This window comes from Lederbergia sp. NSJ-179, assembly GCF_022867885.1.
Taxonomy (GTDB): Bacteria; Bacillota; Bacilli; order Bacillales; family Bacillaceae_C; genus Lederbergia.
This window is the reverse complement of sequence record NZ_JALIFP010000011.1, coordinates 57,672-115,342: the sequence shown is the minus strand read 5'-3', so window position 1 is coordinate 115,342 and position 57,671 is coordinate 57,672. Positions and strand designations below refer to the sequence as shown.

Genomic DNA, 57,671 nt, shown 5'->3' with positions numbered 1-57,671 from the left:
CTACGTGCTATTTCTAAACAAATTGAAGATAAAGAATCGATTGCACAAGTTGCGTCTGTTTCTTCTGGTGATGAAGAAGTGGGGCAACTCATTGCAGAATCAATGGAACGCGTTGGAAATGATGGTGTCATTACTATTGAAGAATCCAAAGGCTTTGCAACAGAGCTTGATGTTGTAGAAGGAATGGAATTCGATCGTGGCTATGCTTCACCATACATGGTAACAGATTCCGATAAAATGGAAGCCGTTTTGGATGATCCATATATTCTCATTACAGATAAAAAGATCTCAAACATCCAAGAAATCCTTCCAGTCCTTGAACAAGTCGTACAACAAGGTAAACCATTATTGATGATTGCGGAAGATGTAGAAGGAGAAGCCCTAGCTACTCTTGTCTTAAACAAACTTCGTGGAACTTTCAATGTTGTGGCTGTAAAAGCTCCTGGCTTTGGTGACCGTCGTAAAGCTATGCTGGAGGATATTTCCATCCTAACAGGTGGTCAAGTGATTACAGAAGACCTTGGTCTTGATCTAAAATCGGCTTCCATTGAATCACTTGGACGTGCTTCTAAAGTAGTCGTCACAAAAGAAAACACAACCATTGTGGAAGGAAATGGAGATTCCGCTGAAATTGCTGCACGTGTGAACCAAATCCGTGCCCAAATCGAAGAAACAACTTCTGACTTTGATAAAGAAAAACTACAAGAACGCTTAGCGAAATTAGCTGGCGGTGTAGCCGTGATCAAAGTCGGTGCTGCAACTGAAACAGAATTGAAAGAGCGTAAACTACGTATCGAAGACGCCTTGAATGCGACTCGTGCTGCCGTTGAAGAAGGCATCGTATCCGGTGGTGGTACAGCTTTCATCAATGTCTATAAGAAAGTCGCAGAGCTTAAAGAGGAAGGCGATGTAGCAACAGGTATCCGAATTGTTCTCCGCTCCCTAGAAGAACCTGTTCGTCAAATTGCCCAAAACGCTGGCCTTGAAGGCTCCGTTGTCGTAGAACGTCTAAAAAGAGAAGAAACAGGTATCGGCTTCAACGCCGCTACAAACACATGGGAAAACATGATCGATGCAGGAATCGTTGACCCAACAAAAGTAACTCGTTCTGCCCTTCAAAACGCAGCATCCGTTGCTGCCATGTTGCTAACAACAGAAGCCGTTGTTGCTGATAAGCCTGAAGAAAATGCCGGTGGAGCAGCAATGCCTGACATGGGCGGCGGCATGGGTGGAATGGGCGGCATGATGTAATTTAGCCTTGAAAACTCTTATATATCAGGGTTTTAAAGGTGAAAACATCATTTTAGGTGCCGAAAAGGTAGCTGAACCTTTCCAAAACAAAAAAAGATGTAGCTTTGGAATAAAGCTTGATTAAAAATTTTATTCAAATCTGCATCCTATAGTAAATAAAAAGAATCCATTTTGAAAAAAGATAATTCAAAATGGATTCTTTCTTTGTGATTAGGTGTTTTTATTTATATTAGCTATTTATCATCTAAATGAATTAGCAATCTCAACTAAAACTTTTGGAGATACTTGTTTTGACACTTTCTGGTGTATGAAATAATAGGTTTACATTAAAAAACAACAAATCCCCAGCGACTTCAACTAAGATTAAAGTACCTGACAGAAAATCTCCTAGAAATACATAATCATTTTTCAAAAGCAAACCCTATAATAACTAATAATTATACATAACTTTGAAGTCGTGTTTATGGGACATTTAATTGAATAAGACATCTGAACAAAAGAGATAATAAAGGATAAATTTGATTATGTGGGCGTGCTATGGATAGAAAAAAGAAAGTTTTATCAATTTAGTACGTTAGCTATTCCATGTTTGACAATCATTTATGGAGAAAAATACTTTTGCACGTTTTCTTCCGGTCATATAATTTAACGAGGAGGAATGAAATTGAAGAAAATATTGAAACTTCTATTGTTTGTGGTAACAGGTTTATTTGTTATCCTAAATGGTTTGTTACCTTCTATAGGTTTTGCAGCAGAAAACAAAAATCAATCGACATTGGTAAATGTAAAGGCGATGACCTTTAATCTAAGATACAAAAATAATAAGGATTCCTCCCCCCACACTTGGAATGAAAGGGTACCTGCCATTAGAAAACTAATTAGCATGGAGAAGCCTGATATCATTGGGACACAAGAATTATTAAATAAGCAACTGCAAGATTTAAGAAATACTTTACCCGAATATAATTTGATTGGCGGAACTCATGGAAAACACTCCGCTATTTTTTATAAGAAAAATAATTACAACATACTGGAGTATGACTATTTTTGGTTGTCAGACACACCAGAAGTGGTTGGTTCAAAAACATGGGGAAATAATAATCCGAGAATGGTTACTTGGGCAAAGTTCCTTGATAAAAAAAGCAACAAACCGTTCTATTTCGTTAATACACACTTTGATCATCGATCGGCCAATGCAAGAGAAAAAAGTGCAGAATTAATTCTTAAAGTAACAAAACAATTTGATCCAAAGCTACCGGTAATTTTAACAGGCGACTTTAATGCTGCGCCAAATAGTCTTCCACATCAAACTTTAACAACTGATGGAGAATTTGTTGATTTATGGGAAGCCGCTAAGACAAGAACTAATGAAGACTTTGGAACATTTAATAATTTTAAGGATCCTACTGGTAACGGACCTAACAAGCGTATTGACTGGATTCTCGGGAAAGGAAACCTAACGACTAATGAAATTAAAATCGTTAACTACCAGAAGAATGGACAATTTCCAAGTGATCATTTCCCTGTGCTTGCTGACATCTCCTTAACTTACAAAAAATAAACATTTTCACCACTACGTCTTTAAATGATCTGCGGTCACTATTTAAGCCACGTCGAAATTTTATCGAAAAACTATAAAGAGTAGGCAACTAACACAGCAGGAGTTGCCTATTTATTTTTTTGATAAACGATTTACGATAAAGTAGTATTAGATTAATCAATTGGTCAATATCTTTGTAGGGGCAGAGAATTGACACAAATTCTTTAACCCTTTCGGGAATCTGCTACTGATAGTCTTCTCTCTTCACAATCATTCTACAACCCCATTTACAACTCTTAAAGTATTAACGGCATCTGTTACGTTATTAAAATTGGTTGCTTTATTTTCGATCATATCAAAAAAGTGGTCCATTTCTTTATGATATATATCATTGGTCTGTTGTTTGAATTTGTGAACTGTATCTTTCTTTAAAAATCGCAATTCATTTTTTATGAAGTCTCCTATAATCACTTCATCTTCCATGAATATCTGTATTTCTCTCAGTGGATGTCGACCAAAATAGTCTAAATGGACTTCTGTAGTCATTTTTGAATACTCTGCGATATAAAGGGAAATATCCTCGCTATTAATTTCTAAATTTGAAAATTTACCTTTAATATTTAATACTTTTTTAGGGTAACCAAAGAGATAACATAAATAATCCCATTCGTGTATCATATCTAATGCTACACCGCCACCTTGGTCTTTGTGAGCACTGTAAATTTTTCTATAATCAACATCTGGTCTCCAATCAGGCAGATAGCTAGAGCAAATCACTCTGGCGCTATAAACATGTTCGATGTCAAGGTTTTCCTTGAGATATTGAATAATTTCAGAATATCTAAGTGGACAAGCTACATAGTAAATATGATCACGCTTTAATCCAAGGGAATCTACGTTCATATGAGGCTGGTCGAAAACAGGCTTCTCAATAAACATATGTTTAGTTTTATCTGCATAAATCTGTATCGTTTGATAGTGCTGATGAGTTGGATTTGTTATAAATATCACGTCATAGTTACTGGGAACTAATTTATGTGAATAATAGATTTGGTTAATCATCGGGGATATATCAGATTCCAACTCTTTTCCCTTGTTACTTCTTATTATGTCAATGGAAAATGTGGCCCCTCGTTCGGTTAAAACATTCACCATATTTTTTAAATGCCGTCGACCGATGGAACCTAAACCAATGATTGCTATTCTGTAGTGCTTTCCCATAAGCGATGCCTCATTTCTAAAATTACACGAGGTTACTATATTCCCGGTGTATGTTTTATTTTGCATCTATATATTGTCTAATTATAATGTGGAGCATTTCATGACACTTTTATAGTGAATTATACGAATATTAAGATCCAGGAAAATCACATTGATAACCAATCTATATTTTGAATTTAGTTGATTTGCGCGAAAAGCGTCTGCCTGGAGCGTTAATCAACATTGTTCGGGTTTTAACACTGAAATCCTTATTATGAAATTGATTCTTGTTATTTCATATATTCATCTCATCTAACATAATCCTTCGTCCACCTTCATCTCGGCTTTGTATACCCCCAATGACCAACTTCATTAATTCTATCGTTTCATTAAAAGGAATAGGCTCTACACCAGTACGAAGATAATGTACAAATAACTGAAGCTGTTTTTTAAAAGCATAAAAATGATCCTTCATATGAATCGTAACAGCAGATGAAGTTCCCATGAGAACTATATTGCCAAACGCACTATACATATCATTGGACACGACAATATTTACATCACATCCAGATTGATGGATCAGATGAATAAAATTACGTTCCTTTGTTCCAGTATTTTGAATGGATAGAAAACCTGGACCCAAAATGGGGTATATGGCCTCTAAGCAATGGATACCATATGTTTCCCATTTTTGGGGGCTATAAGCACCGATATATCGCAGGTTTCCTAATTCATATGCAGATTGATAATAAGGCTCGATTTCTTTTGAATAACGCATACTGCTTGAGGAAATAAATCGACCTTCGGCTTTCTTCCACTTATAAAATGTATTTAAATCATTCATATGATCGACGAGGGGTTTATCAATAAATAAAGGTACGCCTGCTTCAATAAACGGTTTACAGCGATCTACATGTTCTGAACCGATATCTGTTGCTATAATGACTGCATCGACGCTTCCAATCATATCTTCAGGTTGACGAACGACATGGTCGACCAGACTGCAACGCTGGATATTTTCTGCGTCATTTTTTTTATCGCAAAATACATGGGTCACTTTTGCTCCAGGAATACCAAAAGTGCTTTCAGGTTGCTGTTCTAAATAGAAATAAATGGAAGGAAAGGGGTTGTACTTCATTTCTTCAGGGTTGTATCCATTAAAGATTGCACTCCATGAGTAAGGGTGACCATTGCCTTCAGTCATACCGACCATACCGATTTTCAGGCTTTTATTGTGGTATGGAAAATCCCTATATTTTGAATGATAGTCAGGAACACTCATACAAATTGAACCTTTCTTTTAAGATGCATTCTGCCATAAAGAACTCAAAGGGGGTATCAATGTCAATCGATTCTTCAGGTTTCATTTCATATCCTATCGTATTTTCAAAATAATAATTACCTGTTGTTTCTAATAGTTTGCTGCGTAAAATGTAAATGGCCCCATTAGGGATAAAATAATCGCGTTCATCTTGTCTATTTTTTAGTTTTTCAGAGTCATTGATTATCACTTTTTGTAAAATGTTTTCATTATCTTTAACCATATACCAATCTAATGGTATCGGTGCTTTCGTAACGGAAACGAGTGAAGATGGCTCATGTTCATGGAACAGTAAGATAGCTTCTTGAATATTTTTCACCGTTCGTAACGGAGTTGTTGGGAGTAATACGGTAAAAATATCGGTATCTTTGGATCCTTCTTTCCGTAAACGATTCATTGTATATAAATAAGTATCTATCGCCAAAGCTGAATCAGTAGCTAAATCGTGAGGGCGTAAAAAGGGAATTTCAGCACCGAATTGTTTAGCCACATCAGCTATTTCTTGACTATCAGTCGATACAATTACTCGGGAAAAACAACCTGCTTCCAAAGCTGCCTTTATCGTATAACTTATAAGGGGAGAGCCGTTTAGATTTTTTATATTTTTTCTTGGGATACCTTTTGATCCTCCCCTAGCTGGTATTAGAGCGATCATCTATTCATCTCCCTATTTATTTATTCCATCGTGTCGGATTTATCACTTTTTCGTCCACATGATTAAAGTGATTGGCCAATTGATCAATCAGACGATCATTTCTTTTTTTCTTGAAAATGTTTAAAATTTGATTGAGTTGCTGTAAAGTATTGACCCCAATGATTCCAAAATCAATACCCTCATGTGCATGTACGAAGCTGATAGCTGCCTCTAATCGTGTAGCATTTGCTTTTTTACAGAGATTTTCAAAATCATTTAAAAGCGGTTTGGCTGCCTGTAATTGTGGGGGAAGTTCGTTCACATTCATTGTTAACAATCCTTGTAATAGGACACTACGCGCAAAGACAGTGACGCCTTCTTTTTTTGTTCTTTGAAAAAATCCACACTGATCAAGCCGTCTATCCAAAATATTATACGGTACTTGAATGATATCAATCTCTTTATATTCCAATGCTTTTAATGCTTGTGTCGGTGTATATACGGATACACCCACTTTTTTAGTTAGTTGTTTTTTTTTAACTCAGCGAGGGAATTGATTGCATGAAGGTTAAATACCTGGTCTGCATCATGGAGCAGATAACCATCTAACGAACGAATCCCAAGTCTAGATAAACTCGAATATATTGCTTGTTCTATATTTTCAACATTGCCATTAAATTTTGTTATGACATGAACTCGATCTTTATTGATATGTGGTTGATGAAGAAATTGATTCAATACATCTTCCGCTGTACCATATACAGATGATGTATCCAATGTTCGAATACCAGAAGCATATGCTTCATTCAAAATATTCAATGCATGCTCTACATCAGGCTGTTCATTTCCTTGGATACCATATTTCATTCCTAATTGGACTGTACCTAAAGCAAGTTCCACTATATCAACCCCATATTTTTTTAGCTTAATAGGATGGGCTTTTCTGCTCAAATTCCAATTGTTTTGTCCTTACACCAGATAATTGAAAAATCAAATTGGAAAGTTCTTTACCAGATGTTTTACTTGCATATGAATCAAGTAAAAATTGATTCTTTATATTCTCATATTCTGTTTTTATTTGGGAATTAAAATATAAAGAAATAACCTTAGTTAATTCTAAAGGATCATGATTCATGAATTTGCTTAATCGATCATAATAGTCGTAATATCGATTATGTTCTATGAAATAATAAATAAAAACGGGTTTATTAAATAAAAGACTTTCTAATCCAACGGTTGAAAGCGTAGTTAATACCCCATCTGAATGGAAAATCAAATCATGTGTATTCACTTTTCTATCAGTAATGATATGGACTGATTTAGATTTGCTTCCTATTTCCCTATATAGATCAATTTTATTCTTACCTATTTCCCACGGATGTGGCTTAATTAATATTTGGTAATTCTTATTTTTAACCAACTCGGAGATCATCGTTGTGAACTTAAGTCGATCTAAATAAGGGCCAGTTGCAATTAATAATGTTATTTTATTAGGGTCTAGTTGATATTTCTTTAAAAACACATTTTTAGGTAATCGGGAAGAATGAAAGATTTCGTCAAACTTGGGATGACCTATTGCTTTGACTCTCTCTGCTTCTAAACCTCTTGCCAAATACCATCTTTTTTCATATTCACCGTATACTGCTGCATAGCTTGCAAACATTGGAATAAAAGCTTCTTCACCGATCAGAAGACCATGTTGTAAACAGATACAAGGAATTCCTCTCATAGATGCAATAACTGCCAGCGCTCGACTACCGATATCCTCTGTTGTACCTATCAATACTGTTGCGATATGTCTTTGATCAAATAAATTGAAAACTAATTCCAATGTCTCTACAATCATAGAAATTCTTTGTAAGAATGTGTTGACGAAAAAGGAATGACTAAGAGCGGGATGGTCCTCTTGTTTTTCAAATATAAAACGCACCTCACTAATTAATTGTTCAGAGATTTTATTTGTTTCCTTCTTAAACTGACCATTGAATTCATTCGGGATTCCATGAATATCGGTATTTTTAGAACGTGATAATATGATGGTATGTTTCGGACTAAAATGTTCTTGCAGTACATTTACTGGAATTCTTGTGTAGTCTTGGTTAATGAGGATTTTGCCATTTGGTTGGCGCTTTAATGGTTTCTTTAAAGGAGATAATATCTGTTCGAAAAAAGGTTGAATCTGGCTTAACTCATTGATACTTGCATCGTTTAACCTTGTGGCAAAGTCAGGATGTTCCATTTCTTTCTTAAGATCATCGTTGATTTGTTGATAAAAATTAGTCATGAGTGCAATAGGAATTTCCCGATATTTTACATCTTTTAAAAGATTAATAAAGTCACTGTAAAGAGACCAATAATTAGATAAATAGATACTCAACTTCATTCCACCTTCAGAAATATCCTTAAATTTGTTCGCACATCATTTTTCTAGTGATTAACAACTAAATAGAAAAGCAACCACATAATAACTTGGCTTATTCTAATGTATTCTAAAGTACTTTGAGTGTGTTAGGTTCAACGTGGATTTGAAAACGAACATTAGTCGAATGATTAACTTTTTCAATAGTTCTTCAAATGTATGGAACCAGTGTAAATGGATTGTGTTGTAAAACATTTATACAGATCATTTCAGATATTTTAGAGAGTACGATATTTACTGAACATACTGCAAATACATATAAAGTTATAGTACTTTTAACACTTGTTACACAATTACAAATTATCTACCATTATATTGTCTGAATAATAAGTCAAGAGAATAGAAGGAGATGAACTAGAATATGAGGATAGTAGAGATGCCACTAATTAAGCGCTGTCAGGGGCAAAAATAACAAAAGGGGGAAGGATATGTTTAAACGTATTGGAATTTTTCTATTAATCTTTCTAATGGCATTTAGTAATGTCACGTTCGCCAAAATGGGTGATATCACACCGCAAAAAGTCACCAAGGAACTACATAAAAGAACCGAACTTGTCCCAGATAAGTTGACGGAAACGGTCGATCCAAATAAGAAAGTTCGTGTTATTATCGAAATGAAGGAAGAGGCACCGATTGAGATTGCTACGAAAAAAGGTGTCATGTTCAAAAGCTTTTCTAAAGCAGAAAAAAAGAAACTTCATAATAAAGCAAGATCGAAACAAAAGGCAGTAAAAAGTGAAATAGAAAATAAAAAAATTAAACCGAAGTATTTGCAGGAATTTGATACCGTTGTCAACGGCTTTAGTGCAGAGATCAAACAAAAAGACATCAATGGAATTAAGGAAATTCCTGATGTTAAAGCAGTATATGTCGTAAATGAATACGAGCGGCCAATTGCTGAACCAGATATGAAATACAGTAAGGAATTAGTTGAAGCACAGCAAGCATGGCGCGATTATGGGGTGAAAGGGGAAGGCATGGTTGTCGGTATTATTGATAGCGGTATTGATCCAAGCCACCGTGATATGGTGCTGACGGACAATTCTACAGCCAAACTTACCGAACAATCTGTAGCGGAAAAAGTTTCGAATGAAGCATTACCCGGGAAGTTTTACACAGAAAAAGTCCCTTATGGCTACAACTATATGGATGAAAATAACGAAATCCGTGAGATCTACCGGGAGGCAGGCATGCATGGAATGCACGTTGCTGGAACGGTTGGAGCAAATGGGGATGAAGATAACGGTGGTATTAAAGGGGTGGCTCCAGAGGCACAGCTTCTAGCATTGAAGGTTTTCGGTAACGATCCGGAAATGCAATCCACTTATGGTGACATTTATATTAAAGCAATTGATGATGCAATCAAGCTAGAAGCGGACGTATTGAATATGAGCCTTGGCTCACCAGCTGGTTCTGTGGATCCAGAATCACCGGAACAGCAAGCGGTAAAACGTGCGGTTGACAATGGTATTTTCATGGCCATTTCGGCTGGAAACGCCAATATGTTTGCGGATGGATATTACTACCCAATGGCGTCCAATCCGGACTATGGTATTAGTGGTTCACCAGGATTGGCTTATGACGCCACTCAAGTTGCCTCCTATGAAAATTCGTTTATCGAAGTAGACGAAGTAGAGTACTCCATCGATGGAGAAACTGCGGAAGCACCGTTCCTATCGGCTGGAAAAACAAGCCCAGCAAAAGGGAAGACCTATGAATTAGTGGAAGCGGGTCTCGGAGCGCCGGAGGATTTTGAAGGGAAAGATATCGAAGGAAAGTATGCATTAGTTCAACGCGGTGAGCTAGATTTTACAGCTAAAGCGTTAAATGCACAGGGAGCTGGTGCAGCAGGTATTTTTATCTATAACAATACAGATGGAATCGTCAATATGGCGTCCGATGATGCGATTAAAATCCCACATTTATTTATGCTGAAAAGTGATGGAGACAAGCTTGCGGAAGCGTTGGAGAATGGAAAGGATGTTTCTATTACCTTTAATGGAGAAAAAATAGGGACACCAAATCCAGATGCAGAAAAAATGAGTGAATTCTCGTCTTGGGGATTAACACCGAACCTGGATTTCAAACCTGAAATTACTGCTCCTGGTGGACAAATTTTATCTACATTAAACGATGACCAATACGGTATCAAGAGTGGGACATCCATGGCTGCACCACATATTGCTGGAGGAGCAGCACTTGTATTTGAGCGTATTGAGGATGAATTTGGGCTGGAAAATGCGGATCGTGTAAACCGTGCAAAAAACATTATGATGAACACGGCAAAAGTAGTGGATCTAAATGGAGCCTTCGTATCACCACGTCGTCAGGGTGCCGGCTTGATGCAGCTTCATGCAGCCCTTTCTACCCCAGTAATGGTAACAGAATCCAAAACAAATGAAGCTAAGGTGGCCCTGAAGGAAATTAAGGATGACCAAGTTACCTTTGAATTGACTGCAACAAACTTCACTGATGAGGCGGTTTCCTATGATGTGCAAGCCAATGCCCAGACAGATGCACCGGTTCAAAACGGCAGTGATCTCATAGTTGTACCAAACCAGTTCGGCGCACTTGATTTAACAGATGCTGGCTATGCCACTGCAGCCGTTAATGGCAAGGCAGTAAGTACAGTCGAGGTTCCTGCCAATGGCTCTGTCACACTGTCTATAACTGTGGACCTGGGAGAATATGATGAAACATTAAAAGAGGCATTTTTTGAAAATGGTTATTGGTTAGAAGGCTTCGTCACGTTAACAGATCCGACTGATTCCAATCCAGAGCTTTCTGTCCCATATGTTGGCTTTATGGGGGATTGGGACCAAGCACCAATTTTCGATCGTCCAATGTGGGATTCTGACACGTACTATGGAATGACTGGTGTTGTAACGCCAATTGGGGAAGAGGATTATGGATTCCTCGGGGAAGACTTGAATACAGGTGCAATCGATCCTGCTAAAATTGCCTTTTCACCAAATGGTGACAGCATACAGGACAAAGCAATCATTATTTTGTCCTTCTTACGGAACGCAAAAGATGTCAAATTTAATGTGTTGGATGAAAATAAAAAGATCGTCCGTAAAATAACAACAGAAGACTATATACGCAAAAACTATTATGATGGTGGGCGTGCACCCATGTACTCCTTGTCATCATCAAGAGCCTGGGATGGAAAAGTAAATGGGAAGCTAGCAAAGGATGGCCAGTATTATTTGCAGGTAGAAGCAGCGGTTGATTTTGATGGCGCAAAGAGACAGTCCACAGAAATACCAGTATTACTAGACACAACGGCTCCAGAGCTAGAAGCTTCATTTGATGCGAAAAAGAATAAGGTACTCGTGTCTGCAGCAGATGCTGGTAGCGGTGTAGCATACTGGGACGTGTTAGTGGATGGAAAATCTGTTCTTGATAAACCGTACACGAATGGTGAAACGGAGCATAAGCTTGCGGATGCACCTAGTGCTGATCAGAAGCTAACGGTTGTTGCAGTCGACTATGCAGGCAATCAGGTTGAGAAAGAAGCAGTAGAAGTAGATACAACAGTTCCTGATTTGCATTTACTAACTCCTGAGAATCTTGGAGTGGAAACAGATCGCGCAGTAGTATTTTCTGGCTATGTTTCCGATGAATCCGGTGTGAAAGAAGTAACCATTGATGGCCAAAAAGCCGAGCTTGTCTATGATGAGGAAAAAGATCGTTATGATTTCTCCTTAACGATCAAGCATAAACAAGATGATTTCTATTTCTATCACATCAAAGCAGTCGATAATGCAGGAAATGAAACAGAAATTGGTCGACGCTTCTTCCTAGATTCAGAAAAAGCCAAGATAAAGGTAAAGGCGAAGAAGAAAGTAAAAACGGATACAGTAAAAGTTTCCGTAGACATTAAGGATAATTTCGATGATATCCGGTTGTATGTTAATGGCAATGAAGAGTTCAAACAGGATCTTTCCAGTCCATATGGCATGAAAGGTTTTAATAAAACAATTGATTTGGAGCTTGCATTAGAAGACGGCAAAAACGAGTTCGAATTCGAAGTTGTCGACCTAGGCAGCCATTCAACAACAGAAAGAGTTACGATTGAAAAGCAAGTCAAAAATAAAGGCCATGACCATGGTTCAGTTGGCAGCATCATCAGCATTATCCATGGAATCATTGGAATTATTTGGGGCTGGTTTAACTAAAAAGTAGGGACACCTCCTCAAAGAGTCAGCATTCAATTGGATGCTGACTTTTGTGTTCCAGGATAGGAAAGTATAAATTTTGGCTAATGTTGGATCTAGCTCCAGCGCCCAGCGACTAGCAAACTTTCGGTGCCTGCTTGCGTAAGTCAACATCGATTCACCCTTCGGGTTCATCGTGTTTCCTTTATCTCGTCAGGCCCCTAAAAAGTTTGTACGTCGCTAAACGAGCGCTTGCGCTTTTCTTATTTTTCCTACGTATCTTTTTGCTTAAAGCAAAAAAAAGATTATAATTAGTCTAAAGGAAAGAAATGGAGTGCATCAAATGGTCCAATCAATCAATACAAAAGTCGATTTAGTTATTGATGCCACCTCACATATGGGAATTTCAGAATATGGTAAGATCATGATCGGAGATAAGGGGTTTGAATTCTTCAATGATCGTGATGCGCGTAAGTTTATTCAAATCCCTTGGGAAGAAGTTGATCACGTGATCGCTTCCGTTATGTTCAAAGGAAAATGGATCCCACGTTATGCCATACAAACGAAGCGAAACGGGATGTTTTCGTTTTCTTCTAAAGATCCGAAAAAAGTTTTACGAACCATTCGTGAATATGTTGATCCGAATCATATGGTCCAATCATTAAGTTTCTTTGATGTGATCAAACGCGGATTAAAGAAAAAAGGAAAGAATAATAGTTTTACATCCAAGACGGGCAAAGAATAAAAGCGGTTTATTCAACACCCTATTTTTGCTGTTAAATAAGCTGAAATAGTACAACTAAAAGACAGTTGTATACTTTTACAAATGTTCATTTAGTTGTATAAATATAATAGGAGGTAAAAAAATGGTAGGAATTGTCATTGCTAGTCACGGCGAATTCGCCAAGGGAATCATGCAATCTGGAGCAATGATCTTTGGTGAGCAAGAAAATGTAAAGGCTGTTACATTAATGCCGAGCGAAGGACCTGAAGATATAAAGGCAAAAATGCAGGAAGCCATTGCCTCTTTCGACAACCAAGACGAAGTATTATTCCTAGTCGATCTTTGGGGGGGGACTCCTTTCAATCAAGCCAACAGCTTGTCTGAAGAACAAAAAGACAAATGGGCAATCGTTGCGGGGATGAACTTACCGATGTTGATTGAAGCCTATGCATCACGCTTCTCAATGAACACAGCGCATGAAATTGCCGCGCATATTTTGGGCACGGCTAAAGAGGGGGTTAAAGTAAAACCTGAAGAATTAGCACCTGCAGAGACTACTGCTACAGATGCTGCCGGACCATCAAATGTAGGAACACCTGGTACATTTGAATACGTATTAGCACGTATTGACTCTCGTTTACTTCATGGACAAGTAGCAACTGCTTGGACAAAAACGACACGGCCTACACGTATTATCGTGGTATCTGATGCAGTAGCTAAAGATGAACTTCGTAAGAAATTGATCCAACAGGCTGCTCCCTCAGGTGTAAAGGCACATGTTGTTCCTGTCAAAAAAATGATCGAACTTGCAAAAGATGATCAACATTTCGGCGGTCAGCGTGCGTTACTTCTTTTCGAAAATCCACAAGATGTGGTTAGAGCGGTTGAAGGCGGCGTACCATTGGAGACGATCAACGTTGGTTCGATGGCCCATTCACCCGGTAAAGTTCAACCGAATAAGGTTTTGGCCTTTAGTCAGGAAGATATTGATGCGTTCGCCAAATTGAAGGAAGCTGGTTTGAAATTTGATGTGCGGAAAGTTCCAAGCGACTCGAAAGGGAATATGGATGAAATTCTTAGGAGGGCTCAAGCAGAGTTAAATAAACAAAAATAACCCTAATATCAGAGAAAACGGAGGGATTAATAATGGATTTAAATGTGATTCAAATCATATTAGTCGTTATCGTCGCATTTTTAGCTGGTATGGAAGGAATTTTGGATGAATTCCACTTCCACCAACCGATCATTGCTTGTACGTTAATCGGCTTAGTTACAGGAAACTTAGTGCCATGTCTTATCTTAGGCGGTACTCTTCAATTGATTGCTTTAGGTTGGGCCAATATTGGAGCTGCCGTCGCACCGGATGCTGCGTTAGCATCCGTTGCATCTGCCATTATTTTAATTTTAGGTGGACAAGGGGAAGCTGGTGTGCCATCGGCAATCGCGATTGCCGTTCCGCTTGCAGTGGCTGGTTTATTATTAACGATCATCGTCCGTACCATTGCTACAGGATTGGTTCATTTAATGGATGCTGCAGCGAATGAAGGAGACATTAGAAAAGTTGAATTATGGCACATCGTCGGGATCATCTTGCAAGGGTTACGGATTGCAATCCCAGCTGCATTAATCTTAGCAATTGGTGCAGCTCCTGTTAGGGAATTGCTTGAAGCGATGCCGGATTGGTTGACAAGCGGTTTAGCAATTGGTGGGGGAATGGTTGTAGCCGTTGGTTATGCGATGGTGATTAACATGATGGCTACAAAAGAAGTATGGCCGTTCTTCGCGATTGGCTTCGTATTAGCGACTGTTTCAGAAATTACACTTATCGGTTTAGGTGCGATCGGGGTGGCTCTTGCACTTATCTATTTAGCGCTTTCCAGACAAGGCGGCTCAGGTAATGGCGGAAATAATACCGGCGATCCACTAGGCGATATTATTGATAATTACTAAGAAGGAGGGACAATAAAAATGGCAAAAGAAATGAAATTATCAAGAAGAGATCGGATTGCTATTTGGTGGCGTTCTACTTTCATTCAAGGTTCTTGGAACTATGAACGTATGCAAAACGGTGGTTGGGCATTTTCAATGATCCCCGCAATCAAAAGATTATATAAAACTAAAGAAGACCGTGCTGCTGCATTAAAACGTCACTTAGAGTTCTTTAATACTCACCCTTATGTAGCTTCACCTATTATTGGAGTCACTTTAGCGCTTGAAGAAGAACGGGCAAATGGTGCGCCAGTTGATAACGCAGCCATTCAAGGGGTTAAAGTTGGGATGATGGGGCCTTTAGCAGGTATCGGGGATCCTGTATTCTGGTTCACGGTTAAACCAATCCTTGGTGCGTTAGCGGCTTCTCTTGCTATGGACGGTAATATACTTGGTCCAATTATTTACTTCGTTGCATGGAATATCATTCGTATGGCATTCATGTGGTATACACAAGAATTTGGTTACAAAGCTGGTTCAAGAGTTACGGAAGACTTATCTGGTGGCTTACTTCAAAATATAACCAAAGGCGCCTCGATACTGGGTATGTTCATCCTTGGTGCATTAGTGAATCGATGGGTTACTGTCCAATTCACACCAGTTGTATCTGAAGTAAAGCTTGATGAGGGGGCCTATATAGACTGGGATAAATTGCCTGCAGGAGCAGAAGGGATTAAAACGGCTTTGCTCCAACAAGAAGAAGGTCTCTCATTGACCCCTGACAAAGTAACGACTTTACAAGAGAACCTGGATAGCTTAATTCCTGGTTTAGCTGGGTTGGCGTTAACACTTCTAAGCATGTGGTTACTTAGAAAGAAAGTCTCTCCCATCATTATGATTCTTGGATTGTTCGCGGTAGGTATCGTTTTCCATTTAATACACTTAATGTAATAAGTAAGACTCTTGTCTAGTGAAAGTTGCCATGCCTAGTCAAAATTCTGAATTTTGTCTGGCATGGCATCAAGCATTCATTTTATCAATTTTAGGGGGTTACTATGCTTACGATTGGTTATATCGGAAATGGGAAAAGCACGAACAGATATCATCTGCCGTTCGTCCTGCAAAGAGAGAATATAAAGGTAAAAACAATTTATCAAAGAAATCCTGATCATGAAAGTTGGGAGCGGATTGCAGGAGTACATTATACTTCTGATTTAGATGAGCTATTACATGACAAGGACATTCAACTGATTGTGGTTTGTACAAGAGTGGACAGTCATTATGAATACACAAAATTAGTATTAGAACATAATAAAAACTGTTTGGTTGAAAAGCCTTTTATGGAAACCTCTGAACAGGCAAAAGAAATATTTGCATTGGCAAGAGAGAAAGGGTTAATTGTCCAGGCTTATCAAAACAGACGCTTTGATAGTGATTTTTTAACCGTGCAAAAGGTGATCGAAGAAGGAAAATTAGGGGATTTGCTAGAAATAGAAATGCATTTTGATTATTATCGTCCCGAAGTACCAAAGGCTGTGCATTCTTTTAATCCTCTTGAGTCATTTTTATATGCGCATGGCTGTCATACACTCGATCAGGTTATCAGCTATTTCGGAAAGCCGGATCATATCCATTATGATGTAAGGCAATTATTAGGACAAGGAAGAATGAATGATTATTTTGATTTAGATTTATATTATGGAGTGTTAAAAGTATCGGTAAAATCTAGTTATTTTAGACTAAAAGAAAGGCCTAGCTTCGTCGTTTATGGCAAAAAAGGCTGCTTTGTGAAAGAAACCAAAGATCGTCAGGAAGAACATTTGAAGTTATTTTACATGCCAGATCACAAAGATTTTGGAGTAGATACAATCCATCATTATGGTGTACTGACCTATATGGATGAAGAAGGTACGATTCATGAAGAAAAAGTAAAATCTGTAAATGGTGATTATGGAAGAGTCTATGATGATTTATATCATGCCATCATCAATGGTAAAGATAAAACTATTACAGATGAACAGACACTGTTACAAATGGAAATATTAGAAACTGGGGTTGGAAACTTGCAATAAGGGTTCCTGCTGACAAAACGCAAATATAGCGTTTTGCAGCAGTTTTTTTCGAATATTATTTTTGTCGGAATCAACAACAGCCGTAAAACCAAATGAAGCTTCTAGTTCTTTTTGGAGCTGTTCCTTTGACTCTTGACCAAGCAATTCTTCAACGTTCACTACCACGCCAATAGCAAATATATCATGATGGTAAAGCCCCTTGTTCATGTGACAGTTTAATCATTTCTTTCGTCAAGTCATTAACAAAAGAGCGTTTAGAAATGGCAACCTTTCTACTCGCTTTTGCATCACCATTGGAAGCTAGGATAGATATCGTTGTCAATGGAGCATATTCTGAAAAAAGCAACGCATGTAAATTCTCTCCCTTTGATTAGCGGGTTGTATACCCTCCATTGGCAAATATTGTTTGACCGTTAATCCACCATCCGTCAGTAGTCAAGAAGTGAATAACCGGTGCAATATCTTCAATCTTCGTTAATTGATTATGCATTGCCTGTGACTTATGGAATTCGACTCTTTCATCTGTCTCTTGAGGATAAAAGAAAGGTGTATCCATTGGTCCTGGAGCAATCGCATTTACAGAAATACCACGCTCCATCAGTTCTTTTGAAGCTGCTCGAGTATAATGCTCAACCGGAGCCTTTCCACCTGCATAAGTGGAGTATCCATCTGTATAAGCTGCCAAAAGTGATGTAGCTAACGTAATAATTTTTCCGTCATTGTTCATATGCCTGGCTGCTTCTTTGATGAAAAAGTACGCAGCCTTTGCATTAATATCCTGCATACTTTCAAACTCTTCTTCAGTTGTTTCTTCTATAGGCTTTCGGAGTACTTTACCTACAGTGTTGATCGCAATATCAACCATACCATACGTGTCAACGGCATAATCAAACAGTTCTTTCATCCTCCTTGCCTCAGTTAAATCTCCTCTAAATAAAGCAGCCTCTCCGTTATTAGATTTAATCGAATTAACCGTCTGCTCTGCCTCGACTTTGGAAGATTCACTGTGGTAATGTACAATTACTTTTGCGCCATCTTCAGCATACTTTTTACTTACTAAGGAACCAAGATTCTTGCCGCCGCCTGCAACAACCACTACTTTATCTTTCAATGTATCAAACTTCGCCATGATAATTCCCTCCTTGATAATCATTCAACCATAGTATAATCCTTAAAGTGCGCTTGAAGGCAATAATAAAAGATGAAATGTCATACTAATAATCGCGGAGGAGAGTTTGCGTGTTTGTACTCCGGCGTCGTAAGCAAGTTTAGCAACTATAATTTAAAATAGACTTCTTCCTTTCAATGCGTAGTAGTCATTGCCAATAGTAAAGAGGTTGGGTTGTCGCTGAAAGAGATTAAAGAGTGGATTGAGATTTTGTATGAAGAGTTGGCCTTGCGCGATATGAAGAAGCTAATTGCTCCTTGCTATCGACACTGGGATGATCTTTTATTCAACCAATATTGTGATAGGTTTGAACTTCCCCTTCGACAAAATATGAAGACTTTCTCAGATGGAATGAAAATAAAAGCCTCTCTCGCACTTGCGTTATCGCACCATGCTGATCTCCTCATAATGGATGAGCCAACAACTGATCTTGATCAGATTTTTCGCAGAGAATGGATGGAGCTATTGCACGAAGTCATGTTGGATGAGGACAAGACCATTTTTTGTCGACTCATATTATGGGTGATTTATCATCCCTTGCCGACTATATCACCTTTATCCAAAAGGGACAGATTGTCTTTTCAAAGGGATTGCACGAAATAGAAGAGGAATATGCAATCGTTCGCGGCGGGATGGAATTGCTTGATCATGATACCCGAAAATCTAATAGAGCTATATGATCGTAAAAAAGAGACGTACTATTTAGACGTCTCTCAGGTTATGATACATTCAAAAATAGGATGGAACGGATTTTCCTACTGACCGCTCCTTTCGCTGAGCATAAATTTTCAAAGGTCACTCCTACATCCCTTTTTTACCTGTAGTTAAAGTAACTGATTTAGTTGATCAACATGTTTTTCATCATGGCTTAAAATTTCTTTCACAAGGTTTAAGCTTTCAGGGTCTAGGTCGTTTTTTAGTAATTGTTTGGAAACGTCGATTCCTCGTTTTTCTCCGACTAAGGCATCTTTCAAAATCTCTGTTTTGCCATGAGCTGTGCCTTTCATATTTTTCATAAATTCTACCATTTTCCCTTTTAGACCAACATCATCCACGGGAACACCATCAAGATGTTGGATTCGCTCAGCAATCTTCGCAGCATGTTGTTTATGTCCTTGTTGAATGTCTTGCAGAACCTGTTTGGCCTCCGAATCCTCCAAATGTTCAATAAAATCTTCATAAGCATGAATCGCCATATAATTTCCTTCAAGGAATTCGTTTAATTCTTGCACGATCCTATTTTTCATAAGCTTCACTCCTATCTTTAATATAGATTTTGCTTTTTGAGAAATATTATTCCTAAAAGAGGATGTTAACATTCATTTGAACTATGTTAATCATACTCATTTATTAGGATTTAAATTTGCCCCAAGGATAAGAGATCTATCGGATTCAAAATTATTTACAATAGATAAAGCAAGTGAGTATCCAAAACTAGAAACTATTTTACGTGGACAAATAAATACAAAAGGTTATTAAAGAAAATTATGAGGACGTTTTGCGATTAGCTCATTCTATAAGAGAAGGGACAGTTTCGGCATCCTTGATTATGGGAAAGTTAGGATCTTATTCAAGACAAAACAGCTTAGCTACAGCCTTACGTGAGATGGGAAGAATCGAAAAAACAATTTTTATTCTGAATTACATTTCGGATGAATCTTTAAGGAGAAAATACGAAGAGGTTTAAATAAAGGAGAAGCAATGAATGGACTGGCAAGAGCTATTTTTTTCGGGAAACAAGGAGAGCTTAGGAACGGACCATACAGCATCAATTGCAAAGAGCCAGTGCTTTAAACATAATTATTAATGCCATTAGTGTCTGGTGTGTAATGACAATAAAGTTGTGTATTTTTGAAGCTGAAAAAACGCATTACACCGTCCGAAAATGTGGACGGTGTAAAAATAAAGTTGTTTAAAAACTTTAATCGCTTATCCCATTAACGCGCCCTTAGTTGAAGAAGGATTTACTGAAATGATCAAACTTTTTTATAAAAACCAAACTTAAATCTGGTAAAGAAGCATTCATTTTGATCAATCTTTATTCAAAAGGGATTTTTCTTATTTATCATAAAATAAGAGTTTGCTAGGTGTTTTTGCTCAAACTTTATTTCAAAGTTACACTTGGACCATCTTGGCTTAGCAAACTGTCTTCACTTTCAAAACAATACGGTGATCGAGTTTTTTATTTACTGCACGGATTACTTATCATCGCCAATCAACCCGAATAACAACAGACGGTTCATTTCAGTCATCTTTTCTTTATAATTACCTGATTTCGCCCAAGCTAGTTGAAGCTCTCCAATCGCGTTTAACAGTTCTAATACTGTCTCCAGAGAAGCGGAAGCGTGAATCGTTCCTTTCTGTTTTGCAAGTTCCATAAGCTCTTGAATCATTTGAATTCGAATTTGATTCGTATTCTCACTATAGAGACTCGATAGCACATGGTCCTCTACGGCACCAGGCGAACCAAGTAATTGATAGTCCTGATCGGCACAATAATCCATAATTTGAATGATTTTATCCTTGAATTCGATGTCCTGGTTCATAATCTCCTTGGCCAAACGAAGGGTATCCTGCATCAAGACGTTCGCGCATTCCTTGACAATCCCTTCTTTGCTGCCGAAGTAGTTGTACAGCGATACGGATGATACGCCGGATTCAGCGGCAATGTCCATTATGGTAACATGAACGAAGCCTTTCTCTTTAAAGAGCTTTAGCGCTGCATTCACAACTGCCATCTTCTCAATTTACTAGGAGAGTACCGTTTTAATTCTGAAAAAATGATTGCTTTAGATTCTCTAAGACCACTAAAACTGTCTTAACGTTGTTGAAAATAGGGGGATCGTCTTGGAAATGTGCTTAGCGTTGTAAATCCGCATTTTCCTGACGCTACCCCATCGAGTATTGGCAAATGGTTCGATGATTGATACAAAGAATAATTTAGGCTGGCTAGCTTTTGACAAAAATGGGTTTAGACATCGCTTTCTAAGAAAATAATCAATTTATTTTATAAAAGAGCACTTCTTTTTTTGCTTCCTTTTGCACATCGCTATTGTAAAAGAGGGAAAGAGAAGTAGCTCTTTTTCTGTGAAAATAAAATTTTCATCCTGGGGTGTGAGTGTAAAATCATGTGGGTTTCTTATAAAACTGCTAGTCACCAACCGCTCCTGGAATTTTAAAATTACTATAGATTAGAAGATTCAGAAAAGTACGCTTGATAATTCCGAGTAATTGTATTAGAATAATAGAAAATTAAACTCTTTACAAGATAAAGAGAAGGTTCAGGAGGTTAATCATTGATCGATTTAGTGCATCGTTTTGGCCCTCAAAATTATTATCATTATCTAGGAGTAATTAATACACTACCGAAGTTTTTGGAAGACAACCACATACATTTTCCATTAATCATTCATGGGGAAAAGTCGTGGCAGGCTGTTCAACCTTATTGGCCCGAAACTGAATTTCAGAATCCCTATAAAGAAATTATGTTTGCTGGTGAATGCAGCTATGAAGAAATAGACCGAATATGGAGCGAAGCCGTACACCACCAGCATGATGCCATAATAGGAGTTGGTGGAGGAAAGGTTTTAGATACGGTAAAAGCGGTGGCAAGTAAAGCAAAAATATCTTGTATCTTAATTCCTACATTGCCTTCAAATTGTGCTAGCTTCACTCCAATCAGTATTGTTTATTCTGCTGAAGGAGACCATCTTGGTACGATACGACATAGTCAATCAAATTATATGGTAATGGTTGAACCAGAATTATTAGTTAATGCACCAATCGAGCATTTGACTTCTGGTATTGGCGATACCTTGGCTAAATGGTATGAAAGTAAAATTCGTTTTAATAAATTAACAAGTGAAGAAATATCCATTCCATTGGAACTGTCTCATACTGCTGCTAAGCAATGTAGAGATAATATTTTAAAATGGGGTGAAGCTGCTATTCTAGCTGCTGAAGCTAAAAAGAGCAATGCAGACTTCTCTCGCATGATTGATACGATTTATGCATTAGCTGGTCTTGTTGGAGGTTTAGGAGGAAAATTCGGGCAAAGCGTTGGCGCACATGCCTTTAATTACGGATATGTCAGTTTGGGGAAAAAGGGACATTTACATGGCAGCCTTGTTGCGTTCGGAATATTATTTCAGTTGAGTTTGGAAGAAAATTATGAAGAAATAAAACAATTAGTTCCTTTATACAAAAAATTGAAGTTACCAATATGCTGGAGAGATTTGCATTTATCTCCTGAGAAAGGTGACCTTGAAAAAATGGCTGATAAAATTTTAAGACCATCCTCTAGAATTTATGCATTGCCAATGGAGCTAACCAAGCAAAAAGTAATAGATGGCTTGCAAAAATTAGAAATATTTATTACGGAAAATGAGGTGGGGTTAAATGCATTTTGATTGCTCTGAACGTCTGGGTAAATTAAAGCCGAAATATTTAGTCGTTCAAAACAAACGGATAAAAGAACTTCAGCAATCAGATAAGCAGGTAATTAATCTGGGAAGAGGAAATCCGGATCAGCAAACATTCCCGCGTATTGTGGAGTGCCTGCAAGAAGCCATACATGATAAGAAAAACCATGGTTATCCACCTTATGGAGGAAAACAAGAGTTTAAAGAAGCCATTGTGGATTTTTATCGAAAGGAGTATGGAGCAAATATTTCGTCTAATCAGGTTGCGATCATGAATGGCTCTACAATAGCCTTATCCGGATTAGCACAAGCCCTTTTAAATCCTGGGGATATTGCATTGGTTCCTGATCCTGGTTTCTTTGGGTATCAAGCGGCTGTTGAGTTGGCAGGTGGTGAACCGTTTTTTGTTCCGATTAGCGAGAAAAATAATTTTTTAGTTGATTATTCAAGCATCCCAGAGGAAGTCAGTCAAAGAACGAAGATTTTATTTTTAAATTACCCAAATAATCCCACAGGTGCAAATGCCACAAGGGAATTTTTCGAAGAAACGATTACTTATGCCAATAAATATGGAATTGCAGTCATTCATGATTTTGCTTATGCCGATATCTACTATACGGATGAAAAGCCAATCAGTTTTTTATCTATTCCTGGAGCAGCCGAAGTAGGAGTGGAAATTTACACCTTCTCCAAAACGTTTAATATGGCTGGTTGGCGGAGTGGATTTACGGTAGGGAATGAATCGCTTATCAAACATTTAAGTGCCTATTTACAAAATGCTGTTGGCGGTGTTTTTGGAGGAATTCAGGATGCATCTGTGTTTGCTCTATTACATCAACAGGCCGAACGGAATGCCTTAAGAGAGCTATATCATGAGCGGCAATTGTTAGTTGAAGCATTTTTAAAAACACTAGATTGGGTGTATGTTGCTCCACAAGGTACATTCTTCCTTTGGGCTAAAGTCCCGTTACCAATGAATTCGGTTGAATTTGCCGAACAAATACTAGAAGAAACGCTGGTAGCCGTGGTTCCAGGCAGCATATATGGTGAAAACGGAGAGGGATGGATTCGCATTAGTTTGGTGACCTCTTTGGAACAATTGAAAGAATCATTTGAGCGAATAAAGAGATTTTTAATAAGGAAGCGGGGGAATAAAAATGAAAAACTTTCTAAAGCTTAATGCACTTCTTATTTTTGTTATTTCAATAAATCTATTAGCAGCTTGTAGTAATTCTATTAATTCTCAAGAAGAATCAACGAAAACTGCTAGTAAAAGCGAAACTTCAGATGAAAAAGTTATTCGCGTTGGCGCAACTGGTCAAAGTTTCCCAAACTCTTATCAAGAGGATGGAAAATTAATCGGTTTTGATGTGGAAGTACTTGAAACGATTGCAAATAATTTAGGGTATGAAGTGCAATGGACATTGGCAGGTTTTGAAGGGTTAGTAGGGCAGCTAGCGGTCGGAAAACTGGATACGATTGCTAATGCCTTTGAATATACTGAAGAAAGGGCAGAGCAATATAATTACTCCACAACTTATTCTTATACAAGTACAGGGATTGCTGTTCTTAAAGATAGTCCTTATGATTCTGTAAAGGATTTAAATGGACAAACAGTTGCTGGTGTATTGGGGTCAAATAAAATTAATGTATTGGAAGATTATGTGAAGAAAAATGGATTAGATATTGAAGTCAGACAATATGAAACAAGAGATGGTCCACAATTGGATACAATTAAGGGTGCTGTAGCAGGTTATGTCCAAGGAAAACCAATTTTGCAAGCAACAATAAATAAATCTAAATTACCTCTGAAAATATTAGAAGATGACTTAAAGAAGTCAGAAATTGGTTTCCCGTTTGCAAAAACAGAACAGGGGATGCGTTAAGAGAAGCGTTTAATGCAGAAATAGAAAAGCTGAGAGCCGATGGAACACTAGCTGAAATCTCGAAAAAATATTATGGAGATGATACTACCTCTGAGGAATAACGAGAAATTTATCGCATTTTTAATTGATTTCAGTAGAAGGAAAGATTTTCTATTATTATTAAAATAGTGGATTGGCTTCTTCGTGTAGAAGGAGCCTAATTACATTTTGCCGTTTTAAATTTTAATCCACCACAAAGGCTCATTTAATGTAAGTTTAGAATGTAGCACTAACATCACTAATTCTTTTTTTTGCGTAATTAGGGGTAGCGTCAGGAAAATGCGTTTTGTTGGTAGTACCCCTAAAAAAGATTTTATAAAAACAGGTTCAAATATACCTATGATAACATTATAATGTTATCATAGGTATTCTTTTAGAATGGCCTAAAAGGAGTGAATAGATTGACAGAACGAATGGTTTTGCAGAATGTAAAGCTTGTGAATAAAGAAAAGATCGATATTGTCATCAATGACGGTCGATTAATAGAAATAACGGCGCCTGGTCATGGAATTGGGGAACAGGTGATCAATTTATCTGGGCATTATGTGTCGAGTGGCTGGATTGATTTACATGTACATGCTTTCCCAGAATTTGATCCATATGGAGATGAGATAGATGAAATAGGGATCAAACAAGGGGTGACAACGATTGTGGACGCTGGAAGTTGTGGAGCGGATCGAATCGCGGATTTGGTGGGGAATGGAAAGGAAAGCAAAACCAATCTACTTGCCTTTTTGAATATTTCCAAGATAGGGTTGCAAAGAGTGGATGAGTTATCGAATCTTGATTGGATTGATCGGGAGAAAGTGATTCAAGCTGTACAACAGTATCCAGATGAGATTGTGGGGTTAAAAGCAAGAGTCAGCCGAAGTGTTGTCGGTGGAAATGGTATTGAGCCTTTACATATTGCCGAGCAACTTTCAAAGGACACTTCATTACCTTTAATGGTCCATATTGGCTCTGCTCCTCCAAAAATTGAAGAAGTGCTTGCCCTTTTGAAAGAGGGGGATGTGATGACCCATTATTTAAATGGGAAGACAAATAATCTTTTTGATGAAAAAGGGGCCCCGCTTCCGGAATTTCTTGAAGCCATTCAGCGTGGAATCCATTTAGATGTTGGACATGGGACAGCTAGTTTTTCCTTTCAAATCGCGGAGGCGGCAAAACGATACGATATTGGCCTTGATACGATCAGCACAGATATTTATCGCGGCAATCGAGTGAATGGTCCTGTTTTTAGTATGGCAAATGTATTATCTAAATTTCTTTATTTGGGCTATTCCCTTGAGGAAGTGATTGCCGCTGTGACAAATCATGCGGCCCGGTGGTTGAAAAAACCAGAATTAGGTCGAATTCAAGTAGGAGATAGTGCAAATTTAACGATTTTTACTGTCCAGAACAAGCCGATCGAATTAGTCGATTCTGAAGGTGAAAAAAGAACGAGTGATAAAAGGATAGAGACAAAAGGAGTGGTTGTAAATGGGGAATTCATTGAATGTTAAATATGGCCTGAAACGTGTGATTAATGCAAGTGGACGAATGAGCATTCTTGGGGTTTCCGCTCCATCTGATACGGTGATGGAGGCGATGAAACAAGGGGGACAAAATTATGTGGATATCGAGGATTTGGTGAATAAAGCAGGCGATTATATAGCCAATATCCTTGGATCTGAGGCAGCCGTGATTGTGAACTCTGCTTCCAGTGGGATTGCCCTATCCGTCGCTGCGCTTGTAACAAAAGGGGATCGGCGGAAAAGTGAACGTCTGCATCAAGAAGCCATTGTACAAAACGAGATCATCATGTTAAAAGGTCATAATGTCCAATATGGGGCGCCTGTGGAAACGATGGTATATTTAGGTGGCGGAAAGCTGGTTGAAGTCGGTTATGCCAATGAAGGGAAAGCCGAACAGATCGAAGCAGCAATAGGAGAAAATACTGCAGCCATCCTTTACATAAAATCGCATCATGCGGTGCAAAAAAATATGATCTCTGTCGAAGAAGCATGGGAAGTAGCGAAACGAAAACAGGTTCCGCTTATTGTCGATGCTGCTGCAGAAGAAGATCTGCAGAAATATGTACAATACTCGGATCTCGCCATATACAGTGGGTCTAAGGCGATTGAAGGACCAACTTCCGGAATTGTTGGTGGAAAGAGAAAATATATCGAATGGTTAAAGGTTCAATTGCATTGCATTGGTCGCAGTATGAAGGTTGGAAAAGAAGCCAGTTTCGGCTTATTACAAGCATTGGATGAATATGGCGAGAAGCAAGATAGAAGTGGACAAGAAAGAGAAAGTTTACAAGTATTGATGCCTTTGGCGGAAATCCCTGGTGTTCATGTCACGATTGTTCAAGATGAAGCCGGGAGAGCGATCTTTCGTGCGCGAATCCATATCGATGAACAACAGACCAAGCAAAGTGCAGAAGAAGTAGCCACTGCATTACGTGAAGGGGAAATTGCGATCTATACACGAGATTATGGAGTCAGACAAGGATTTTTCGATATTGACCCACGTCCATTACAGGGGGATGATATTCATGTAATTGAGAAGCGACTACGGACCATTCTAGGGGGAAAATAAAATGACCAATCGCATAAAACGACTATATAGAGGGTGCGTTGGACTAGAAGTAAAGGATCTATGCGAATTACTCCATGTAGTCAAGAGGCAGGTTGATGATTATGAGTAAGAAAATTGCCGCCTTTGGAGAAGTTATGCTGCGCTTGCAAGTACCTGGTTATGAGCTTTTGACACAGGCCCATACGCTACATTACTCCTTTTCGGGGACGGGGGTAAATGTAACAGGGGCTTTGGCTAAACTTGGACATAAAGGATATCTCGTCTCTACATTACCGGATAATCCGATTGGGGATGCCGCCTATTCCTACTTGCAAAGGTTGGGGATCACTACAACGTTTATTAAACGAAATGGAAATGAGATAGGAATGTATTTTTTGGAAAATGGATTTGGGGCGAGATCAAGTCGGGTGACTTATTCTAATCGGCAAGAAAGTAGCTTTAATACAGCACCTAAGGACATCTATCCGTTTCAGAAAATGGCCGAGGAGATCGATGTTGTTCATTTTTGTGGAATCACGCTAGCGATGAATAGATCTGTTCGTCAGCAAATGAAAGCTTTTGCTAAGGCTGTAAAAGCGAATGGTGGTACGGTTGTGTTTGACTGCAACTATCGGCCTTCCCTTTGGGGGGAAAACGGATATGAAAAGGCAAAACCACATTATGAAGAGATTTTACAGCTTGCTGATTTCGTGATGATGAATGAAAAAGACGCTATGTTTATTCTTGAAATGAAGGCGGAGAAAAATGAGCGAACGGAGCAAGTAAAAGAGCTGATTCCGATTATAGCGGAAAAATATAAGATCCCGCTGATTGCTGGTACGCACAGAACCGTGAATCAGGATCAGACCCATTCTCTGCGTGGTTTTATGTATAAAAACAAGACATTTACATTCTCTAAAAAGCGATCGTTTTCTGTACTTGACAGAATTGGTTCTGGAGATGCCTTCTCGAGTGGGATCATACATGGAGAAATGGAAGGTTTTTCACCAGAAGAGACAGTTGCGTTTGCTACTGCAGCAGGAATGCTAGCCCATACTGTTGTCGGTGATACGCCTGTATCAACGGAAAAAGAGATATTCCGTGCAATGACAGAGACGCTAAGCGATGTAGAAAGGTAGTGTTTGAATCTGTGCATATTTCCCGAAAAAAAGGGCCTTTATATTTACAAATTAGGGATCACTTGAGGGATCGAATTTTACATGGGGTCTATCCCATCCATGTAAATATCCCTTCAGAGGCTCAATTAGAAAATGAGTTTGGTGTAAGCAAAATTACAGTGCGCAAGGCGATTGAGGAGCTCGTGCAAGAAGGATATCTTGAAAAGAAAAGTGGTAAGGGAACGAAAGTGATTCGAAATACCTTAGCCTCCACACTTTCCAAAGGCAAGCTTTTTACAGAGTTTTTAGTGGAAGAAGGGCATAGAATTCAAAAGCAATTACTAAAAGTGCAACAGCTATCGAATAAAGTGGACTCAAAAATCTTTGGATTATTTGGTGAGCAATGTCTTTATATCGAACGGCTTTACTATCTAGATCAGATTCCTTATATCCACTTTACTCACTATTTAACTGGAGAGATAGTTGGGGATGAACGAACCGATCTAAACGATTGGTCCTTATATCAGCTTATTCGTGAGCAGGGCATATCTTTAAATAAGTTTCAAGATCAATTTGTTGTTTCGAGTGCCTCTCCTCATATAGAAGATTATCTACATGTGAATAAAGGAACCCCTTTATTAAAACGAATCCGTTACTCTTATGATGATAATGGACATCTAATTGAATATAGTGAAGGATTTTATAAAACAGACGAACATCCCTATATTGTCCATTATGATGTCTAATCTGTGTGAACTATCCGCCACTATGGAGAAGAGATTATAAATACTACAACCATGACAAAAAAGAAGCAACGGCCCTCTTGAACCATTTTGGGGCGCTTGCTTTTTTAAAAAGGTAAGAAAGCATAAAAATTGGCTAATGTTTGGATCTAGCTCCAGCGCCCAGCGACTAGCAAACTTTCGGTGCCTGCTTGCGTAAGTCAACATCGATTCACCCTTCGGGTTCATCGTGTTTCCTTTATCTCAGGCCAACAGGATGTTGGTCAGAACAGCGTTGCGCCAGGACGGCGCGCTTTTAGCTGTTCATCCTTCAACTGAAGTTTGTACGTCGCTAAACGGGCGCTTGCGCTTTTCTTAAAAGGTAAGAAAGTATAAAAATTGGCTAATGTTTGGATCTAGCTCCAGCGCCTAGCCCCTCGAGGTCAAATAACCCTGAACCTATGAAGGGAAAGATCGCCCTTCCTAGGTTCAGGAACATTTGCTTGTCGGGGCTGAACAAGGCGCTTGCGCTTTTCTTATAGGGTCACGATCATTCCATCATAGGCAACTTGGATTCCGTACGGTTGGAAGGCTTTTACGAAATCCTCGTGTAATAGGCCTGAATTATGAGAGAAGTGGGTGACGATGATTTGTCCATTATCTTCCAATATATCTTCTTGTTGGAAGGCTTGTTGTACTTCTAAAATCGTTTCAATACACATATGATTGCGGCTGCGTTTGTTTGCGTGGAAACCACCTGTACAGTCCAAAATAGCAAGATCGATTTTTCTCCCTTTTAGCCAGTTCCAAGTATCTTCAGGAAACCAGCCCGTGTCATTCCCATACAGAATTCTTTTTCCGTTTCTTTCTATATAATAAAGAAGGCATGTTTCCATTGGATCATGATCAGCTAAGAGCGGTGTGATCTTGACCGTTTGCGTTTCGACTTCTTTAAAGGGCAGGACACGGTGATAGGCAAAACGCCGATTCTCTTGGGATGCTGGTAAGGTTTTATGCAGTCCTTGCATCACTAAGTCATTCCCATATATGTGCAACGGATGCTCAATCCCATGGGCAAAACCTTCTATACGATTGAACAAATCACCTGGATTAAAATGATCATAATGCGTATGAGTGAACAATAAATCCTTAACTAATGTCAAGTCTATGTTATGATAAATCGCATGATAATAAAAATCTGGGGGAAAATCTACCTTCAATACGTCATCAAACAGGACGGATGTACGGGAACGAATATTACGTCCACCTAAATATCTTGCTTTTTGGCAAGCTTCACATAAACAAAAAGGATTCGGAAAACCTTCTGCTGCTGCCGTACCTAGGAAATGAACTTTCATAACCAACTACTCCTTTTTATGAACTAAAAGATACAAAGGCAAAATAGTATTCTCTTAGAACTTATTTAGTTTCCTAGTATTTTACTCAATAATGAAAGGCTTTGCAAAGGTTTTTTCCTATGGTGGTGGTTGGTCGATCCCATTGCCTAAATCCGGGATCCAGTTTTGTTTTGCTTTATTAATACCACTGCTATTTTTTACTACCAAAATCGGGATAACGCTTTCATAATATGGCACTGTAATGCTATACTCTATATATGCTCTTTTTATTTATTTCTTTGCTTTTTTTGTCTTTAATACTTTTGGAGGGTTTGTTCTCTTACTCACTTTTAATGTTAATCTTTCATCCAATCAAAATGATGTTTTTCGATAATCCCATTTGGAGGCTGATAAAAGGTATGGATACAAAAGCGATGATTTTAAATAAGAAATTGATTGCCATCATTCGAAATATAGATCCAGAGTATGTTTTAGAGGTTTGTAGGGCTTTACATAAAGGTGGGATTCAAGTGATGGAAATAACAATGAATTCACCGAAGGCCTTGCCCTCAATTGAAAAAGTAACAAATGAATTAGGCGATGAGGTTATCGTTGGAGCGGGTACTGTTTTAGATCCTGAAACAGCGAGAGCAGCTATTTTGGCCGGTGCTCAATTTATTATTTCGCCAACCGTTCATCTTGAAACAATCAAGATGACAAAAAGATATGGGATCGTCAGTATACCGGGAGCCTTTACACCTACTGAGATCCTTACAGCTTATGAGCATGGCGCAGATATGGTCAAAGTGTTTCCCGCTTCTTTAGGTCCAGGATATATAAAGGATATTTTAGGTCCACTCTCCCAGATCCCATTACTAGCAACTGGCGGGGTGAGTTTGGAGAATATAAAGGCGTATTTGGCTGCGGGTGCTATTGGATGTGGAATAGGTAGTTCCTTGGTGAATTCGAAGGAGTCGATAACATCAAGCTATTTCGCTCAACTAACAGAAAAGGCTAAACAATTCTCTTTAGCCGTGCAAGAGTTTAGAAATAATGCTTGATATATGAGGAGATGGCTTGGATGAAAATAGTGAGTATGGAATGTTTTCTTGTACCTCCCCGCTGGTTGTTTTTAAAAATGGAAACAGATGAAGGGATTACCGGCTGGGGAGAACCGGTTGTGGAAGGGCGAGCACAGACCGTTCAAGCGGCGGTGGAAGAAATGAGTGAATACCTCATTGGAAAAGATCCAATGAGAATAGAAGATCACTGGCAAACCCTTTACCGATCCGGTTTTTACCGCGGTGGTCCTATTTTGATGAGTGCTATAGCAGGCATTGATCAAGCATTATGGGATATAAAAGGGAAATATTACAATGCCCCTATTTATGACTTATTAGGGGGAGCCTGTCGAGATTCTGTTCGTGTGTATTCATGGATTGGTGGTGATCGACCGAAAGAAGTGGCGAAGGAAGCGAGGGAAAAAGCCGCTGCAGGATTCAAAGCAATTAAAATGAATGCAACGGAAGAGGTGCAGTATATCGACTCTTATAAAAAAATTGATGAAGTAATTGAACGGGTATCGGCTGTACGTGAAGCGATGGGGGATGATTTTGGAATCGGCATCGATTTTCACGGACGGGTTCATAAACCAATGGCGAAAATTTTAGCAAAAGAGTTAGAGCCATACCGTCCAATGTTCTTGGAGGAACCAGTATTACCTGAAAATAATGAAGCCCTTCGTGAGCTGGCCCATGCCACGACGATTCCAATTGCAACAGGGGAGAGAATGTATTCTCGTTGGGATTATAAAAAATTATTGACTGAAGGCTATGTCGATATCATTCAACCCGATCTCTCGCATGCGGGTGGAATCACAGAATGCAAAAAAATATTTGCGATGGCAGAAGCGTATGATGTAGCGGTGGCTCCTCACTGTCCCCTAGGACCGATCGCCCTTGCAGCTTGCCTTCAGGTAGATACAACCGCTCATAATGTGTTTATCCAGGAGCAAAGTTTAGGTATTCATTATAATGAGGGCAGTGATCTATTGGATTACCTGGAAGATCCATCTATATTTGACTATAAGGACGGATTTGTACGAAATTTAGAGGCACCTGGATTAGGCATCCGTGTCGATGAAGACTTTGTCAAAAAACAAGCCGAAATTGGCCACAACTGGAAAAACCCCGTCTGGAGACATAAGGATGGAACGATTGCGGAATGGTAGGGGATCTGTGAGCTGGCTGCTTATTATGCCACTCGCTAATCAGTATTCTTTAAGGTAACGAAGGGTGTCAATGGGGTGTATATAAAAAGATCAGCCGCCAACATGCTTAGAAACATGTGGATGGCTGATCCAATAAAATGTAAAAAAGGTCTGAAGATTATATTTTTGAAGGATTTCGAAGCAAAAGGGTTGTGGTGTCTTTTCGAAGAAGGTATGCATGCTTTTTACATGCCCATTTGCTTTTTGAGAACGCCTAATTCTCGTTCTGTTTTAACTGCTTTTTCCCAAACAAAATCTTGATCAAGCTTAATTTCTTTTAACTCAGATAGAATTTGCTTGTGCCGCTCGTCCCCTTTCTTTTCGATCCGTTTGATATCCTCGCTCATGTATTTCATATTCTGCTTCATGATATCCATATCAGACTTCATAGTATCCATATCAGACTTCATAGTATCCATGTCAGACTTCATGATATCCATATCAGACTTCATAGTATCCATGTCAGACTTCATGGTATCCATGTCAGACTTCATGGTATCTATGTCAGACTTCATGGTATCTATGTCTGATTTCATCGTAACCATGTCTTGTCTCATGTTAGCTTGTTCGTGATTCGTATTTCCGACCATTGTTAATAATTGTGCTAGCATTTCCTCAATTCGATCAAATCTTTCCTCACTCAATTATTTTTCACCTCCTTTATACCTGCTTTCAGTTTAGCATGTAAAAATAGAAAAACCAATACTTTTTTACTATTTATCCCCAAAATTTCGTTGATCTTGTCGAATAAAAAAATCTAAAACTAAAGTTTTGCTATTCTACATCTTTCTCGGGCTGAAACAAGACAATTTTTGCTTTTTGATTGGTTGATGGTCGTGAAGTTACCCAAATATCGATCCCTAGTTCTGCCATTTCATTTAGCAAGCTTTTTATTGATCCCTTTAATGCCATCCGGAAATTAGGATGTTTACAAAAGCCATCAACACTTTCTTCCCCCCAAAGATAGTAACTAGCGGAAACAGAAATATATGAATCATAAATGCCATAAAGAATTTGGATTCTCAAGTCCTTATATTGGGTCCAAAATGTGCCCCCATCCTTTGGTACTGGTAGCATTTCTAACCTCCTAAGTTGTTGTTTCAACATGCTTTTGTTTATAAAAATTCTTGGTCATTTCATTTTAACTGTTCATTGGAGGAATGTCGATTTTCTTTCTTAAATTTTAAAAACCCAAATTTTTACTTTTGCAAAATATGCTTTGTTTATTGTCTTCTGTTCATACGTATTATTTGGGTCTTATGAAATTGAACAGCAGAGACTTTTTTAAAAGGTAAGAAAGCATAAAAATTGGCTAATGTTTGGATCTAGCTCCAGCGCCCAGCGACTAGCAAACTTTCGGTGCCTGCTTGCGTAAGTCAACATCGATTCACCCTTCGGGTTCATCGTGTTTCCTTTATCTCAGGCCAACAGGATGTTGGTCAGAACAGCGTTGCGCCAGGACGGCGCGCTTTTAGCTGTTCATCTTTCAACTGAAGTTTGTACGTCGCTAAACGGGCGCTTGCGCTTTTCTTGTGAAATGTCGATCTTTTGGGCAAAGGCTCCCGAAGATGAAGGTAGAAATGAAAAGGAGAAAGAGAAAATTATAATGGGAGCACAACATCGTAGAAGGTTGTGCTCCCTGTTTCCAATTAAACTTGAAATTTATTCAAGATGCTCTGTAAATCTTCTGACAATCTCTTTAGTTCATCTGACGTGGTTACTAATGAGTCGCTTACCTTTAATTGTTCTTCTGTAGAGGCAGAAACCTCTTCACTAATGGCCGATGATTCTTCGGCTGTAGCACTAACTTGCTGAACCGTGGCCGATAAAACATCCTGTGATTCTTGTAATTGAAGGATTGAGTTTGACACAAGTTCAATTTTGTCCATAAATTCACTCATTTGGGTGCCAACTTTATTTAAAATAACATCCGTTTCTTGTGCTTTTTCCACTTGTTCTTTAAAAACGGGATTTGCTTGCTCTAAAACTTGTAAAGTTTCATCCACTTCATTAATAATGGCATCCGTAATATTGCCAACCGTATCAATGGATTCCTTCGATTGGGCCGATAATTTTCTTATCTCATCCGCAACAACGGCAAAACCTTTACCCGCTTCTCCTGCCCGAGCCGCCTCGATTGCCGCATTTAAAGAGAGCAAGTTTGTTTGTTGCGCTATATTGGTTAAAATAGCCATTACTTTACTAATTTGATTAGTGCTCATCTTTAATGTATCTGTTTTACTAATCAGAGCTGTAGTCATTTGTTCACCATGTTTTGTTTGATCAACAAGCTCCGTCATTTTACTAATCCCTTCATTGCTTCTTGCTAATACTTCTTGCGCATAGCTTTCCATCTCTGAGTTGCTGTTAAACACATTCTCTACTTCCGTATTAATTTTAATGGCTAAGTGGCTACCATTTTCTGCCTCGTGGGTCAAGTTAGCGGCTCCACTAGCGATCTCTTCTGATGCTACTGCTACTTCTCTTGCTGATTCTGATTGGATCTTCGATATCGCCGTCAATTCAATGGCAGCTTGTAAAACTTTAGTCGATGATTCTCTCGTTTTTCTCATCATTTCGGAAATGTTTTCTAGCATTTTATTAAAGCTATTAGCTACTAGACCTATTTCATCCTGGCGATCTACCAATTCAGAACGTACCGTTAAATCTCCTTCCTTCGCAATCGCCATTAATTCTGTAATTTTCCCTAATGGAACTCCTATCATATTCACAATAAGTTTACCAATAACTAATGACACGATGATCGATAAAATAATAATCAATACCGTTACATAAAAGATCACATTCGTGTCTTTTGTCAATTCACCGGAAGACAAAGCACCCACCAAATACCATCCTGTTAACTCGGATTTATGTTGGAAGATTAACTTGTCCCCAGATTCCGCCACATTCTTATTTGCATCAGTTGAAAGCGAAAATTCATTTTCTGTGTTAATTTCGTCATCATTGAATGAGAATACGACATTGTTCTGCTGATCTAGTATTTTGACTGATCCATTTTCACCAAAATGAACATCTTTTAATGCATCTTTAATCAATTGATTATTTAACTCTACGATCATAATGAAGGGGCTGCCCCCCACATTTATTTTTTGTCCAAAACTAATCGTCGGTTCAGAACCCTCTCCCGTAATCCCTGATTGATTTCCACCAATCCAAATGGCGGATTCCTCTGTTTCAAGCGCTTTTTTAAACCATTTCGCCTCAAAAATTTCATCCTTTTTTGACGATCCCGCTGATGCCATCACTTCCAATTTTTCTGTATTCAAAAGATATAAATTTAAATTATCATCCACTATCGCGGCTTCCGTTAAAGAGTCTTCCACTTGCTTTCTTAGTTGAAAATATTGAAAGTCTCCTGCATCTCCATCAAAATTATTTAATTGTGCCAGTGTATTGGTAAAATCCTTCTTTACTAACATTTCAGTAACTCGGTTTTTATAATTATTAAAGATAAAATCTAATTTATCCCCAGCTTGAATGATCGTTTGTTCTGAGGCATCCTTTACTTTTGCTTTAATCACGTTATTGGATGTTATGTAAGAAAAAATACCTACTGCTGAGACACATAATAAAACACTCACAATAAAACTGTATAGGATTTTTGTACTAATTGACTTTTTTGTTTTTATGGATTGTTTAAACTTTCCCTCTTTTACTGAAGTATTTTGATTTGTTCTATAAAGCTTTACATGTCTTAGGTTTTGAATAAGCTTCTTAAATCCCACTTTTACCTTATCCAACCATTTATTTGAATGAGTCAATTTCTTTCCCCCTCTGTATAAATATCTGTTTCATTCGCAATGATAAGATTGAAATAAGTAAATCCCTTCCTTTGTAAAATAGTTATATTTTACTAATAATGCATTTTTGTATGGTCTAATTATACCATTTAATATGCAATAAATGACAATAAAATCCATAAAAACTTTAAAAAATTGATTTCATTCCCCTATTTATATGCCAAAAAGACTATGTTTATAAGTCAATATATGAGTAAAAAAGTAGATTCCCTATTTTAAAATGGAAATTGCCATACTAGTATACAATCGGTAAAAAAAATGGTACAATTACGTACAAAGCACGTGGTAGGAAGGTTGAGGTGAGTGATATGACGAAATTACGCACAAGAGTGAATGGTTCCACTAGAGATTATGTTTATGAAACAATAAAAAAACAAATTATAAATGGTGAGTTAGAACCCGAAACAAAAATTTCTGAAAACGAAATAGCGACGAAACTAAATGTAAGTCGAACGCCTGTGAGAGAAGCCTTTTTGAAATTAGCGGAAGAAGGATTATTAGGGATCTATCCACAGAGTGGCACTTTTGTAGCTAAAATTGATTTGGAATTGGTTGAGGAAGGACGATTTATTAGAGAAAACATAGAAAAAGCGATTGTAAGAGAGGCTTGCGGCACATTTGATCAGGATCAGTTAATCGAGTTAGAAAAGAACCTAGTCATGCAGGAGCTATGTCTAGAAAAGGGCTCAACATCTTCTTTATTTGAGTTAGATGAAGCCTTTCATCAGTTATTGTTTGAAGGATGTAATAAAATCTACTCATTGAAAATAATTAGAGAGATGAATAGTCATTTTGACAGAGTGAGAATGCTAAGTCTTGCTTCCAATCATAATTGGGATGTGATTCTGTCGCAACATAAAGCCATTTTTCAATATATTTCTGAGAATGAACCTGACCTCGCGGAAGAGGTGATGGCACAACATTTGAAATTAGTAAACTTTGAAAAGGAAGAATTAAAATCCCGTTATCCGGGTTATTTCAAGTGAATTTCTAATAAGCTTCTATTTATAAGCTGATGAAACCGAAGTCAACAGGGTTTATCGGAATAAAATATAGCCTCTTCGCTATTTGGTATTTAGTAAAAATGGTTATATATGCTTCAAAACTGGCACAATTATTTATGTTATAGGTGGTGAATGTTGAGCGAGCAATTGAACTCATTCCCTTGTCCGGTCTTAGTTTTACTCTTTTTTATTAGGGTTGCAGTAATACTGGAGGCAAACGAGGGATAAGGAAAACATTCCCCCTAATAAATTATTCTTTCAACATCAAATAGCGAAGATAAGAGGAGATTAAATAATGGAAATGAGTCTGAAGGAAGATATTGTTTGGAAAGAAAGTTATGCATGCTGGCTGCAGTATGAAAGGATAAAGGATAGTATTTGGTATGATCGATATGTATCACTGTGTCAAAACATAGCTATTATTGGGGATTCTTCTATATTACATTCAGCTCTTCAAGAATTAAGAAAAGGTCTTCAGTCGATGTTTGATAAAGAGCCAGCTATTTATGATTATGAATCAAAAAAGACTTCTATTATTATAGGAACTTATAAACATATTCATTTACAGGACTATGGTTTAGATAAGGATGCATTTGAAAAAATGAATGAGGAAAGTTACCTTATTAAGGCTATTACAAATGAAGAAAAAGAAAGCCTTTTACTAATTGGTAAGTCTGATAAAGGTGTTCTTTACGCAACACATCATTTTTTACGCTTGATTCAACTAAGGGAATCACTCGAACAATTGGATATTAATGAATCTCCGAAAAACCAATTAAGAATGTTAAATCAATGGGATAATATGGATGCAAGTGTAGAGCGCGGCTATTCAGGCCATTCGATCTTTTATGAAAACAATCAAATCACACAAAACCTTGACCGAATTAAAGACTATGCAAGACTTCTTTCCTCCGTAGGGATTAATGCGATTTCCATCAATAATGTCAATGTTTGGAAAGTGGAAACGAAATTAATAACGAGCGAATTTTTACCGGATGTGGCGAAGATTGCAGATATTTTCCGTGCCTATGGGATAAAAATATTCCTAAGCATTAATTTTGCCAGCCCAATCGAGATTGGGCAACTAACAACTGCAGATCCCCTAGACCCTGAGGTGAAAAAGTGGTGGAAAGAAAAGGCTGAGGAAATTTATGAATACATTCCCGATTTTGGTGGCTTTGTCGTAAAAGCAGATTCAGAACATCGTCCTGGTCCATTTTCTTATAATAGGGATCATGCGGATGGAGCAAACCTATTGGCTCAAGCTCTAGATCCGTTTGGTGGTATCGTAGTGTGGAGATGTTTTGTTTATAATTGCTTGCAGGATTGGCGTGATCGCTCTACAGATAGAGCTAGAGCTGCATATGACCACTTTAAACTTTTAGATGGCAAATTTCTCGATAATGTTATATTGCAAGTGAAAAATGGACCAATGGATTTTCAAGTTCGCGAGCCAGTGTCTCCTCTATTTGGTGCACTTGAAAAAACGAATCAAATGATGGAGTTCCAGGTAGCACAAGAGTATACAGGTCAACAAAAAGATTTGTGTTTTCTCGTTCCCCTTTGGAAAGAAGTATTAGAATTTGACACATATGCGAGGGGAAAGGGTTCAACCGTTAAAAAGATTGTTGATGGATCTTTATACAATTATACATTTAGTGGTATTTGTGCAGTGTCCAATATTGGGAATGATATGAACTGGACTGGTCATACACTTGCTCAAGCAAATTTATTCGGATATGGTCGCCTTATTTGGAATCCTGATCTTGAATCAGAGGAAATTGCTGACGAATGGATTCGCTCAACTTTTGGTCACAATCCGTTCGTAGTGAAACAAATTAAACAAATGTTATTGGATTCATGGTCTATTTATGAAAATTATACGGCTCCTCTTGGTGTAGGTTGGATGGTTAACCCAGGCCATCATTATGGTCCCAATATTGATGGATATGAATATTCTGTTTGGGGAACATACCATTTTGCAGATCGAGATGGGGTCGGTGTAGATCGTACACTTGAAACAGGGACAGGATATGCGGGTCAATATTTCTCTCCGAATAAGGAAATGTATAATGCATTGGAAACATGTCCAGATGAATTATTGCTATTTTTTCACCATGTTCCATATACGTATGAATTAAAATCCGGAGAGACAGTGATTCAACATATTTATAACACCCATTTTAAAGGGGTGGAACAAGTGAAGGAGTTAATTGAAAAATGGACCGAATTGCAAGGGAAAGTAGATGAGGTTAGATTTCTTAACGTATTGGAACGTTTGAATCTGCAATTGGATAATGCAGAAGAATGGCGCGATCAGATTAATACTTATTTTTACCGGAAATCTGGCATTATGGATGAGAAAAATAGAATGATTTATTCATAATCCATGTGGCTCTAGAAGAGGACAAGATTTTCTAAGTGAGTCCTTTTTCAAGCCTTGTATATAAGAAGTGCAAACGTTTTGACTAACAGTTGGGGGAATTTACATGAGGATGGTTTTTCGATGGTTTGGCCAAGGAAATGATAGTGTTAGTTTGCGTCATATTAAACAAATTCCCGGAGTGGAGGGGATCGTTTGGGCGCTTCATGATATTCCAGCAGGTGAGGTCTGGCCATTAGAGCGCATTTTAGAAGTGAAGCAACAAGCAGATGAATATGGATTTCACATTAAGGTCGTTGAAAGTGTCAATATTCATGATGATATTAAGCTTGGACTTCCGTCTCGAGATCAATATATAGAAAATTATAAGAAAACAATCGAAAATTTGGCTAAAGTGGGAGTCAAAGTAATTTGTTATAATTTTATGCCTGTGTTTGATTGGGTCAGAACAGATTTAGTGAAACCATTGGCAGATGGCTCCACTGCGTTATTTTATGAAAAAGCGAAAGTGGAAGGGATGGATCCATTAGAATTAGTAGGAAAAATTGCTCATAACCCTGATTTTACCATGCCCGGTTGGGAGCCTGAACGGTTAAAATCATTAAAGGAGCTGTTTGTTGCTTATCATAATGTGTCCACAGACCAATTATGGGAGAACTTAAAGTATTTCTTAGAGCAGATCATACCCGTGGCGGAATGGCATGATATTAAAATGGCGCTTCATCCGGATGATCCCCCTTGGGAGATTTTCGGGCTGCCTAGATTAATGACATCACAAGACAATATCCGTACGTTTCTTAAACTTATCGATAATCCATATAATGGTATCACTTTATGTAGCGGATCATTGGGAGCGAATCCGCAAAATGATATACCAGCAATGATAAGAGAATTTGCGGATCGTATTCCTTTTGCTCATATTCGAAACGTAAGAATCTATGAAAATGGCGATTTTATTGAAACATCCCATCGAACCGAAGATGGGTCTCTTAATATGTACGAGATTGTCAAGGCTTATCATGATTGTGGATTTACGGGGTATGCTCGTCCAGACCATGGGAGACATATTTGGGATGAAGAATGCCGCCCGGGGTATGGTTTATATGACCGTTCCTTAGGAGTTATGTATCTCTGGGGAATATGGGATTCTTTAGAGAGTGTGAAAAAGGAAAAAAATCATCTAGTTGATACGAAAACAATTCAGTAATTCATTTTAAGCATTGAAAGGAGTCCTGAGTTATGTTAGCAAAAAATCCAAACTTAGCAGGAAAAGTAGCCGTCGTAACAGGTGGTGGCGGTATTTTATGTGGTTGTATGGCGAAGGAACTTGCAAGACAAGGAATGAAGGTCGCGATTTTAAACCGTACCTATGAAAAGGCGGTTAAAGTGGCAGATGAGATTAAAGAAGCTGGTGGAGAAGCTTTTCCGATTCAATGTGATGTATTAGATAAGGAAAGTGTTCATAAAGCGGATGAACTGGTATTTGAAAGATATGGAAACTGTGATTTATTAATGAATGGTGCCGGTGGAAATCATCCGAAGGCGAGTACAACCAATGAAACATTTCATCTAGCAGATGTAAAAGACAAAGATGTCCTCTCCTTTTTTGATTTATCAACAGAAGGTTTTGAGTCCGTTTTTCATTTGAATTTTATTGGTACACTGATTCCTACGCAAATTTTTACCAAGCGAATGATAGGAAATCATGGATCTGTGATCAATATTTCATCGATGAGCTCATTTAGTCCAATGACGAAGGTTCCGGCGTATAGTGCGGCGAAAGCAGCGATAAATAATTTCACACAATGGTTATCCGTACATATGGCACCATCCGATATTCGTGTCAATGCGATTGCACCTGGTTTCTTCTTAACAGATCAAAACCGTTCATTGCTTACAAACGAAGATGGAAGTCCAACACCAAGAATGGAAAAAATAGTGGCTCATACGCCAATGAGAAAATTAGGACGTCCCGAGGATTTACTAGGAACATTACTATGGTTAGCGGATGATCAAGCTAGTGGCTTTGTAACAGGAATTTGTGTGCCTGTTGATGGTGGATTTATGGCGTATGCGGGTGTGTAACCGGGTCATTGTTTTTTCTCTCGTTTCTTCGAGTAAGAAAAATAAAAGTTAAAAACTAGATTAATTGCCGCTTAATGATCGTAATTATATTTAGATACAAGATTGGGTAATTAAAAGACGATAATAATTAGGTACTTATGTCCCGATTAAAATTCTTGAAAAATTATAGAGGTTTTATGAAATAATGTATTGATTATTTCTAGGATCAACGATAATATATAATTAAACTAACATACTAGTAGGTTAGATAGCGATGTAGCGCTGCGGAAAATTGTCGAATTACAGCAGTAAGCGGGGAGAATATTATCGAATTTTGGGATTCTTCATGAATTATGGATATGAAAGATATAAGGATTCTAAAGAAACTGTATAGATTAAGGTTTTGATGAAAATGGTATTTTTAGTTTGATTATCCATTGAACAAACTATGTTTTGTAAGCGCTGAGACAATTTGAAAACGCTTGATGTACTTTTGTGTTTAAACTAGGTATAAAGGGGGAGTATACGTGCAACAAATAGCCGAAAAGACTGAAACAAACATACCCACAAAGAAAATATCAAGAATGACAATAGTTTTAAGAGCCCTTAAGAAAGACTGGCAGCTCTACTCTTTACTGGTTCTCCCCATCCTTTATCTAATTATCTTTAAATACGGACCAATGGCGGGTAATATTATTGCCTTCCGGAAGTTTGTGCCAGGGGGAAGTATATTTGGAGACCAATGGGTAGGTTTACATTATGTGAAAATGTTTATAAGCGATCCAACTTTTTGGAAGGTTTTTAAAAACACGCTCATTCTTAGTAGTCTCACATTGATTATCACTTTCCCAGCACCGATCATTTTTGCTCTCTTGTTAAATGAACTGAAATCGATGAAATTCAAAAGATTTGTGCAAACGGCTTCATATTTACCACATTTCTTTTCAATTGTAATCGTATCGGGGATGATTTTGGAACTGGTTGCTGTCAATGGATCGATAAATAATATTGTCGAATTTTTCACAGGGAATCGGATTAGTTTTATCCAGAAACCTGAATGGTTCCGAACGATTTATATCGGCTCTGAAATATGGCAAGGCCTTGGTTGGGGAGCCATTCTATATCTTGCGGCACTAACGGGTATTAATAATGAATTGTATGAAGCAGCGAAAATCGATGGAGCAAATCGCTGGAAACAGACTCTTCATATTACGATTCCAGGAATTCTTCCTACCATCATTACGTTATTGATTTTAAATATTGGTAACCTATTAGCGGTTGGATTTGAAAAAATATTACTTTTGTACAATCCGCTAAACTATAAAACATCTGATGTTATTGCAACCTATGTTTATCGTGTGGGTCTAGAATCTAGTAACTTTAGTTATGCAACAGCCATCGGTCTCTTTGAAGGAATTATCGGACTCATCTTGGTCTTTTCAGCGAACTATATTTCAAGAAGACTCACAGATAGTAGTTTGTGGTAAGGAGGGGGGGAGTATTTTGAAGGAATCCATACAATACAAAATATTTAGAATATTTAACGTCGCCGTCCTAGCACTTATTGTCGTCTTGACCTTTTACCCGTTTATAAATATTGTGGCGCAATCGTTTAGTTCGGAAGCTTATATCTCTTCAGGAAAAGTTAATCTATGGCCAAAAGGGTTTAACGTGGATACGTATAAAATTATTGTCAAAGATAGTATGTTCTGGATTAATTATAAAAACACAGTTATTTACACAGTTGTTGGGACAGGCATTCAAATGGTTATGACAACGATGTTTGCTTACGCTATATCGAAGAAACGCCTTTTGGGTAAAGAGTTCTTTACTATGTTCGCTGTATTTACTATGTTCTTTGGCGGAGGGCTGATTCCGAACTATGTTTTGGTGAAATCTCTAGGTATGGGGAATACAATGTGGGCGATTGTGATACCAGGGGCAATTAGTGTTTTCAATATGCTGATTATGAAAACATTCTTCCAAAATATCCCGGATGAACTGGAAGAGGCAGCAATTATGGATGGATCAAGTACTTATGGAACATTGTTCAGAATTGTACTTCCTCTTTCCGGTCCTGTGCTTGCTACAATGACTTTATTCTATTCAGTAGGGAATTGGAATGCTTGGTTTCCAGCATTTATCTATCTCGAAGATAAAGACCTTTTTCCAGTACAAATCTATTTGCGGAATTTGATAAAGGGTGCTGATTCCTCACGGTCTGTTGGAGCAACAGGAGCAGATGATCTAGCACAAATTTCTTCCAATATTAAAGCGGTCACAATGGTTTTAACAGTTTTACCGATTTTATGTGTTTATCCTTACGTACAGAGGTATTTTGTTTCCGGTGTCATGTTAGGATCTGTCAAAGGGTAAGGATTTTACTTGGTAGAAACTTGCATGTAAGGAGGTGGATCAATCAATCGTCTATTACTGCTAGTTACTGTCTTACCATCGTTTAATAAAAATTGAGGGGGAGTATCAAATGGAGAAAGGGTTTAAAAAGCTTTTGTTCCTTATTTCATGTTTATCGATCATTGCCTTTACGCTCGTGGCATGTGATTCTGAAAAAACTGGTGGGGACAAGAAACCAGATGTACCTGAAAGTAAGGCGGCTATGGATAATTATAGTGTAGGCGATACATTTAAGGCGAAAGAAGAGCTTACAATTCCGATGTTATATAGTGATCACCCAAATTATCCGTACAAAAAAGATTGGCTTTTGTTTGAGGAACTGAAGAAAAGAACGAATGTTAATCTAGATATGACCATTGTGCCAATGAGTGATTATGGCCAAAAGAGAAGTTTACTTATCAGTAGTGGAGATGCGCCATATATTATTCCAAAGACATATCCTGGTGAGGAAGTACCGTTTGTATCTTCAGGCACGATTTTACCGATCAGTGATTATGTAGATTTAATGCCTAACTATAAAGATAAAGTAGAAAAGTGGAATATTGAGCCTTTCTTAGAAGGATTGCGCCAGGATGACGGTAAATATTATGTATTACCAGGTCTTCATGAAGATGTTTGGCCAGACTATTCTTTAGCGATTAGAACAGATATTTTGGATGAATTAGGGCTAGAAATGCCGACAACTTGGGATGAACTTGAAACTGTGTTAGAAAAAATGAAAGAAGCATACCCTGATGTCACACCTTTCTCAGATCGATGGGAATTTAAAAGTACTTTGAACTTTGCAGCAACTAGTTTTGGAACAACTGCTGGCTGGGGTCTTGGTTCTGCCTTGAATTACGATAAAGACAAGGATGAGTTTGTTTTTGGTCCAGCGAAAGAAGGATATAAAGAAATGGTTACCTATTTCCATGAACTTGTGAATAAAGGTTTACTCGATAAAGAAAGTTTGACACAAGATGATGATCAAGCACAAAAGAAATTCGTCAATGGAGAATCTTTTGTCATAGGAACAAACTCACAGACAATCGTAGATTATCGTAAAGAAATGAATGATATTCTTGGAAAAGACAATTTTGCAATTAAAAAAATTATTGTACCGGGTGGTCCAGCAGGACAAGTAATGGGGGGATCTAAATTAGAGAATGGGATTATGCTCTCTTCTAAAGTGAAAGATGATCCTAACTTTGAATCAATTCTTCAGTTTGTTGACTGGCTATGGTATAGCGATGAAGGACAGGAATTTGCTAAATGGGGAGTAGAAGGCGTTACGTATACAAAAGATGCCAATGGTAAACGCACTCTAACAGATGATGTGGACTATGTGGGTCTAAATTCATCTGGTACGAAAGCATTGAATGCCGATTTTGGTTTCTCTGGAGGAAACTTTGCTTATGGAGGAACAACTGAGCTTCTTCATTCAATGTTTAGTGAAGAAGAGATTGAATTCCAAGATGCTATGCATGAAACGAAAGAACTTATTTTACCTGATCCACCAATTAGATACGACGAGATGGAGCTGGAACAATCCACTCTATTAAGTACACCTTTGAAAGACTTTGTTGATACAGCAACTTATGAATTCATCCTAGGAGATCGTGATTTGTCCAAATGGAATGACTATGTAAAAGAATTGGAGAATATGGGAATGCAGGATTATGTAGACTTAGCAAATGAAGTATACAAAAATCAAGATTAACTAATTGAATAATGAAAAACTACCTGCAATGATATAGGAAGATCTTTATTGCAGGTAGTTGTATGTTTGTAAATAGCCATATTCCTTAAGGAGTAGTACTTTATCAATCAAAAAAAGGATGAACGGGCATGAATAAACGTCAAGAATTCGGTCAAGGGATATTTTCCGTTGTCACCAATTATATTTATTGGTTCATACTAACCAATATTTTCTTTGTTTTTTGTAATATTATTTTTTTATTTGCCTTTATGACATTAGAACCTGTGCTCTCCAATATGATCTTGATTTTTTTAGCCCTTATTCCAACGGGTCCTGCTATCACAGCCCTATGCTATGTAATGGATAAATTAGTACGAGAAAAGGAAATTTCACCTACAAAGGATTTTTTCTATGGTTATAAAATCAACTTTAAAGATACGTTAAAAGTATGGCTGCCAATGCTTGCGGCAATCTTTATACTTATTATTGATTTGCAATACTTTTATCAAGATAGTACGAAGATCAACCAAATTATGGCGGTTGTATTTTTAGTGGGCCTTGGTTTTCTTATTTGTATTTTACTCTATGTGTTTCCGATTACGGCTAAATTTAAATTTAGAATGAGAGATGTATTTAAACTATCTATTTATTACAGTTTTAAAAAATTAAAAATAACGACCGGTAATATTGGGACTATTATAATCGCTTTATTTTTAATGTTGATTACAACAGACTTTCTATTTTTATTTATTGCGAGTGTTCTAAGTTATGTTCTTACCTTAAATAGTAGGACGGTCATTGATGATATTGAGGAGAATTATACAAAATAATATTACTAAAACATTAAGAAGATAAGATTGTTTAGTCTCAATACTGAAATCTCGATAACTATTAAAAAAGAGGGTATGGCTTAATGATGATAAAAGTGGAAGAAGTAATAAATGAGTTGATCAAGCCTATACCTAAACTAAAAAAAACTGTAGATACGCTCATTGCAGGGGAGAAAGATAAGGTTGTTAAAGGAATTGGTACAACCTTCATGGCAACATATGATGTGATTCAACGGGCGACAGATTTAGGTGTCAATTTAATTATTACTCACGAAGGAATTTATTATAGTCATCACGATCAAACCGATAAATGGCTACAAGACCCTATTTATCTTGAAAAAAGGCGCTTAATTGAATCCTCAGATATGGCAATTTTTCGTTTGCATGATGCTATACATTTATATAAACCGGATGGCATAACAATAGAATTACTTCATAGTTTAGATTGGGGATGTTATGTAGAAAAGAACGATCCTATTGAATCGATTCTTACATTGCCTGCGTTGTCATTAGAAGAAATCGCGGAATATGTAAAGAAAAAGCTGGATATTCCATATGTGCGCGTTGTTGGTGAAGTATCACAGATATGTAAGCGTGTAGCTGTATCTGTTGGTTATCGAGGTGGGGGAGAAAATGCAATTCCTTTATTTGAACGGGAACAACTGGATTTACTGATTACAGGTGAAGGACCTGAATGGGAAACACCAGAATATGTAAGAGATGCCGTACAGCAAGGTCGTAAGAGGGCTTTAATCTTCCTTGGTCATGCTGAAAGTGAGGAAGCAGGGATGAGGTATTTAGCAAAAAAATTAAAATCAGTCTATCCAACTATTCCTGTACATTTTCTAGATGAAAAACCTGTTTTTCAAATTATATAATAGTAGGACAATGCCGTAATAACAAATGTAAACTTTAATTGTCAATGGTTCTATTTCAACTAATAATCAATCGAAAAGGGGAGTTTGTTAGATGTTAAATATCGCGATTATTGGTACAGGAGCGATTGCTCCAGCTCATGTGAATGCCTACCTGAAGTTTCCTGATCGATGCAAGATTGTCGCCTTATGTGATCAATACCCTGAAAAGGCAGAAAAGTTAAAACAGGAATACCAGCTTACAGCTGACATTGTGGATAATCACAAAGAGCTTTTGAATAGGCAGGATATTGACCTTATTTCTGTTTGTACACCACCATATACACATGCAGAAATTTCAATTGACTTTTTAAACGCCGGGAAGCATGTTTTAGTTGAAAAACCAATGGCTTCGTCGCTTGAAGAATGCGATGCGATGAATGAAGCCGCATATAGAAATCAGAAAGTTTTGTCCATTGTTGCACAAAATCGCTTTACAACACCGATGATGAAACTAAAAAAGGTACTTGATACAAAGTTAATGGGACCGGTTGTCCATACACAAGTAGATTCATATTGGTGGCGAGGACATAGTTATTATGATTTGTGGTGGCGAGGTACATGGGAAAAAGAAGGTGGCGGCTGCACACTAAATCATGCCGTACATCATATTGACCTATTTCAATGGATGAACGGGATGCCAGCGGAAATCACGGCAATCACGAGTAACACTTCTCATGATAATGCTGAAGTAGAGGATTTGTCGATTGCGATCGCCAAGTATGATAATGGAAGTCTCGCACAAATTACAAGTTCGGTTGTTCACCATGGAGAAGAACAGCAATTGATATTCCAAGGGAAAAAAGCACGCGTTTCAGCACCTTGGAAATTGAAGGCTTCAAAAGCAAAAGAAAATGGTTTTCCAGAAGAAGATCAAGTAGTAGAAGTAGAAATTCAAAAAGTATATGAACAACTACCAAACTTGCCATATGAAGGACATGCAGGACAAATCCAAGACGTGCTTTCAGCTATTGAAAACAACACGAAAGTTTTAATTGATGGAAAACAAGGAAAGCAAACGCTAGAGCTTATTACAGCGATCTATCAATCTGCTAGTTTAAAAGAGACAGTCAAGCTTCCCCTTAAAGCGGATAGCCCATTTTATACAAGGGAAGGAATCTTAAAAAACACCACTTATTTCTATGAAAAAACGGCATCTGTTGAGAATTTCGCCAATAATGAAATTACAAGTGGGGGAAATTAGAAATGAATGATTCATTCTGCTAGTTAGGTTGTTAGCAGAATGAATACATTACATAATGTTTATCGAGGAAAGGATATTTATAATCGTGAATAAAAAACTTCTTTTTAACGATGGTTGGGAATTCGCTAAAAGTGATTTAGAACTAACCGACTGTATTAATTTGGAATTTAAACCTGTGGATCTTCCACATGATTGGCTTATTTATAACACTTTGGATTTATATGAAAACAGCATCGGTTGGTATCGCAAGAAATTTTCATATATAAAAGGAAAAGAGGAGCAACTCCTATTATATTTCGACGGAGTTTATATGGATTCTTCTTTATATGTAAATCAACAATTAGTCGGGGAATGGAAATATGGGTATTCATCCTTCGAATTCGATATCACAGAGAAGCTTGTGGAAGGTGAAAATGAAATACTTGTGAAAATTGTCTATCAGAGTCCCAATAGTAGATGGTATTCAGGTGCGGGTATCTATCGCAATGTATGGTTAAAAGTTAGAGAGCAAAATCATATTGGGACAGATGGTATTTATGTGACGACAAAACAGGCAGGAGATAGTTGGTATGTAGAAGTAGAGACAGATTTGAACATTCATGATGATGCTTATCTTGTTCATACCATTTTATATAATGGGCAAGAGATTGTGAAATCGTCCAAAAAGGTAACAGCTGGAAACGCTTCATTTCAGAAAGTCGAACACAGCCTTTTTGTAGCCCATCCATTATTATGGAGCCCTGAAGATCCTAATCTGTATCAACTAAAAACACAATTATTATGTGATGTAAATAATGGTGACCAAAAGGTAATCGAGGAATACTCACAGAATATTGGTTTTCGATATATTGTGCTCGACCCACAGAAAGGTCTTAAACTGAATGGGAAAAAGATGAAATTAAATGGAGTTTGTGAACACCACGATTTAGGAGCATTAGGAGCAGCCTTTAATAAAGTTGCCCTTAAAAGAAGGTTTGAGATATTGAAAGATATGGGCGTTAATGCCATTCGCACAGCACATAATATGCCTGCCAAAGAGCTAATGAATCTAGCCGATGAAATGGGATTCCTCATCGTATCTGAAGCATTTGATATGTGGGAAAGACCGAAGACTCCTTTTGATTATGCCCGATTCTTTAAAAAGTGGGCAAAAATGGATGTAAAAAGTTGGGTCAAGCGGGATCGGAATCATCCGAGTCTATTAATGTGGAGTATTGGAAATGAAATTTATGATACACACGCCGATGAGCGAGGACAGGAAATCACTAAAATGCTCGTGGATTATGTGCACGAATATGATCCAAAAGGGAATGCTGTTGTTACGATTGGTTCCAATTATATGCCATGGGAAAATGCTCAAAAGTGCGCAGATATTGTCAAGATTGCCGGTTATAATTATGCGGAAAAATATTATCAAAAACATCATGAGGAGCATCCAGATTGGGTCATTTATGGTAGTGAGACATCCTCTGTTGTACAAAGTAGAGGCATTTACCATTTTCCGTATGAAAAGTCGATTCTAGCGGATGATGATGAGCAATGTTCTGCTTTAGGCAATAGTTCAACAAGTTGGGGGGCAAAATCAGCGGAATTTTGTATTCTCGCTGAAAGAGACACTTCCTTTTCCTTAGGACAGTTTTTATGGACGGGATTTGACTATATAGGAGAACCAACCCCTTATCATACGAAGAACTCCTATTTTGGACAAATAGATACAGCTACTTTTAAGAAGGATTCTTATTACATTTATCAAGCAGCATGGACAAACTATAAGATAAAGCCGATGGTTCATATTTTTCCTTATTGGGATTTTAATGAAGGTCAAATGATTGATGTGCGAGTTTGTTCAAATGCGCCAAAAATTGAGCTGCAATTAAATGGTCGATCTATTGGTATACATAATATTGATCATGAACATGGAACAGAGCTTCTTGGGTGGTGGAAAGTCCCTTATGAACATGGGAAATTAAAGGCCATTGCCTACGATGAATCAGGAAATATTATTGCGACAGATGTACGAGAGTCCTTTGGTGATGCGAAGAAAATTAGTTTAATTCCCGATAAGGATCAACTTATTGCCAATGGTGAAGACTTAATATTTGTTGAGATTAATGTGGAAGATGAAAATGGCCATCGAGTTGAAAATGCTAATAATCGTGTTTTTGTTCAAGTATCCGGAGCAGGGCGTCTACTAGGTCTAGATAACGGTGATAGTACGGACTATGATCCATACAAAGGGACGAGCCGTAGGTTATTTAGTGGGAAGTTAATGGCAATTATTGGGTCAACATTAGAACCGGGAAATATTCAACTGGAGGTATCCTCTCTTGGATTGCAAGGAGAAACATTCACATTAGAATCTATTCCTAGTGCGGGTGAAGATGCCGAGGGAATTTCTGCTCTTACAACTAATAAGGATTTACCGATCGTGACCGGGAACAAAATGGAGATTCCTTTACGGAAGTTAGAGATTATAAGTAATTCTGGACAAAACTTTGATAATACCACAAAAGAAATGGATATCCATGTAAGGTTATATCCCGAAAATACTTCCTACCGGGAAGTTGAGTGGAGTGTCGTGAATGATGTTGGGATTGAATCCACTATTGCGAAAGTGGAATCAGATGGACATAAAGTAAGGGTTATAGCATTGGGAGATGGAGAGTTTCGACTGCGCTGTACAAGTAAGAATGGGACGGATAAAACGAAACTCATTTCCGAATTAGAATTTACGGCTGTTAATCTTGGTACGGCTTATAAAGATCCTTATGGATTTATCTCAGGTGGTCTTTACGACTATAGTAAAGGTGAAGTCGGTAATGGTAATGAAAGAGGAGTCGCCACAAGTAGAGATGGCGAAACTCAAGTAGGTTATCGGGATATCGACTTTGGTCCATATGGTTCTGATACGATAACAATTCCGATCTTTGCGTTATCAAATGAAGAATATTATTTACAAATTTGGGAGGGGATGCCTGAGGAAGTGGGCAGTGAATTGTTAGCTGATGTCACTTATCAAAAGGAATCCAAATGGAATGTTTATCAAGAAGAAACTTATCAATTATCCAAAAAACTACGAGGGATAACTTCCATTTGCTTTGTCCTCCAACAGAAGGTACATATTAAAGGATTCTCATTTGAAAAGGGGAACCGTGCCTTTGAACAGAATGATGCTGCCGCTAGTGACAGAATTTACGGTGATTCATTTGAGCAGGTGGGTAACAATATAGAGCGCATAGGCAATAATGTTTCTTTAGAATTCGAACAAATGGATTTTGCAAATGAGGGTGCTACGAAACTAGTCCTTTTCGGAAGATCCGTGATCGACAAAAATACGATTCACGTACGTTTTGCTAATGAAGAAGGCGAAAGTAGCCAAATTATAGAATTCAAGCAATCAGAAGGATATGAAGAACGGGTATTTGAACTAGAAAAGGTAACAGGTCTACAAAAAGTAACGTTTATTTTTCTCCCGGGAAGCAATTTTGACTTTGGATGGTTTCGCTTTGAAAAGTAAAGAGTATAGTGCAAAAAGCAACCATAAGATTTTCAGTTAAAATCAGTATGGTTGTTATCTTAATCGTTATTTGACCGTCTTCTCTTTATAAACAAAGTATCAAAATCGGCATGTTTATTTTAATTTTCGTTCTAAACTTTGTTACTATTAAAAACTATTCAAGCTCAATATCCAAATATAGAATATTTTTGTTCCACATTCGGGAAGTTATTTCAGCATCTACGAATACATTGCAGGGGAATTTTTATATGGAGGGTGAGCTTCATCAGTCGAAAGTGTTACAGATTGATCATAGTGTTGATAGAGTGGGGGGCGGTGATGCCTTTGCCCCAGGCATTTTATATGGATTATTTAACCGATATGCAGTGTGGATAAAATCGTTTCTTTTGCATCAGCTGCATCCGCCTAAAACATACCATATACGGCGATGTTAATCCATTCTCGAAAGAAGAAATTATGGCATTCGCTCAACAAAAGTCAGGGGAAGTTAATCGGTAAAAAATACGAGTACAAGACAGATTCAAAAAGGTACTCAGAAGAGGTATATGGGACATTTTAGGATACACATAATTACCTAGTAACAACTAAGAATATGTGGTCTGATCCCATCTATTTAAATAGTAGTGGATTTGATCCCTCCTATTTCGTGATGAAGACGGTAAAAAGTGGCTAATTAATATGATATGGGATACCGATAAAGTTTATCCTTAGATCGTTTAAAGCATCCTTAAAGAAACGTAAATTAATTTAAGGGGGTGGTATACATATAGAACTATTTTTTGTTTCTCCAATAAATAAAAGGGTGGTGTAGAAATGCGAAAAAAGTTTTTATTTGTATGTATCATTGTTCATTTAAGTTTGTCTCTTATTCTTTCAGGATGTTCCTTGTCAGCATCCAATGAAAAGAAGAAGGAACTAACCATCTGGACTTTTACGGACGAGGCTAAGTACGCTGTAGGAAAATTTGAAGAAAAAAATCCTGATATACATGTCAATCTTCTATTTATTACAAATGATAATTACGTACAAAAACTGATTTCCGTTTTACAGGTGGAGAAAAACGTTCCAGATATTTTCTTCGTGGAAAATACGTATTGGCCACAAATCAAAGAAATACCACGCCTAGAAAACTTAACACAGTCACCTTATAACGCTGAGGAAATACTTGAGCAGCAGTTTAAATATATTCAAGATATCGAAAAAGACGAAGAGGGAATTGTAAGGGGGTTAGGATATCAGGGGACACCCGGAGGTTTCTATTATCGAAGAGACCTTACAAAAGAATACTTAGGTACAGATGATCCTGATGAAGTAAGTGAAATGATCTCCAGTTGGGACAAAATTATGGCAATTGGAGAAAGGGTTTATGAAAAAAGTGGTGGAGAGATCCACGCATTAGGTGGTTGGAATGATATTGATGTCGTAGAGAGTGCGAATATTAAAGAACCTTGGGTCATTGATGGAAAATTGGTGATTGATTCTGTACGAATGAATGAATTGGATTTATTAAAAGAAGCAAGAGAAAAGAATGTGGAAGCCAAATATGAGAGTGGAGGACCAGCGAAAACAGCATCCATGCAAAAGGGGACGGTGATGTTTTATCCGGCAGCTACATGGGGATTGCCGTATACTTTCGAAAAGGATGCACCAGAAACTGCTGGAAAATGGGGTTTGGCCCATGGTCCTAAATCATTCAGCAGTGGTGGCACTTATTTAGCGATGTATAACAAAAGTGAGAATAAGGATCTTGCTTGGGAATTTATGAAGTTTTATACGTCTGACTCCGATTTTTTAAAGGAGCTTGCAGAAAGTCAACAATATTTTCTTAGTAATAAAGATATTGATTCTGAATTAGCACCAAAATTAACGTCTGAATTTCTTGGGGGTCAAAAATACTTTGAATTTTTTGTGGAAGCAGGAGAGCAAGTTCCTTCAGCACCACAAACAAAATATGATAATGATTTTAATGGTATATGGAGTGATAAGGTCAATAATTATTTAAATGGAAGATACAAAACGAAAGAAGAAATGCTTGAATCATTCAAAACAGAAGTGGGGCATAATTTTCCTGAAATTGATGTGAATTAAGACATACAAAAGGGTTGTATATTTCGAGGAGGAATGAATATGTTTTCGAGATTACTACGAAAAGATCATTATGGATATGTGTTCATTGCACCATTTTTTATCATTTTCTTAGTTTTTGGATTGTATCCCATTGTATACTCCTTTTATTTAAGTTTTACCGATTGGGATGGTTTTGGTAATCCGACATTAGTTGGCTTTGAGAATTATCAAAGGCTTTTTGGGGATTTTTTCTTTTACAAATCATTATTTAATACATTGCTCATATGGGGAGTTTCGGTTATCCCTCAATTAACTGTGAGTCTTGTACTAGCTGTCATCTTACATGAAAAATTTGTAAAAGGAAAAAGTATCTTTAGAGCCGTTTTTTTCTTTCCGAACATTGTAACAGCCGCCTCATTGGGACTCTTAGTTGGATTAATTTTCAGTTGGCAAACAGGAAGCTTTAACCAATTTCTTATGAGTTTAGGGTTTATTCAAGACCCGATTTATTGGGCCGATAAGCCAATCTTTATGAGAATATTAGTCTCATCCATTCTTTTCTGGCAATATTTTGGATACTCCATGATCATCTATATTGCCGGTCTCCAAGGAATTTCAAAAGACTTATTAGAAGCGGCGGAAATTGATGGCGCTTCCAAAGTGAAAGTGTTTTTTCACATTACTTTTCCACTATTAAGACCGATTATTATCTTCCAAGTGATTACATCAATTATTGGTGGAATGCAAATATTTGACCAACCGTATACCTTAACAGATGGTACAGGAGAGCCCGATAAAGCTACTTTAACAAGCGTTATGTATTTATATCAAACGGCTTTTACCCGTTATCAATATGGATATGGTTCTGCCATAGCATTCGGTTTATTCATCGTGATTGTGATCTTTTCGATCCTTTCCTTTGCGATAACGAATCGAAAAACAAATACTGAACAGATTAAAGGGAGGTCATAAATAATGGGACAGCAGACGGTTCAAACGGAAATCGGCCGACCAATTCGGAACTCTAAGAAGATTAAACCAAGTCATATTCTCATTCATGTTTTTCTGGTCGTCTTGGCTATCATTTGTATCGTCCCTTTCTATATTATGATTATTTATGGGACACATACAAATGCAGATATTGCGTCAAAGTTTATCTTCCTTCCTGGACAAGCGTTAATCGAAAATTACCAATCTATGAATGAGAATATCAATATTTGGCGTGGTTTTTTGAACAGTTTAATTATATCTACCTGTTCAACAGCGCTTACACTGTATTTTGGGGCTTTAAATGCATACGGCTTTGCTAAATATAAATTTAAAGGGAATAAAGTATTATTCTGGTTTGTGTTAGCCACGATGATGGTTCCACAACAACTAGGACTTGTTGGGACTTTCCGGATAATGTATATCTTAAATTTATTAGATACCTATGCCGCTCTGATTTTACCAGCGGCAGCCAATGCGTTCGCCGTTTTCTTTGTCAAACAATTTATTGATGGGACAATCCCTGATGAAATTATGGAATCAGCGAGGGTAGATGGTGCCGGGGAATTTAAAACGTTTAATCGAATTATTCTCCCTATGCTTTTACCTGCCTTAGCAGCTCTAGGCATTTTTGCTTTTATTGGCTCTTGGAATAATTTTATCGGCCCTTTAGTTTTACTATTCTCTAATGATAAATACCCACTACCTTTGTTAGTTCAACTACTTCAAGGTTATTATGGTACAAATTACGGTGTTCAGTATTTGGGTGTCGCTTTATCCGTTCTACCGATTATTATTGTTTTCGCGCTTTTTTCCAAGCGAATTATTGGTAGTGTTGCGATTGGTGCAGTGAAGGGATGATCTAAAGAAAATAGGGAACTTGACAAACAAAACAGATATCAAGTTCCCCTTAAAGAAAGAGTGATCTGTTCATGCAATTAAATGGACCCATGAAGGTGGTCTACCAAGCTGGGGAATGGTTGATAAAACTTGTCTATGCCAATTTACTATGGTTGATTTTCATCATAGTAGGATTAGGTATTTTTGGGCTTATGCCAGCGACGGTCGGATTATTTACACTTTTACGCCAATGGATTATGGGAAATGAAACAGAATCAGCCTTCAAAATCTATTGGAACAGTTTTCGACAAGAATTTATAAAATCAAATCTATTTGGCCTTATATTTCTGGCGATAGGCTATATTTTAAGGATAGATGTCATTTTTTTTAAGACATCTTCTCATATCTTATTTCAAATTCTTCTTGTGATGATGTTTTGTTTAAGTTTTTTATATTTGATTACCTTATTGAACTTTTTCCCTGTTTATGTACATTTTAAAATTTCCTTTTTTGAGTATTTTAAATATGCTTTATTGATTGGCATCTCACAGCTTTCATCTACGATCATGATGATGATTGGCTGTGTGGTAATAATTTGTTTGTACTGGTATTTTTCAGGTCTCATTCCATTACTATGTATGAGTTTATTTAGCCTGAATCTTATGTGGTTTGGTTTTCGATCGTTTAAGAAAATTGAATATGAACAGCAGACACAATAATGATAGAACTTGTTTAGTATAGGGGCAAAGAAACAAACCGCTTGTTATAAGATTTCCTCTTTAACCAAGCGGTTTTATATATTTCGTATTACAAAGTTTTTTTATAAATGAAATAATCAAAATCAGCATGTTTATTTTGACCTGAAGTATCTTGACAACGCATTCCAACAAACGCGCCTGTAAAGAATCCTCCGCTTTGGATATAATCATCAGATAGTTTGTACGAAGGAAATACTATAGGAATCGTATTCCAGTTCTCACCATCAAAAGAGTAAGAATACTCATAAGTAGTTGTCTTGACATTGACTCGTAGGTACACATAATCAACATGGTCAGGTATGGTGATTTCTTCGCCTTTAAGTGGTTGATCAAATGTAAAGTTGTCACAGGTCATCAGTTCAAGAATTCTACCTTTGTCTTCATGCCAAGAAATTTGGAGGGAAGTCCAATTTT

48 protein-coding genes and 2 pseudogenes (2 of these 50 cut by a window edge) are annotated in these 57,671 nt (G+C 37.6%); 35 read left to right on the top strand and 15 right to left on the bottom strand.

Going from position 1 to position 57,671, the window contains the following annotated elements:
• Both groL and MUB24_RS10675 read left to right on the top strand, forming a co-directional pair.
• On the top strand, positions 1 to 1,251 hold the 3' portion of the coding sequence (groL, locus tag MUB24_RS10680; protein WP_244703855.1) for a chaperonin GroEL. Its footprint begins 387 nt before the window's first position; only the last 1,251 of its 1,638 coding nucleotides appear in the window; its start codon lies off the left edge, out of view; it ends in the stop codon at positions 1,249 to 1,251.
• 664 nt (positions 1,252 to 1,915) lie between these two features.
• Positions 1,916 to 2,812: an endonuclease/exonuclease/phosphatase family protein gene (locus MUB24_RS10675; RefSeq protein WP_244703854.1), complete on the top strand. Its 897-nt coding sequence runs from the start codon at positions 1,916 to 1,918 to the stop codon at positions 2,810 to 2,812.
• Positions 2,813 to 3,061: 249 nt separating this feature from the next.
• Here the strand turns inward: MUB24_RS10675 and MUB24_RS10670 are convergent, their stop codons facing one another.
• The 6 genes from MUB24_RS10670 to MUB24_RS10650 form a co-directional block, all read right to left on the bottom strand.
• Positions 3,062 to 4,012 (bottom strand): Gfo/Idh/MocA family protein, encoded by a 951-nt coding sequence (locus tag MUB24_RS10670; protein WP_244703853.1) that lies wholly within the window; start codon positions 4,010 to 4,012, stop codon positions 3,062 to 3,064.
• Positions 4,013 to 4,286: 274 nt separating this feature from the next.
• Complete coding sequence (locus tag MUB24_RS10665; protein ID WP_244703851.1) at positions 4,287 to 5,273, bottom strand: Gfo/Idh/MocA family oxidoreductase; 987 nt, start codon at positions 5,271 to 5,273, stop codon at positions 4,287 to 4,289.
• Positions 5,260 to 5,967: an acylneuraminate cytidylyltransferase family protein gene (locus tag MUB24_RS10660; RefSeq protein ID WP_244703848.1), complete on the bottom strand. Its 708-nt coding sequence runs from the start codon at positions 5,965 to 5,967 to the stop codon at positions 5,260 to 5,262. Before MUB24_RS10660 ends, MUB24_RS10665 begins: the two co-directional genes overlap by 14 nt.
• Before the next feature lie 16 nt (positions 5,968 to 5,983).
• Positions 5,984 to 6,460, bottom strand: a complete 477-nt coding sequence (locus tag MUB24_RS23260; RefSeq protein ID WP_313898443.1) for an aldo/keto reductase — start codon at positions 6,458 to 6,460, stop codon at positions 5,984 to 5,986.
• Positions 6,461 to 6,468: 8 nt separating this feature from the next.
• Positions 6,469 to 6,846, bottom strand: a complete 378-nt coding sequence (locus MUB24_RS23255; RefSeq protein ID WP_313898442.1) for an aldo/keto reductase — start codon at positions 6,844 to 6,846, stop codon at positions 6,469 to 6,471.
• Positions 6,847 to 6,871: 25 nt separating this feature from the next.
• Positions 6,872 to 8,323, bottom strand: coding sequence for a capsular polysaccharide export protein, LipB/KpsS family (locus tag MUB24_RS10650; RefSeq protein ID WP_244703846.1), 1,452 nt, complete (start codon positions 8,321 to 8,323; stop codon positions 6,872 to 6,874).
• A 470-nt stretch (positions 8,324 to 8,793) separates the two neighbouring features.
• Here MUB24_RS10650 and MUB24_RS10645 point away from each other — a divergent pair, with 470 nt between their 5' ends.
• The 6 genes from MUB24_RS10645 to MUB24_RS10620 all read left to right on the top strand — a co-directional run bounded on the left by MUB24_RS10645 (position 8,794) and on the right by MUB24_RS10620 (position 17,250).
• Complete coding sequence (locus MUB24_RS10645; RefSeq protein WP_244703844.1) at positions 8,794 to 12,546, top strand: S8 family serine peptidase; 3,753 nt, start codon at positions 8,794 to 8,796, stop codon at positions 12,544 to 12,546.
• A gap of 322 nt (positions 12,547 to 12,868) precedes the next feature.
• Entirely contained in the window at positions 12,869 to 13,270 is a 402-nt protein-coding gene (locus MUB24_RS10640) for a DUF956 family protein (protein WP_244703842.1), read from the top strand.
• A gap of 121 nt (positions 13,271 to 13,391) precedes the next feature.
• Positions 13,392 to 14,363 carry a mannose/fructose/sorbose PTS transporter subunit IIA gene (locus MUB24_RS10635; RefSeq protein WP_244703840.1) on the top strand — a complete coding sequence of 324 codons (972 nt, stop codon included), beginning with the start codon at positions 13,392 to 13,394 and terminating at the stop codon, positions 14,361 to 14,363.
• 32 nt (positions 14,364 to 14,395) lie between these two features.
• Positions 14,396 to 15,199 carry a PTS mannose/fructose/sorbose transporter subunit IIC gene (locus MUB24_RS10630; RefSeq protein WP_244703838.1) on the top strand — a complete coding sequence of 268 codons (804 nt, stop codon included), beginning with the start codon at positions 14,396 to 14,398 and terminating at the stop codon, positions 15,197 to 15,199.
• Positions 15,200 to 15,217: 18 nt separating this feature from the next.
• Positions 15,218 to 16,129 carry a PTS system mannose/fructose/sorbose family transporter subunit IID gene (locus tag MUB24_RS10625; RefSeq protein ID WP_244703836.1) on the top strand — a complete coding sequence of 304 codons (912 nt, stop codon included), beginning with the start codon at positions 15,218 to 15,220 and terminating at the stop codon, positions 16,127 to 16,129.
• A gap of 104 nt (positions 16,130 to 16,233) precedes the next feature.
• Positions 16,234 to 17,250, top strand: a complete 1,017-nt coding sequence (locus tag MUB24_RS10620; RefSeq protein WP_244703834.1) for an oxidoreductase — start codon at positions 16,234 to 16,236, stop codon at positions 17,248 to 17,250.
• Here MUB24_RS10620 and MUB24_RS10615 read toward each other — a convergent pair.
• Together MUB24_RS10615 and MUB24_RS10610 are read right to left on the bottom strand one after the other, a co-directional pair.
• Positions 17,221 to 17,457, bottom strand: a complete 237-nt coding sequence (locus tag MUB24_RS10615; RefSeq protein WP_244703832.1) for a hypothetical protein — start codon at positions 17,455 to 17,457, stop codon at positions 17,221 to 17,223. The genes MUB24_RS10620 and MUB24_RS10615 overlap by 30 nt on opposite strands.
• Before the next feature lie 163 nt (positions 17,458 to 17,620).
• Complete coding sequence (locus MUB24_RS10610; protein ID WP_244703830.1) at positions 17,621 to 18,379, bottom strand: SDR family oxidoreductase; 759 nt, start codon at positions 18,377 to 18,379, stop codon at positions 17,621 to 17,623.
• Between the two features lie 213 nt (positions 18,380 to 18,592).
• Between MUB24_RS10610 and MUB24_RS10605 the strand changes: the two genes are divergently transcribed.
• Positions 18,593 to 19,021, top strand: a complete 429-nt coding sequence (locus MUB24_RS10605; protein WP_244703828.1) for an ATP-binding cassette domain-containing protein — start codon at positions 18,593 to 18,595, stop codon at positions 19,019 to 19,021.
• Between the two features lie 221 nt (positions 19,022 to 19,242).
• On the opposite strand, the gene MUB24_RS10600 is transcribed toward MUB24_RS10605, so the two are convergent.
• Positions 19,243 to 19,665, bottom strand: coding sequence for a DUF2383 domain-containing protein (locus tag MUB24_RS10600; protein ID WP_244703826.1), 423 nt, complete (start codon positions 19,663 to 19,665; stop codon positions 19,243 to 19,245).
• A 94-nt stretch (positions 19,666 to 19,759) separates the two neighbouring features.
• On the opposite strand from MUB24_RS10600, the pseudogene MUB24_RS10595 reads away from it, so the two are divergent.
• A pseudogene (locus MUB24_RS10595) lies at positions 19,760 to 20,241 on the top strand (Tn3 family transposase); the annotation flags it as partial.
• 375 nt (positions 20,242 to 20,616) lie between these two features.
• Here the strand turns inward: MUB24_RS10595 and MUB24_RS10590 are convergent.
• Entirely contained in the window at positions 20,617 to 21,156 is a 540-nt protein-coding gene (locus tag MUB24_RS10590; RefSeq protein WP_244703823.1) for a TetR/AcrR family transcriptional regulator, read from the bottom strand.
• Positions 21,157 to 21,714: 558 nt separating this feature from the next.
• Here MUB24_RS10590 and MUB24_RS10585 point away from each other — a divergent pair.
• The 7 genes from MUB24_RS10585 to MUB24_RS10550 all read left to right on the top strand — a co-directional run bounded on the left by MUB24_RS10585 (position 21,715) and on the right by MUB24_RS10550 (position 29,190).
• Complete coding sequence (locus MUB24_RS10585) at positions 21,715 to 22,827, top strand: iron-containing alcohol dehydrogenase family protein (protein ID WP_244703821.1); 1,113 nt, start codon at positions 21,715 to 21,717, stop codon at positions 22,825 to 22,827.
• Positions 22,817 to 24,019 carry an aminotransferase class I/II-fold pyridoxal phosphate-dependent enzyme gene (locus MUB24_RS10580; RefSeq protein WP_244703819.1) on the top strand — a complete coding sequence of 401 codons (1,203 nt, stop codon included), beginning with the start codon at positions 22,817 to 22,819 and terminating at the stop codon, positions 24,017 to 24,019. The genes MUB24_RS10585 and MUB24_RS10580 overlap by 11 nt, the downstream gene beginning before the upstream one ends.
• The gene (locus MUB24_RS10575) at positions 23,997 to 24,725 is read left to right on the top strand and encodes a transporter substrate-binding domain-containing protein (RefSeq protein WP_244703817.1); all 729 of its coding nucleotides are present in this window, start codon (positions 23,997 to 23,999) and stop codon (positions 24,723 to 24,725) included. The genes MUB24_RS10580 and MUB24_RS10575 overlap by 23 nt, the downstream gene beginning before the upstream one ends.
• Positions 24,726 to 25,165: 440 nt before the next feature.
• Positions 25,166 to 26,266 (top strand): amidohydrolase/deacetylase family metallohydrolase, encoded by a 1,101-nt coding sequence (locus tag MUB24_RS10565; protein ID WP_244703815.1) that lies wholly within the window; start codon positions 25,166 to 25,168, stop codon positions 26,264 to 26,266.
• Positions 26,244 to 27,347, top strand: a complete 1,104-nt coding sequence (locus tag MUB24_RS10560; protein ID WP_244703813.1) for a DgaE family pyridoxal phosphate-dependent ammonia lyase — start codon at positions 26,244 to 26,246, stop codon at positions 27,345 to 27,347. The genes MUB24_RS10565 and MUB24_RS10560 overlap by 23 nt, the downstream gene beginning before the upstream one ends.
• A 101-nt stretch (positions 27,348 to 27,448) precedes the next feature.
• On the top strand, positions 27,449 to 28,465 hold the full coding sequence (locus MUB24_RS10555) for a sugar kinase (protein WP_244703903.1): 1,017 nt from the start codon (positions 27,449 to 27,451) through the stop codon (positions 28,463 to 28,465).
• A gap of 11 nt (positions 28,466 to 28,476) precedes the next feature.
• On the top strand, positions 28,477 to 29,190 hold the full coding sequence (locus MUB24_RS10550) for a GntR family transcriptional regulator (protein ID WP_396426738.1): 714 nt from the start codon (positions 28,477 to 28,479) through the stop codon (positions 29,188 to 29,190).
• Between the two features lie 512 nt (positions 29,191 to 29,702).
• Here the strand turns inward: MUB24_RS10550 and MUB24_RS10545 are convergent.
• A complete protein-coding gene (locus tag MUB24_RS10545) occupies positions 29,703 to 30,524 on the bottom strand; it encodes an MBL fold metallo-hydrolase (protein WP_244703809.1) in 822 nt (273 codons plus the stop codon).
• Positions 30,525 to 30,922: 398 nt separating this feature from the next.
• Here MUB24_RS10545 and MUB24_RS10540 point away from each other — a divergent pair, with 398 nt between their 5' ends.
• Positions 30,923 to 31,564: a bifunctional 4-hydroxy-2-oxoglutarate aldolase/2-dehydro-3-deoxy-phosphogluconate aldolase gene (locus tag MUB24_RS10540; protein WP_244703807.1), complete on the top strand. Its 642-nt coding sequence runs from the start codon at positions 30,923 to 30,925 to the stop codon at positions 31,562 to 31,564.
• A gap of 20 nt (positions 31,565 to 31,584) precedes the next feature.
• Positions 31,585 to 32,733 (top strand): galactonate dehydratase, encoded by a 1,149-nt coding sequence (dgoD, locus tag MUB24_RS10535; RefSeq protein WP_244703805.1) that lies wholly within the window; start codon positions 31,585 to 31,587, stop codon positions 32,731 to 32,733.
• Positions 32,734 to 32,957: 224 nt separating this feature from the next.
• Here the strand turns inward: dgoD and MUB24_RS10530 are convergent, their stop codons facing one another.
• From MUB24_RS10530 to MUB24_RS10520, 3 genes are all read right to left on the bottom strand, one after another.
• Positions 32,958 to 33,416: a hypothetical protein gene (locus tag MUB24_RS10530; protein ID WP_244703804.1), complete on the bottom strand. Its 459-nt coding sequence runs from the start codon at positions 33,414 to 33,416 to the stop codon at positions 32,958 to 32,960.
• Between the two features lie 130 nt (positions 33,417 to 33,546).
• Entirely contained in the window at positions 33,547 to 33,849 is a 303-nt protein-coding gene (locus MUB24_RS10525) for a hypothetical protein (RefSeq protein WP_244703803.1), read from the bottom strand.
• 572 nt (positions 33,850 to 34,421) lie between these two features.
• On the bottom strand, positions 34,422 to 36,557 hold the full coding sequence (locus tag MUB24_RS10520; protein WP_244703802.1) for a methyl-accepting chemotaxis protein: 2,136 nt from the start codon (positions 36,555 to 36,557) through the stop codon (positions 34,422 to 34,424).
• Positions 36,558 to 36,904: 347 nt separating this feature from the next.
• Here MUB24_RS10520 and MUB24_RS10515 point away from each other — a divergent pair, with 347 nt between their 5' ends.
• From MUB24_RS10515 to MUB24_RS10440, 16 genes and pseudogenes are all read left to right on the top strand, one after another.
• Positions 36,905 to 37,582 carry a GntR family transcriptional regulator gene (locus tag MUB24_RS10515; RefSeq protein WP_244703801.1) on the top strand — a complete coding sequence of 226 codons (678 nt, stop codon included), beginning with the start codon at positions 36,905 to 36,907 and terminating at the stop codon, positions 37,580 to 37,582.
• Positions 37,583 to 37,895: 313 nt separating this feature from the next.
• Positions 37,896 to 39,986, top strand: coding sequence for an alpha-glucuronidase family glycosyl hydrolase (locus tag MUB24_RS10510; RefSeq protein ID WP_396426735.1), 2,091 nt, complete (start codon positions 37,896 to 37,898; stop codon positions 39,984 to 39,986).
• Positions 39,987 to 40,089: 103 nt separating this feature from the next.
• Positions 40,090 to 41,190, top strand: coding sequence for a mannonate dehydratase (uxuA, locus tag MUB24_RS10505; protein ID WP_244703800.1), 1,101 nt, complete (start codon positions 40,090 to 40,092; stop codon positions 41,188 to 41,190).
• 32 nt (positions 41,191 to 41,222) lie between these two features.
• Positions 41,223 to 42,068, top strand: a complete 846-nt coding sequence (locus MUB24_RS10500; protein WP_244703799.1) for an SDR family oxidoreductase — start codon at positions 41,223 to 41,225, stop codon at positions 42,066 to 42,068.
• Between the two features lie 563 nt (positions 42,069 to 42,631).
• Complete coding sequence (locus tag MUB24_RS10495) at positions 42,632 to 43,534, top strand: ABC transporter permease (protein WP_244703899.1); 903 nt, start codon at positions 42,632 to 42,634, stop codon at positions 43,532 to 43,534.
• A gap of 16 nt (positions 43,535 to 43,550) precedes the next feature.
• Positions 43,551 to 44,423, top strand: a complete 873-nt coding sequence (locus MUB24_RS10490) for a carbohydrate ABC transporter permease (protein WP_244703798.1) — start codon at positions 43,551 to 43,553, stop codon at positions 44,421 to 44,423.
• Between the two features lie 109 nt (positions 44,424 to 44,532).
• Positions 44,533 to 46,161, top strand: coding sequence for an ABC transporter substrate-binding protein (locus MUB24_RS10485; protein ID WP_244703796.1), 1,629 nt, complete (start codon positions 44,533 to 44,535; stop codon positions 46,159 to 46,161).
• A gap of 128 nt (positions 46,162 to 46,289) precedes the next feature.
• Positions 46,290 to 46,970 carry a YesL family protein gene (locus tag MUB24_RS10480; protein ID WP_244703794.1) on the top strand — a complete coding sequence of 227 codons (681 nt, stop codon included), beginning with the start codon at positions 46,290 to 46,292 and terminating at the stop codon, positions 46,968 to 46,970.
• 83 nt (positions 46,971 to 47,053) lie between these two features.
• Positions 47,054 to 47,848, top strand: a complete 795-nt coding sequence (locus MUB24_RS10475) for a Nif3-like dinuclear metal center hexameric protein (RefSeq protein ID WP_244703792.1) — start codon at positions 47,054 to 47,056, stop codon at positions 47,846 to 47,848.
• 91 nt (positions 47,849 to 47,939) lie between these two features.
• The gene (locus MUB24_RS10470) at positions 47,940 to 49,088 is read left to right on the top strand and encodes a Gfo/Idh/MocA family protein (RefSeq protein WP_244703790.1); all 1,149 of its coding nucleotides are present in this window, start codon (positions 47,940 to 47,942) and stop codon (positions 49,086 to 49,088) included.
• Positions 49,089 to 49,173: 85 nt separating this feature from the next.
• Complete coding sequence (locus MUB24_RS10465; protein ID WP_244703787.1) at positions 49,174 to 52,605, top strand: glycoside hydrolase family 2 TIM barrel-domain containing protein; 3,432 nt, start codon at positions 49,174 to 49,176, stop codon at positions 52,603 to 52,605.
• A gap of 559 nt (positions 52,606 to 53,164) precedes the next feature.
• Positions 53,165 to 53,304: pseudogene (locus tag MUB24_RS10460) on the top strand (family 43 glycosylhydrolase); the annotation flags it as partial.
• A 114-nt stretch (positions 53,305 to 53,418) separates the two neighbouring features.
• Positions 53,419 to 54,693: an ABC transporter substrate-binding protein gene (locus MUB24_RS10455; RefSeq protein ID WP_244703785.1), complete on the top strand. Its 1,275-nt coding sequence runs from the start codon at positions 53,419 to 53,421 to the stop codon at positions 54,691 to 54,693.
• Positions 54,694 to 54,732: 39 nt separating this feature from the next.
• Entirely contained in the window at positions 54,733 to 55,644 is a 912-nt protein-coding gene (locus MUB24_RS10450; protein ID WP_244703783.1) for a carbohydrate ABC transporter permease, read from the top strand.
• Between the two features lie 3 nt (positions 55,645 to 55,647).
• Complete coding sequence (locus tag MUB24_RS10445; protein WP_244703782.1) at positions 55,648 to 56,520, top strand: carbohydrate ABC transporter permease; 873 nt, start codon at positions 55,648 to 55,650, stop codon at positions 56,518 to 56,520.
• A gap of 71 nt (positions 56,521 to 56,591) precedes the next feature.
• Positions 56,592 to 57,218 carry a YesL family protein gene (locus tag MUB24_RS10440; protein ID WP_244703781.1) on the top strand — a complete coding sequence of 209 codons (627 nt, stop codon included), beginning with the start codon at positions 56,592 to 56,594 and terminating at the stop codon, positions 57,216 to 57,218.
• An 88-nt stretch (positions 57,219 to 57,306) separates the two neighbouring features.
• Here MUB24_RS10440 and MUB24_RS10435 read toward each other — a convergent pair whose 3' ends face one another.
• A protein-coding gene (locus MUB24_RS10435; protein WP_244703780.1) for a glycoside hydrolase family 43 protein crosses the window boundary here: on the bottom strand, positions 57,307 to 57,671 show its final stretch. It continues 1,246 nt past the right edge of the window; the window shows 365 of its 1,611 coding nt (coding positions 1,247–1,611); the start codon falls outside the window, past its right edge; its stop codon occupies positions 57,307 to 57,309.

What these genes read in the sequence shown, in the direction of transcription:
- MUB24_RS10670 (WP_244703853.1), bottom strand. Translation starts at nt 4,012, where the DNA reads ATGGGAAAGCACTACAGAATAGCAATCATTGGTTTAGGTTCCATCGGT.
- MUB24_RS10665 (WP_244703851.1), bottom strand. Translation starts at nt 5,273, where the DNA reads ATGAGTGTTCCTGACTATCATTCAAAATATAGGGATTTTCCATACCAC.
- MUB24_RS10660 (WP_244703848.1), bottom strand. Translation starts at nt 5,967, where the DNA reads ATGATCGCTCTAATACCAGCTAGGGGAGGATCAAAAGGTATCCCAAGA.
- MUB24_RS10645 (WP_244703844.1), top strand. Translation starts at nt 8,794, where the DNA reads ATGTTTAAACGTATTGGAATTTTTCTATTAATCTTTCTAATGGCATTT.
- MUB24_RS10640 (WP_244703842.1), top strand. Translation starts at nt 12,869, where the DNA reads ATGGTCCAATCAATCAATACAAAAGTCGATTTAGTTATTGATGCCACC.
- MUB24_RS10635 (WP_244703840.1), top strand. Translation starts at nt 13,392, where the DNA reads ATGGTAGGAATTGTCATTGCTAGTCACGGCGAATTCGCCAAGGGAATC.
- MUB24_RS10630 (WP_244703838.1), top strand. Translation starts at nt 14,396, where the DNA reads ATGGATTTAAATGTGATTCAAATCATATTAGTCGTTATCGTCGCATTT.
- MUB24_RS10625 (WP_244703836.1), top strand. Translation starts at nt 15,218, where the DNA reads ATGGCAAAAGAAATGAAATTATCAAGAAGAGATCGGATTGCTATTTGG.
- MUB24_RS10620 (WP_244703834.1), top strand. Translation starts at nt 16,234, where the DNA reads ATGCTTACGATTGGTTATATCGGAAATGGGAAAAGCACGAACAGATAT.
- MUB24_RS10615 (WP_244703832.1), bottom strand. Translation starts at nt 17,457, where the DNA reads ATGAACAAGGGGCTTTACCATCATGATATATTTGCTATTGGCGTGGTA.
- MUB24_RS10610 (WP_244703830.1), bottom strand. Translation starts at nt 18,379, where the DNA reads ATGGCGAAGTTTGATACATTGAAAGATAAAGTAGTGGTTGTTGCAGGC.
- MUB24_RS10600 (WP_244703826.1), bottom strand. Translation starts at nt 19,665, where the DNA reads ATGAAAAATAGGATCGTGCAAGAATTAAACGAATTCCTTGAAGGAAAT.
- MUB24_RS10590 (WP_244703823.1), bottom strand. Translation starts at nt 21,156, where the DNA reads ATGGCAGTTGTGAATGCAGCGCTAAAGCTCTTTAAAGAGAAAGGCTTC.
- MUB24_RS10580 (WP_244703819.1), top strand. Translation starts at nt 22,817, where the DNA reads ATGCATTTTGATTGCTCTGAACGTCTGGGTAAATTAAAGCCGAAATAT.
- MUB24_RS10575 (WP_244703817.1), top strand. Translation starts at nt 23,997, where the DNA reads ATGAAAAACTTTCTAAAGCTTAATGCACTTCTTATTTTTGTTATTTCA.
- MUB24_RS10560 (WP_244703813.1), top strand. Translation starts at nt 26,244, where the DNA reads ATGGGGAATTCATTGAATGTTAAATATGGCCTGAAACGTGTGATTAAT.
- MUB24_RS10555 (WP_244703903.1), top strand. Translation starts at nt 27,449, where the DNA reads ATGAGTAAGAAAATTGCCGCCTTTGGAGAAGTTATGCTGCGCTTGCAA.
- MUB24_RS10545 (WP_244703809.1), bottom strand. Translation starts at nt 30,524, where the DNA reads ATGAAAGTTCATTTCCTAGGTACGGCAGCAGCAGAAGGTTTTCCGAAT.
- MUB24_RS10540 (WP_244703807.1), top strand. Translation starts at nt 30,923, where the DNA reads ATGGATACAAAAGCGATGATTTTAAATAAGAAATTGATTGCCATCATT.
- dgoD (WP_244703805.1), top strand. Translation starts at nt 31,585, where the DNA reads ATGAAAATAGTGAGTATGGAATGTTTTCTTGTACCTCCCCGCTGGTTG.
- MUB24_RS10525 (WP_244703803.1), bottom strand. Translation starts at nt 33,849, where the DNA reads ATGCTACCAGTACCAAAGGATGGGGGCACATTTTGGACCCAATATAAG.
- MUB24_RS10515 (WP_244703801.1), top strand. Translation starts at nt 36,905, where the DNA reads ATGACGAAATTACGCACAAGAGTGAATGGTTCCACTAGAGATTATGTT.
- MUB24_RS10510 (WP_396426735.1), top strand. Translation starts at nt 37,896, where the DNA reads ATGGAAATGAGTCTGAAGGAAGATATTGTTTGGAAAGAAAGTTATGCA.
- uxuA (WP_244703800.1), top strand. Translation starts at nt 40,090, where the DNA reads ATGAGGATGGTTTTTCGATGGTTTGGCCAAGGAAATGATAGTGTTAGT.
- MUB24_RS10500 (WP_244703799.1), top strand. Translation starts at nt 41,223, where the DNA reads ATGTTAGCAAAAAATCCAAACTTAGCAGGAAAAGTAGCCGTCGTAACA.
- MUB24_RS10495 (WP_244703899.1), top strand. Translation starts at nt 42,632, where the DNA reads ATGACAATAGTTTTAAGAGCCCTTAAGAAAGACTGGCAGCTCTACTCT.
- MUB24_RS10485 (WP_244703796.1), top strand. Translation starts at nt 44,533, where the DNA reads ATGGAGAAAGGGTTTAAAAAGCTTTTGTTCCTTATTTCATGTTTATCG.
- MUB24_RS10480 (WP_244703794.1), top strand. Translation starts at nt 46,290, where the DNA reads ATGAATAAACGTCAAGAATTCGGTCAAGGGATATTTTCCGTTGTCACC.
- MUB24_RS10475 (WP_244703792.1), top strand. Translation starts at nt 47,054, where the DNA reads ATGATGATAAAAGTGGAAGAAGTAATAAATGAGTTGATCAAGCCTATA.
- MUB24_RS10470 (WP_244703790.1), top strand. Translation starts at nt 47,940, where the DNA reads ATGTTAAATATCGCGATTATTGGTACAGGAGCGATTGCTCCAGCTCAT.
- MUB24_RS10455 (WP_244703785.1), top strand. Translation starts at nt 53,419, where the DNA reads ATGCGAAAAAAGTTTTTATTTGTATGTATCATTGTTCATTTAAGTTTG.
- MUB24_RS10450 (WP_244703783.1), top strand. Translation starts at nt 54,733, where the DNA reads ATGTTTTCGAGATTACTACGAAAAGATCATTATGGATATGTGTTCATT.
- MUB24_RS10445 (WP_244703782.1), top strand. Translation starts at nt 55,648, where the DNA reads ATGGGACAGCAGACGGTTCAAACGGAAATCGGCCGACCAATTCGGAAC.
- MUB24_RS10440 (WP_244703781.1), top strand. Translation starts at nt 56,592, where the DNA reads ATGCAATTAAATGGACCCATGAAGGTGGTCTACCAAGCTGGGGAATGG.